Origin of the sequence: Cohnella sp. SGD-V74 (assembly GCF_003001675.1) — a bacterium.
In the GTDB taxonomy this organism is placed as follows: domain Bacteria; phylum Bacillota; class Bacilli; order Paenibacillales; family Paenibacillaceae; genus Cohnella.
Genome location: NZ_PVYW01000010.1, coordinates 229682 through 285944 on the forward strand (window position 1 = coordinate 229682; position 56263 = coordinate 285944).

Here is a 56263-nt window from a genome sequence, read left to right on the forward strand (position 1 = left end):
ACGCCAAAAACATCAAAGCGATTCAATACCCTCATATGCCTGAAGAAGGTATGATCGAGGAGTGGGAACTCAAAATCCATCAAGCTTCCCATGCGCGATATTTCGAGGATTTCCTGAAGTACGTCAGCTATGAGAAGTCGAAGCCGGAGATCGTCGCGGACCAGGTGATGGAGATGGTTCACCAGTACATGGAGACGAAGTGGCAGGCGGCGGACATTCCGTACTACGACGCAGGCCCGGAAGAAGAAGAGGCCGCTGCGAGCGTTCCGGTGACGGAAGAAGTGGCGGCAATGAGGCAGGAGAAGCAGCAGTTTGATGTGTGGGCGGCGGGCGAGAAACGGGAGCTTCAGGAGAAATGGAGCCACGACCACGTCATGGAAGCGACCAAGCAACTCGTGGAGCTGCAGCCGGATCTGGAGCTTAGATTCAAACTGGACGATATCCTGATCAAAGGACATATGGACGACTACGGCAGCAATATCCACATTGCCCGCATGAACGGACGGTATATCGTCCTGATCGAAGGGGATGCGTTCCAGTTCGAGAAGGGCGTATCGCCGATCGAGCTTCTTCATCCGGAGGAAATGCAGGACGTGCTGCAGCGGGTCGGTAACGGGGTGCGGAGACGGGAGAGCGGCGAGGCTCCTTCTTTGGATTAAGCAGCAGTTCGGAGAGACGAGGACGGGAGACTCAACATAAAAAAGGATTCTGGAGAATGCAAAAGGGAACCGGACGCGTCCAGTTCCCTTAGGTGTAGTCCGAGGACGTCCACCGCTATTCTCTATCTAGATTATACAGTTCGCCTTCAAATGATGCAATGAAATTACAATGTGCCCCGTAGTACAGAAGGTGTCTTTAAGCTTGCCACTGTGGAGAGAGACGGTCATGTCGATCGTCTTTTTGTGTCGTATCAAGCTTATGCTAGACATTGACGTTTCAAGTTGCTTAGGAATTAGGTTTATAATAAGGAATAACGTTCTATCGAGGCGATGCTCTCTATGAATCTTGAATATACCGAAACGAACGCGAAAAAAAGAAGAGCAGTAAGAACGAAGCTCAGGCTTGCCCATCTGATCGAGCGCGATCGGGGCGTGTGGAAATATGCGTTAGCTTCGATGTGGGCGCTCGATTGCGCGGCCGTATCCGTCTCGGCGCTTGGCATGCCAACGGGGCTGGGTAGGCCGTTCGATATCGGGGCGGCGCTCGTGCTGAACGCGGCGGGCATGGCGCTGGCGGCCTGGGTTGTCGCGATCCTTCTCGCTCTTGCGGGAGCAGATAAGCTTCCCCGATTCACGGTGGGCGGTGCGATATACTCGGGCGTGCTTGCGTACTTCGTGCTGTATTTCTCCGAACTGGGTTGGAAGGCGTCCTTGGCGATGGCAACGACGATTACGTTGGCCGCTTGCGGAATCGGACTTCTCGTCGGGTTCATCGTCAGGAAAGGCGCGCGAAGCAGAAGGATCGCGATTGGCACGCTAGCCGTCGTCGCGGGGCTGACCGTCCTGCCGACGGTTCCCTCCTTCCTCTCCGGCGGTTCCGCAACCGATTCGGACGAAGCGGCGGACGCGGGGGATTCCGGGGTGCTTGAAGTGAGAGCTCTGGCTTCGCTTCCCTCCGACCCTTCTCAGCCAGGCAGCTACATCTACCGTCAGTTCACGTATGCCAGCGGCAAAGATAAGCATCGCGCCGAGTTCGGCAAGGATACGGAACTGCTGTCCCCATCCGTCGACGCCTCCGCCTATATCGAACATTGGCCATGGCTGCGGCAGCAGTTCTGGGGTTTCGACGAGACGGCGCTGCCGCTGAACGGCAGAGTGTGGCTTCCCGAAGGAGACGGGCCATACCCGATTATGCTGATGGTGCACGGCAATCATTTGATGGAGGATTTTTCCGACGAAGGGTACGGTTATCTGGGCGAGCTGTTGGCGAGCAGAGGAATTGCGGCCGTGTCCGTGGACGAGAATTTCGTCAACTATTCCGTCTGGTCGGGCATTCCCGAACAGGATATGAAGCTGCGCGCGTGGTTGCTGCTGCAGCATGTCCGGCTTCTTCAAGCGTATTCCGAGGAAGAAGACACGCCTTTCTACGGGCGGATTGACTTCAACAGGGTGGCGCTTCTCGGGCATTCTCGGGGAGGCCAAGCGGCGGCGATGGCGGCGGATGCGCAACGCTGGTTCGCGGAAGATCCGTCCGTGCCTGACGCGGCTTCCTACGAGATCCAAGCCGTTATCGCGCTTGCGCCTACGGACACCGAGGTCGACGGAGAACGACCACGTTTGGAGGACGTTTCTTACTTGACGCTGCAAGGGGCCAAGGACGCCGATCTGGTAAGCTTCTACGGGGACAGGCAGTATGGGCGCGTGGATTTTTCCGGAGACGATTCCGCGTTCAAGGCGTCACTCTATATCGAGGACGCAAACCACAGTCAGTTCAACACAACGTGGGGGCGCTCGGACAACGCAATGCCCGCGGGGTTGTTCATACGGCCGAAGCATCTGCTCCCGGCAGAGGAACAGCGTCGGATAGCTCAGATATACGTGTCCGCCTTTGCGGAAACGGTGTTTCATCGGTCGCTGGAATACGACGCATTGTTCCGCGACTATCGGGCAGGTTCCGCCTATCTCCCGGATACGCGCTACTTTAATCAGTATGAGAACGGGGATTTCCGGAAGTTGATCGATTTTTCCGGAGAGGATCCGAGCAGGCCTTCAAGCGATGTGGCCGCCGAGGCGTCGGGTCTGACCGATTGGCAGCATGCGAACGCGCTCGACCGGCAAGGAGAAGGCAAAGCGGACAAAGGCGTCGAGCTGGGATGGCAGGAAGAAGGCTCATATACGCTCGTTCTCGGCCCGGCTTTGCGGGAGAGTCCCGAAGAGGAGGACCTGCTTCTGTTCTCTCTGGCGAATATGAGCCGGGTATTGGAAAAGGAGCTCCTCCAAGAGGAGGACTTGGATGAGCTCGAAGCGCTTGAGGAAGCGTTGGAATCAAGCTTGTCGATCGAGATCGAGTTGGAGGACAGTTCCGGGAATTCGGCAAGACTTCCGCTGGATTTGTTCATGGAGGCAGAGCCGCCGGTGGAGACTGAGTTCACCTGGCTGCCCGCGCTTGAGCCGGTGCTGGCCAAAGGGAAGTTCAAGGATGCGGAAGAGCCGGTCTACCAGACTTACGAGCTGCCGCTTAAAGAATTCGTGGAAGAGAACCCCGACTTCGATTTGTCCGAGTGGGAGCGGATTACGTTCCATTTTAACGAAGGACCCGGCAAGGTGATGCTGGACAGCGTCGGCTTGATGGCGGGGTGAGCATGCGACGGAGACGCCTCACAGGTACATTCACGAAGAAAGAGAGACCCCAAACCCGGGTCTCTCTTTCTTTTACTCACAACCTTACCGCCACTCCACAACCTCCGAAAGATCGCGTCTCGTCTTGGCGCGGGGTTCGCGGACGCGGTAGCCGAAGGCGACCATGCAGGCGAGGTTGAAGCGGGACCCGTCATTGATCCCTTCATCCCGCAGGATGCGCTCAATCGGCTCCCGCTCGAAGCCTTCGATCGGACAGGAGTCGATGCCGGCGAGGGCCGCGGCCGTCATCATGTTGCCGAGCGCGATATAGGTCTGCTTGCCGGCCCAATCGTCGATAGCGCCTTCGCGGCTGAGCAGGGAGAAGTCGGACTCCAGGAACTTGCGGTACACGCGCTGCTTGTTCGCCGCCGCTTCAGGAGGCAGCTTCTGGACATCCGTCATAATCGATTGAACGTAGTCTGAATCGTCAAGCATCTCCCCGGCGTTCCGGGCGAAAATCAGCACGAAATGGCTGGCCGTCGGAAGCGTCTTCTGAGCGCCCCAGGTATGCGCCCGCAGCTTCTCGCGAAGTTCGGGATTTTGCAGCACGACGAACTTCCAAGGCTCGAAGCCGTAGGAGCTGGGAGACAGACGGCCCGTCTCGAGTATGAAGGCGAAGTCATCCTCGGGAATCTGGCGAGCCGGATCGAACTCTTTGCAAGCATGGCGGAACCGGTACGCGTTCAGTACGGTTTCTTTATCGACAAACATTCGAAGATTCCTCCTTTACGGATATTATTGTATAACTAAAGGAGAGGAATGAGGAGTACGCACATTCATGTGATATAGTATCCATTTTTATACCGGGAGGCGGAGAAATGAAGCGGCAAGAGGATGAGAAGCTGGACGGATGCAGCCAAGCGGCGAAGTTCTACTGCGACGTGGAGGCGACGTTGTCGGTGATCGGAGGCAAGTGGAAGGGCATCATTTTGTACCATTTGCTGGAGGAAAAGAAACGCTTCAATCAGTTCCGCAAGCTGATGCCGGGCGTTACCCAACGCATGCTGACGCTTCAGCTGCGCGAGCTGGAGAACGACGGCGTCGTAGCGCGCAAAGTCTATACGGAGGTGCCGCCCAAGGTCGAATATTCGTTGACCGAATTCGGACGGACGCTCGAGCCGATCATCATGAGTATGAAAGATTGGGGAGCGGAATATTCCAAAAGGCTGCAAAATGGACTATAATAAAACCTACAAGTAAATTCGATCGCTGTGAGAATGAAGAGAACAGCTGCCAGGCAGGTGCGAACTCCCCGAGTCCGTGTCCGATTCGGCAGCTTTTTTTGCATTTTTCGGCGGTAAGCCGGGAGGGGTGAGAGGCAGATGGGCTTATTGAAAAAGCATTCGGTCATTCCGGCCGTTCGCAATATGAAGGAATTCGAGCAAGCGCTTGCTTCGCCGCAGGAAGTCATCTTTTTGCTGGAGGGAGAGCTGATCCACCTTCAAGGCATCGTCTCGAGCGCCAAGCAGGCGGGGAAGAAGATGTTCCTCCATCTCGACATGGTGAAGGGGATCAAGGACGACGAGGCTTCGATTCATTTTCTGTCCAAGGCGATCAAGATCGACGGCGTCATCAGCACTCGGACTTCGAGTCTCATCCATGCGAAGAAATACGGACTGATGGCGATCCAGCGCGGCTTCCTGATCGATTCCCACTCGGTCAAGACGATTATCAATTCGGCGGCGCACGTCAAGCCGGATTACATCGAAATTCTGCCGAGCTACTCTCACCCGAAGATCGGGATCATTCAGCGCGAGACCGGCATCGATATTATTCTTGGCGGATTTATCGACGGGCCCGAGGATTTGCCTCCGCTGTTCGGAGCCGGGGCGATCGCGGTGTCGACAAGCCATGCGAGCATGTGGAAATAAGTCCGGCTAACCGGGCATTGGGAGGAATATAGCGTTGGAAAAGTACATTCTGTCATTGGATCAAGGCACGACCAGCTCGCGGGCGATTTTGTTCGATCATGAGGGGCGGATCGTGCGCGTGGCGCAGCAGGAGTTCAAGCAATATTTTCCGAAGCCGGGCTGGGTGGAGCATAATGCGAACGAAATCTGGGGCTCCGTCCTCGCGGTCACCGCGACGGTGCTGTCGGAATCGGACGTCAAGCCCGAGCAGATCGCCGGCATCGGCATTACGAATCAGCGCGAGACGGCGGTCGTGTGGGACAAGGAGACCGGAGTTCCGATCTACAACGCGATCGTCTGGCAGTCGCGGCAGACGGCCGACATTTGCGAAGAGCTGAAGGGTGCGGGCTTGAGTGAGACGTTCAGAAATAAGACGGGCCTGCTGATCGACGCTTATTTCTCGGGGACGAAGGTTAAGTGGATTCTCGATCATGTGGAGGGAGCCCGCGAGAAAGCGGAACAGGGCAAGCTGCTGTTCGGCACGATCGATACGTGGCTGGTCTGGCGCTTGTCCGGACGGCGCGTGCACGTGACCGATTATTCGAACGCGTCCCGCACGCTGATGTACAACATTCACGAGCTGCGCTGGGATCCCGAGCTGCTGAAAATATTGACGGTGCCCGAGTCGATGCTGCCCGAGGTGAAGCCTTCGTCCGAGGTGTACGGGCTGACGGATACGCATCACTTCTTCGGGTGCGAGGTTCCGATTGCGGGCATTGCGGGGGACCAGCAAGCGGCGCTGTTCGGTCAGGCATGTTATGAGAAAGGGATGGCCAAAAACACGTACGGAACCGGCTGCTTCATGCTCATGAACACAGGCGACAAAGCGGTTGCGTCCGATCACGGGCTGCTGACCACGATCGCTTGGGGAATCGGCGGCAAGGTGACTTACGCGCTGGAGGGCAGCATTTTCGTCGCCGGTTCGGCCATTCAGTGGCTGCGCGACGGTCTGCGCATGTTCGCCGACGCCAAGGACAGCGAGCGCTACGCGGCCAGAGTCGAGTCGACGGAAGGCGTCTACGTCGTGCCGGCGTTCGTCGGGCTCGGAACGCCGTACTGGGACAGCGACGTTCGCGGCGCCGTATTCGGGCTGACACGCGGCACGACGAAAGAGCATTTCATCCGGGCGACGCTGGAATCGCTCGCGTATCAGACCAAGGACGTGCTGGCGGCGATGGAGGCGGATTCGGGGATCAGTCTGAAAACGCTGCGCGTAGACGGAGGAGCGGTAAAAAATGACTTCCTGATGCAGTTCCAGAGCGATGTGCTGGGAGCGGCGGTAGAGCGTCCGGTCGTGGGCGAGACGACGGCGCTCGGGGCAGCCTACTTGGCGGGATTGGCGGTCGGTTTCTGGGAAAGCACGGACGAGATCGCGCGGCAATGGAGTATCGACCGTTCGTTCGAGCCCGAGATGGACGCCGAAGAGTCGGCGCGCCGGTACGCAGGCTGGGGCAAAGCGGTGAAAGCGGCAATGGTTTTCAAATGACCGCGGACGTGGTAAAGTAGAGATAAGTAAATACATCGGGTCAGAGATAAGGAGAGACCGCTTCACGTTATGCGTAATTGAGCATAATGTGTTTGCGGTCTCTTTTTCTATACCTGGCGAAAAGAGGGATACGTCATGAAGGAACGCGCATTCGCAGGAAACGGCCGCACATCGGTCTTCGAGAGCATGCAGAAGGAAGAGTACGACTTGCTGGTGATCGGGGGAGGCATTACGGGAGCGGGAATCGCGCTGGACGCGGCAAGCCGCGGCTTGCGCACGGCGGTTGTCGAGATGCAGGATTTCGCGGCAGGTACGTCCAGCCGTTCGACGAAGCTCGTGCACGGCGGGCTGCGCTATTTGAAGCAGTTCGAGGTGAAGATGGTCGCGGAGGTCGGCAAGGAGCGCGCCATCGTATACGAGAACGGACCGCACGTGACGACTCCGGAATGGATGCTGCTGCCAATCTACAAAGGCGGCACGTTCGGATCGTTTTCCACGTCGATCGGACTTCGGGTGTACGATTATTTGGCAGGGGTCAAGCGGAGCGAGCGGCGGAAAATGCTGAAGGTCGGAGCGACGCTGCAGAAGGAGCCGCTGTTGAAAAAGAACGGCCTGCTCGGCGGCGGATACTACGTGGAGTATCGGACGGACGACGCCCGGCTGACGATCGAGGTCATGAAGCGCGCGGTGGAGTTCGGGGCGACGGCCTTGAATTACGCAAAGGTGGAGAAGCTCGTCTATGATGGAAACGGACGAGTATGCGGGGCAAGCGTGACGGATCTGCTCACGGGGGAGACCGGCGAGGTGCGAGCCAAGGCGGTCGTGAACGCGACGGGGCCGTGGGTCGACACGCTGCGGGAGATGGATCGCTCCAACCACGGCAAGAAGCTGCGGCTGTCCAAGGGCATTCATTTGGTCATCGATCAAAGTCGCTTTCCTTTGCAACAAGCCGTATACTTCGATACCGACGACAAGCGGATGGTGTTCGCCATTCCGCGCGACGGCAAGACGTACGTGGGCACGACGGATACGTTTTACGACGGGGACAAGGCGAACCCGACGATGACGGAGGCCGACCGCAAGTACGTTCTCGATGCGATCAATTTCATGTTCCCGGAGACGCGCCTTACGGAGAAGGACGTCGAGTCGAGCTGGGCGGGCATTCGGCCTCTGATCTATGAGGAAGGAAAAAATCCGTCGGAAATTTCCCGCAAGGACGAAATCTGGCAATCCGCGTCAGGCTTGATCACGATTGCCGGAGGCAAGCTGACCGGTTATCGCAAGATGGCCGAGGATACGGTCGACTTGGTCGCCCGCAGACTTCAGGGGCGCGTGCAGGCGGGAGCTTGCCGGACGAAGGGAATGGCGATCTCCGGGGGCGAAGTGGGCGGCTCTGCCAGGCTGGAAACTTACGCTTCGCGGGTTGCAGGCGAAGGAAAGGCGGCGGGCCTGTCCGCCGAGGCGAGCCTGCGGATCGCGCGCTTCTACGGCTCCAACGCGGAGCGGGTGTACCGCTATGGGGATGCTGCGGAAGCGGAACGGCTCGGTTTGCCTTTGGATCTCTACATGCGGGTGAGATATGCCGTGGAGGAAGAGATGGCCGCCAAGCCGGTCGACTTCTTCATTCGCCGCACGGGAGCTCTGTTCTTCGACATCGAGACGGTTCGGCGCTACAAAGCCGGCGTCATCGTGTTGATGCAGGAGCTGCTCGGCTGGAGCGACGAATCGGCTGCGCGCTATGCGGCGGAGCTGGACGACGCGGTTCGGGACGCGGTTGTTCCTCAGGATTTGCAGGGGGTAGGGGCGCGGTGAGCAATGTTGTCAGGTTAAGCAACTCTCCCGGAGTTGATATGCAAGCGCTCGGGATCGAGTGGCAGCCAGAGAATCGCATAGGACGATGGGGTAACGTTATTTGATTCGTCGCCGGGTGGGTGAAGTGAGGTTAACGTTATGGCGTAACTCTATTGTGTTGGGCAAAGGCGATAGGGCGGGCATAGGGAAGAGATAACGTTATGCCATCGCTCTATTGGCCGCTGTCTGAGTCCGAATCGGTCAATTAACGCTACGCAGTAACGTTATGAATGCCACCCACTCAACCCGGCAGGTCATTGTTCCTATAGGCACCAAAGGCGGCTGCCTTTCCGATGACGTCCCCCGCTCAATTGTGTATGGCGGCACCACTCATAATGAACTTCCCAATCACCGTTTTACCGTCTACATCGTATAGCGGAATTATACGATCTCCTTTTTGAAGTTTCTGTTGTGCAATGGCTTCTTCTGGATTTTTGGGCTTATCCCCATCCAGATCGGATTTGAGAACATAGCCAAGGTTTCCATCTGCGCCCCATGCTTTAATTAGATCCGGTTCATTGTCGGGAGAAACGGCAAACGCAGCCGATCCATAGGTCTGGCCGTTTTTATTTTTCGGGAAGACGGTTTGTCCTTTTTCATCTTTAGGCAGCGATTGTTCTAGAGCGGGATGTTCGCTTTCGGCCGATGCATTGTTAAAAACAACAGATCCGACGGTAGCGCCCACGGCCAAAATAAGAGATAGAATTATAACTTGCAAACGACTTAAGTATAATCGCATAATGTTACCCTCCTGATTTGAAATAATTTGGAATTATGCCTATGTATTAACTAACGTTTTTCGCCTGAAAATGTTGCTATTTTTTTCTTGAGCACACATCGGCCCGAAAAAAGATGCATGCCTTCCCAAGCGCAGCAGCGACAGAGGAAGATACATGCATCTTTTGTCGTTACACCTATAAAGCTGCGAGCCGCAGGACGTCCTCCCGGAATTGTTCGGCGATCCGTTCCAGAGCTGCGGAGTCCGCGGCTTCGGCATACCACCCTTCCAGCCGATCCTGCAGAGCTCGGGCTTCCGCCAGCAGTCCGATCGAGCGCTTCATGTCGGCGGAGTATTGCTGCTTGATCGGAGCGAGCTCTTCGGCATAGGTTTCGTCCGTTCCCGGAGTGATGCAGCGTTCGTACATGTCGACGATCTCGTCGGAAGGCCGGTCGGGAAAATATTCAGTTGATGATTTCTGCTGAAGGGAAGGCAAGCTCCTGGTTAAAAAGGAGCTTGCCTATTTTTGGAATCTTTTTTCGGGTGAAGGATATACTTTGGATAGTCGGACGGAGAGGGATGTGGTAAAATTGACTCAAGAGAGCAAGAAAGGCGGGGTATACATGGCGACTACAACGATTGGGAAATGGGGAAACAGCATGGGTGTCCGCATTCCTCAGGAGATCTTGGAGCACGCTAATCTGGCGCTGGGTTCGAAAGTGGAAGTTCACCTGGTCCCCGAGCAAGGCATTCTATTAAAATCGGCCGAGAAGAATAAGCGTAAATCTAACCGGGAACTGCGCAAGCTGTATCTGGCAAGACGCGGAAAAAACACGCCGCAAATGTCCCAAGGCGAACTGATTGACGATTCCGTAGGGGATGAGTTTTGAGAAATGACGATTATAGGGAACGTAGAACGAGGCAGTATTGTATGGTGCCAGCTTCACCCCACAAAAGGACATGAGCAAAACGGCTACCGTGCCTCAATCGTAATATCGGACGGATTCATTGATCCTTCATTGAACAAAATGGCGCTCACCGTTCCGGTCACGACGCAAGCGATGGGGCATAGCTTTGAAATCCCTGTCCCTCCGGGAATCAGAACACCCAATTCGATATTACTGCCTCCAAACCTCCACTTTATGGAGCTGGAAGGTGTAGTTCTGATTAACAATATAAGATCGATTGATCTTGACGCAAGAAATGCGGTTGTTATCGGCAGGGTCGATCCGTACTCCGTTTTTTTTGAAGAGATTATCGATAATGTTATGGGAATCGTCGCTTACCCTGAAGATGACGAGGAGTCCGAAAACTAAACTATCCCTACACCGACCCCCAAAAAAGATGCATGCCTTCCAAGCGCAGCAGCGACAGAGGAAGATACATGCATCTTTTATCGTTACACCTGTAAAGCTGCGAGCCGCAGGACATCCTCCCGGAATTGTTCGGCGATCCGTTCCAGCGCTGCGGAGTCCGCTGCCTCGGCATACAGCCCTTCCAGCCGATCCTGGAGGACGCGGGCTTCCGCCAGCAGTCCGATCGAGCGCTTCATGTCGGCGGAGTATTGCTGCTTGATCGGAGCGAGCTCTTCGGCATAGGTTTCGTCCGTTCCCGGAGCGATGCAGCGTTCGTACATGTCGACGATCTCGTCGGAAGGCCGGTCGGGAAAATATTCGTGCGGAGCGGTGCTGTCGAAGATCGCGAAGCCGACCTCCCGCACGACAACCATGTCGAGGCTGTTCGGATCGAAGCCGCAATGGTAGACCTCGGCGTCGAAGCCCCGTTCGGCGGCCGCGGCGGCCAGCCTCTTCAGCATCGTCGACTTGCCCGAGCCGGGGCGCCCCTTCAGCAAATACCGCTTCAGCCCGTCCGTCAGGCCGGGTACGAAGTCAACCGCCCCCTGCGGAGTCGCCGCGCCCAGGAAGCGGTGAATTTCCTGAGCCGTCCCTTCCTGCTTCCGGTCTCCGAACAGCCGAGAGATCGATTCGACGGTCAACTCGTCTGCCGCCTGGAAATCCATATTGCCGATATAGATTTTCTCCCAATCGTCATGAACGCGAAGCGCTTCGGCGAATCCGGCATAAGCTTCCTCGTACTTGCCCGATATGTCGCGTTCCAAGCTTGCGATTTCGGCCGCGCGCGCTTCGAGAGCCGACTTATCGCACGCTTCTGCCAAGTCGACTTCCAGTATCGTCGCTCCTTCCACCTTCGGTACGAAGGCGTTCGGAGTCGTGCCGTCGATAACCCCGAGCTTCAGTCCGGGAACGATCAGTCCGTCAAGCGCATCCGGATCGGAGGCGCAGGAGATACGCCACGCTTCATGTCCGGCCTCTGCAAGTCTGTCGCCGATCGAACGAAGGCTGCAGGCTTTCCCCAATCCAGCGCCTCCCCGCAGCACGTAAAGCCGCTCCAATCCTTGCAAGGAGGAATGAAGCAGGCTCGTGTAGCCCTTCGCCGTGTTGCCGCCCGTATAAAAGTCGTAAATGTTGCCGCTCATCTTCGTCACACCTTCCTAGGCTGATGTCATGGCCTATATCCATCGTATTTCGTCGCCCTTGATTTGGTGCGGCTGAACGCGGGCGACCATCAAGCCTGGAGTTATTTGGCGAACCGCCGGACGTACCGTCGGTGCTCTCAGGATCATTTGGCGGAGTAAAGCGAATACGCCATGCAGGAATCATGTCGGAGTATAGCTCACACGCCATACAGGGTCATCCGTCAAACGTATCGTACACGTCCTGCAAGGAAAACTTGGCAAGCGCCATCGTCTCGTCGGCCGCTCCGTAGTACATGCGGATCGTGTCTCCGTCCAGCAGAGCGCCGCAGGAGAACACGACCTTGCCGAAGAAGCCGTTGACCTCGTATTCGGCTTCCGGCTCCAGAATCGGGCGCGAGGAGCGAGCCAGCACCTTGCCCGGATCGTTCGCATCGAGCAGCACCGCTCCCATGCAGTAGCGGTGGGCCGCGTCCGCTCCGTGATAGAGGACGAGCCATCCCCGGTCCGTGCGAATCGGGACCGCTCCGCCGCCGATCCTCGCGCCGTCCCAGCGTCCGGGCCGGAGTCCGAGCAGATGACGATGATTGCCCCAATGAACGAGATCGGGCGATTCGGAGATCCACATCTCCGGTTCGCCGAAAGAATGCGGAACCGGGCGGTGGAGCGCGAACCAGCGCCCTCCGACGGGTTCGGGAAACAGGGCGGCGTCTTTATTTTCGGGGGACAGCATCAGGCCAAGGCGTTCGACGCCGCGAAAGTCGGCCGTTCTCGCCAAGCCGACCGCCACACCGCTGGAAGATACCGCGCTATAGGCGATGTAGAAGCCGTCCGGCAGCGGGGTAATCCGCGGATCTTCGATGCCCCAGGCTTCCGAAGCGTTTTCGGGATACAGGAAGGGATGCGCGTCGACGGAGAAGCGCACGCCGTCCCGGCTTCGGGCGACGCGCAGATGAGACATCGAGGTGAGCCGAACGACCCGCGAGCCTTCCCGGATCACGCGGCTGTCCGAGAAGTCGTAGCGCGGATCGTCCGCGGAGAAGCGCTCTACGATGACCGTTCCTCGGTTCTCGTCAAGCAGCGGGACGCGAATTTCTATTTCATTTTCTCCGACTGGCGCTTCCGCCACTCTCAACAGCAAAATCGTTTCTTCCCCATAGACGGCGACTCCCGCGTTAAAAACGCCCATCACCCGGAAGTCGGGTATGGACGGCGGTACGTCCGCGGGCCGGAGAATTGGATTGTCGGGGTGTCTGGCGATCGGCAAACGGGACCAACTCCTCTTTCTCGTAGAATATGCAGCCTCGGAGCGGGAAATACGGATTGGCGCTTCCTCATTGCGGAGCGAAAAAAGAAGGATAGACCGGACGACGCGGCGAAAAGGAAACAGTACGGAAATCGAGTCCATTACAACGGAAGTGAAGCGGATGATCATCTGGATTAACGGCGCCTTCGGCGCAGGCAAGACGCAGACCGCCTATGAGCTGCACAGAAGATTGCCGGACTCCTTCGTCTATGATCCGGAGAATGCCGGTTATTTTATTCGCAAGAACGTTCCCAAGCGGATCGCGCTGGGCGATTTTCAAGACTATCCGATGTGGCGGGACACGAACTACGCGATGCTTAAGCATCTGGACAGCGAATACGACGGCGTCGTGATTGCGCCGATGACGCTCGTCCATCCGGGATACTTCGACGAGATCGTCGGACGGCTGAGGGAGGATGGGGTGTCGGTGCGCCATTTCGCGCTGTGCGCGGGGAAGGAGACGCTGCTGAAGCGGCTGAGGGGCCGGGGAGAGGGAAGCGAATCATGGGCGGCCGCGCAGATCGACCGGTGCGTGGCGGCGCTCTCCGACGAGAAGTTCGCCTATCATCTCGACACCGAGGGGCATTCGGTCGCGGACAACGCGGAGCGAATCGCCGAGCTGGCGGGACTGGCGCTGCAGCCGGACGAACGAAGCCGCATGCGCAAGGCGTACGACCGCATCCGAACACAGATTCGGCATATCCGCTTCTGACTCGGGGATCGCCCAACCCGCCTATTCGCGTCGCAAAACATGAAGCCCGATCGGGTTTCATGTTTTTTTCATTCATTGTGCCGATTATAAAAGGATTTTGAAGCAAAATGTTGAAACTTGACATAGCAGTCAATTATTCTTCCTATGCAAAGAAGGCAGGGAGCATCATGGTTCAGGAGTACCGGATCGGCGTCATCGCGCCGTATCTGGACGGCGAATATTACGGCAGGCTGCTGCCTTACATTCAAGAGGCCGTTCGGGAGAGACGTTCCCGTCTGTTCGCCGTGCAGGTCGCGGACGACTATTTGGGCATCGATTCGTTGGAGGAACCGATCGCCTCAGGGCTTATCGACGCCTGGATCGCCATTCTGCCCTCCGCGAGCGAGACGGTTCTCGAAACGTTGGAAAACAGCGGCAAGCCTTTCGTCTGCATCGGCTTTCCTTCGCCCGTTCCTTCGGGCCACTCCGTGCTGGTCGAAAATCGTTCGGGCATGAGAGCGGCAGTGAGGCACCTGATCGATCATGGACATACGCGAATCGCGTTTATCGGCAATCGGGCGCAGTACGATCTGTACGAGCGTTACCAGGGGTATCTGGAGGCGCTGGCCGAGAGGGGGCTTCCGCTCGACGAACGGCTCGTCGTCGACACCGAAGACAACCTCATGAACGCCGGAGAGAAAGCGATGCTGGAGCTGCTGGACCGGGGCGCCGAGTTTACGGCGGTCGCCGCGGGCACGGACTTCAACGCGCTCGGCGCCACCGATTGCCTGCAGATGCGTGGACTCGGAGTTCCGCAAGACTGCGCGGTGACGGGGTTCGACGATATCTATCAGGCGGCGGTCAACTACCCGTCGCTCACGACCGTTCGCCAGCCCCTTGAACGGATGGCCGGAGAAGCGGTGAGAATCGCCGTCGAGCTGCTGGAAGGGCGTTCGCAATCGGAGGAGGCCACGTTCGTGCCGGCCGAGCTGGTCGTCCGGTCTTCCTGCTCCTGTTCGGAGAGGTCGCAGTTCCGGACGGCGGACGAATTCGACCGCTACTTGATCAGCCTGTCGCAGCTGCGCCGTTCGTTCCATACGATCACGAACAACAATTACCGGATGACAAGAGGGCTCATCAACGCGACGCGGGACGAGAGAGTCGACTTCTCCAAGCTGTTCTGGAATCTCGCGCATTGGGGCTGCCTGGCTCTGTGGGAGACGGACGAGAGCGGCAACCGGCGCCTGGTCGTGCGCCAGACGTTCAGCAAGAGGGGCGACCCTGTGCCTCCCGACGGCTCGGCGTATCCGTTCGAGCATTTTCCTCCGCTTGAGACGCTGCCTCCGGGAACGCTGCCCGGGGGAGGGGACGTCGTCGTGCTTCACCCGGTCAAGTCGGAGATGAAAAACTGGGGCTACATCGCGCTGGCCGGACCGCTGGACCCGAACTCCAATTTCATCGCGAACGATCTGTTCCGGCATAGCTTCACGATTCTGGCCGTCGCGTTGGAGCGGGAGCTGCTGTTCAACCGCGTCCGTGCGATCGCGGAGAAGCTGGAGATCGTCTCGAACGTCACGAACGACGGAATTTGGGACTGGGATCTGAGCACGGGCAAGATCGATTGGAACATCCGCGCGCACAAAATATTAAGTCCGTCCGCCGCCAAGCTGACGAGCGACCCCCGCTCCTTCTTGAAGCTGCTGCATCCGGAGGACCGCCGGGCAATGTGGCGGGCGCTCGAACGCGTCCGTTCCAAGGCTGACCGGCAGCCGATCCAGATCGAGCTGCGAATCGGCGGAATGGCGGAAGGCGATCGGCAGATCTGGGTGCATCTCGCGGGCGATCTCGTTCGCGGAGCTTCGGGCCGCGGAGACCGTGTCATCGGTTCGATTACCGATATTACCGAGAAGAAGTTCAACGAAGCGAAGATCACGCAGCTGGCTTATTGGGATTCCTTGACGGGATTGCCTAACCGCATGCGGTTCAAGGAACTGCTCCAGGAGGCCATGGAGGAGCGGGTCAAGGACGGCAAGAAGCTGGCCGTCATGATGATCGATCTCGACCGGTTCAAGATCGTCAACGATACGCTCGGTCATCAGACGGGCGATCTGCTGCTCCAGTTGGCCTCTGCCAAGTTGCAGGAATGCGTCGGGCCTCAGGGGATCGTCGCACGATTCGCCGGCGACGAATTCATCGCGCTGCTGTCCAGGATCGAAGGGGCCGAGGAGATCAACCGCATTGCCGACCGGATGCTGCTGATGCTGACCAAGCCGTTCGTGCTGGAAGGGCAGGAGTTTTATTTGTCCGCGAGCCTGGGGGCGTGCATGTATCCTTGCGACGCGCAGGACGTCGACTCGCTCATCCGATTCTCCGATTTGGCGATGTACTATTCGAAGGAAAACGGCGGCAACCGGCTCAAGGTCTATACGCCGGCATTAAGCTCGAAAAGAGTTGAGAGGTTCAATATGGAAACGGGTCTCAGACACGCGTTGGAACGGGGAGAGCTGGCGCTGAATTTTCAACCGCAAGTGTCTCTCGTATCGGGTAAAGTGTACGGAGCGGAGACGCTCATCCGCTGGAGCTCGTCCGACGGAAAAACGATACAGCCGGGCGAGTTCATTCCGCTGGCGGAGGAGACGGGGCTGATCATCCCGATCGGCCAGTGGGTGCTGGAGCAAGCCTGCCGGGCGTGCAAAAGCTGGATTCACGCGGGCATGCCTTCGCTCGTCATCTCCGTCAACATCTCGGCTCTCCAGTTCCAGCAGGAGGATTTTCCGGACATCGTCCGCAAGGTGCTGAAGGACACGGGCATCCAGCCGTATAATCTGTGCCTGGAGATTACCGAGCATACGGCCGTCCAGAATATGGAGCACAGCATCCGAATGCTCGGCCAACTGGTGGAGATCGGGGTCAAAATCGCGATCGACGACTTCGGCATGGGCCAGTCGTCCCTCTACTGGCTGAAGAAGCTGCCCCTGCACATCGTCAAAATCGATCCGTCGTTCATCCGCAATCTGACGAAGGATTCGGACGACGCCGCCATCGCCAAAGCGGTTATCGAAATGTCGCACGGGCTTGGACTGTCCGTTACGGCGGAGGGCGTCGAGACGGAGGATCAGCTCAAGCGGCTTCAGCAGCTCCAGTGCGACCGCATCCAGGGCTTCTTCACCGGTCGCCCGATGACGTCCGATCAGTTCATTGCGTATTTCCTCGAAATTGTCAACTGGTAAGCCGAGGTGCGGCTGCGCGCTTCACCCCTCGTAGAGCGCGGCCGCGGCCAAGCATTCCTCCCGCACGGCGGCGCGAAGCTCGTCCGGAGCCAGCGCCTCCGCGTCGCGGCCGTATTTCATCACGATGTCGCGCGCGGACTCCAGCGTGTTGAACTCGACGAACGCCTCCATCTTCTCTTCCCCTCGTACTTCCTCGCATGAGACCGTCTTCACGTATCTTTCGCCCGCGAACGTTTCCCATCTTGCCGCAGCCACGCGAACCCGAGCGGGATAGCGGGGCAGATTGGATTTGAATCGTTCCATCGACTGCTCCCAATAGGCGGCCAGATCGAAGCCCTCCGGCCGGACGAAGGTTTCGTCCAGCATCTCGGCGCCGTGCAGGCGGGACAGCCGGAAAGTGCGGAGGGAATCCTCTTCCGCGCTTTCCTCCATGGCGACCGCGTACCAGACGCTCGTCTTGGCGACCAAGCCCAGAGGCAATACGGTTCGCTCCGTTATCTCGTCCGCAACCCGCCCGCGATAGCGGATGCGAAGCTTGCGCTGCTCCCAGACCGCCTCCTGGACGGTCTGCAGATGCGCGGAGCGCGCGGGAGCGGAGTGCCAGCCCGCGCCGTCGATATGGATGCGTTCCCGCACGTATTCCGCGTCCCGGCGCGCCGGTTCGGGCAGGGCGGACAGCAGCTTGCGCAGCGCGGTCCCCGACGGCTCGTTCAGCCCCAGATCGGCGACAACGCTGGAGGAATGGAGCAGCAGCAAGGAACGGATCTCGTCTACCGTCATGGCCGTAATCCGGTTGCGGTAGCCTTCCGACAGCTTCCAGCCTCCCGCTGCTCCCCTCTCCGCGTAGACGGGAATGCCGGCCGCCGCCAACGCCTCCATATCGCGATGGACGGTCCGTTCGGAAACTTCAAGCTCGCCGGCGAGCTCCTTGGACGTCATTTGCCCTCGTGCTTGCAGAAGGGAAAGCAGGGTCAGCAGTCGATCGGCTCTCATGCGTCGTTCCTCCGTTTGTTTCGGTTATGCTCAGTATATCCGATTTATATGACAGCAGGTGTCATATATCAAGGCTAATCTGAGGAGGAAGGATCGAATTAAAGGAGGAAAAGAGAGTATGAAACCATTGGCGGGAAAAGTAGCAGTTGTCGCGGGTGCGACGCGGGGAGCGGGCAGGGCGATCGCAATTGCGCTCGGAGAGGCCGGGGCGACCGTGTACGCGACGGGAAGAAGCGTCAGGGGAGCGCCCTCCGATCTGGCGAGGCCGGAGACGATCGAGGAGACGGCAGAGCTTATAACCGCCCGAGGCGGGCAAGGCATCCCCGTGCGGGTGGACCATACGGAACCCGAGCAGGTGAAGGCTCTGTTCGAACGAATCGGAGGCGAGCAAGGGGGCAGGCTCGATATCATCGTTAATGACGTCTGGGGCGGCGAGAAGCTGACGGAGTGGGGCACGCTTTATTGGGAGGGATCTCTGGACAAGGCGCTGCTCATGCAGCGCAGAGCCGTGCACTCCCATATGATTACGAGTTATTATGGCGCTCCGTTGCTGGTTCAGAGGGGCGAAGGGCTGATCGTGGAAGTGACGGACGGATACGATTACCGCTATCGGGGCAACTTGCCGTACAGCCTGGCGAAAGTGTCGGTCATTCATCTCGCGGAGGCGCAAGCGGCGGAGCTGCGGCCGCACGGCGTGGCGGCCGTTGCCGTCACGCCGGGATTTCTGCGATCCGAGGAGATGCTGGATTATTTCGGCGTCACCGAGGCGAATTGGCGCGACGGAGCGCAGAAGGAGCCGCATTTCCTTCAGTCGGAGACGCCGTTCTTCCTTGCGAGAGGACTGGCCGCGCTCGCCGCCGAGCCGGATCTGCTGAGCAAGTCGGGCAAGGCGTACACTTCCTGGGGATTGTCGGACGACTACGGAATCGAAGACGTCGACGGGAGGCGCCCTCATTGGGGCAACTATGCCGCGGAGCAAGGGCTGTGACGAACGCGCAGGTCACTCCGGATGGTTGCCGGTGTCGCTCCCGATCTGATAGGGCGTCGTGATGCCTTCGTACATGAGATGCATCGACATGCCTACCGAAGCGTGAACCAGGTTATGGCAATGGTCCATCCATAAGCCGGGGTTGTCGGCGACGAAGGCGACCTCGTAGATTTCGCCCGGCTGGACGTCCAGCGTGTCGGAATACCAGGGACTGCCGGTGGACGGTTCGCCGTTGCGGGAGAGGACGAGCATATGGTGGCCGTGCAGGTGCATTGGATGATCGACGGCGCCGCGGTTGCTGATCGTCGTCTTGACGAGATCGCCTTCCTGCACCATGAACATCGGCGTGTTCGGGAACACTTCGCCGTTGATTGTATACAAGGACCCGAATTCCCCGTTGTAGAAAGCCAGCTTGTTGTCGAGAATCATCTCGAATTCGCGGTCGAAGTCGCTGTCGGCCTGTATGGCGGCAGCGGCGGGCGTGCCGTAATCGATCGGATTAAACGCGGTCGTCTCCGGGAGATCCGGCACGCTGCCCGTGCCGTCCCGGCTCAGAAGCACGCCCAGCTTGCCGGAACGGCCGACGCTCAGGAAGACGGGCGCGTCGGGCATCAAGAACGTCAAATCCATGCGGCCGCCCGTCGTCAGCTCGATCCGCACGTTCTCCAACTCCTGCGGACCGTTCAGATCGGTGCCGTCTATGGCGGCGACGCGGAACGGCGTCCCCGTCAAGGTGTAATCCTGCCGGACCCAATCCTCGGTATTGATCAGACGAAGGCGCACCGGCGTTCCCGGAACGACCTTCTTGCGCTGGATGCCGCTGCGATCGCCGATCGCCATTCCGACGCCTTTCCAGACGTGCGTCATAATGGTCAGGTCTTCTTCCTCCGCTCCGATTCCTTCGGCGGCCTCGGGCTCGACGACCAGGCTGCCGAACAACCCCTTCTTCACCGCTTCCTGGGAATGCTGGTGAGAATGATACCAGAACGTGCCCGTCTGCTCGGCGACGAATCGGTAGACATGTTGTTCGCCGGGCATGACGGCTTCCTGCGTCGCTCCGGCTACTCCGTCTTCCGCGTTCGGAACGTCGAGTCCATGCCAATGGATCGTCGCCCCTTCCTCAATGTCGCGGTTGATCAGCGTAACCTCCACAAGCTCTCCCTGCTTCATTCGGAGCTCGGGGCCTGGCACTTGGCCGTTGAAGGTCCAGGCTTCGAACGGCTCTCCCGGACTCAGCTCGATCGTCTTCTTCTCCGCCGTCAACGTGATCTTCCGATCCGGCTCCCGGTCCCTCGGACCGGTCAGCATAGCCAGCGACAGATCGGTGCGGGGATCGTGGACGAGCACCGTTCCTCCTCCGAAGTCCATCGGACCGTCAGCCATGCTCATTGCGGCCGGCAGCCGGCTGCTCCGGCTGCCGACGATGAAGATCAAGGCGGCGACGCCGATCACGACGCAGGAGATGCCGGCGGCGCGCAGCCATCTTCCGCGCGGCAGCGTCGGAGCGGGAGCGTTCGCATCGCCGACTCTGCCGTACTTTCGTTCCTGAGCGTAACCCAGAGCAGCGACGGCTGCCGCGGCCAGCAAGATCGGAACGAGCACGGGGCCGAGCCGGAAAGGCACGGGAGTCACCAGCAAGAAATAGAAGATGGTCGCGGCGCCGATCGTCGACATTCGGTAAGGCAGAATGACCAGCGGCTGGGCGGCCTGCTTGCGGATTTCCACGGGCAGCGGAGCCGCGGACACGTTGCGCGTCGCTTTCCAGAGCTTCGTCAGGCGCGGTACGGCAAGCACCCATACGGACAGCACGGGAACGAGCGCAAGGGGGAGATGAAGCAGCACCCGGTCTTCCCAGAAGACGGGGGCCATCGTCGCGGCCATCGCCAGGGTAGCGGCGACGAGTCCGATCGCGGGCAGCGTCAGGTAGACGGCCCAGACGATTTGCTTGCGGGTTTTGCGGTGCAGTCTTTCGGTCGATCCGCCGTAGAGCAGCTTGGAAGCTTTGCTGCCGGCGATCCAGGATAGAATAAGCAAGAAGAAAACGCAGGCGTATATGATGCTGGTAAGAATAGTAAACAAGAGATGAGCCTCCTCGTCAGTCGGTTCCGTACGGGATTGGTTACTGATTCTATCCTACCTTCCCCGAGCTTCCCGGGTAACCGTCCGGGGTTTGGAATGCGTCCCCGACTTAAGTTGGAGCAGGTTCTCCGTCTTGCAACGGGTTACAAGGCTTCCGCAAAGCGAATAAAGGCGCACCGCTTCACCCGAAGGGGATGCGGTGCGCCTGTTGGCGATCAGCCGGCAGATCGGAGACCGGTTACCGAGGAGCTTCCTCGATCGTAATGTTTCCGCTGTCGGTTCTGACTTTGATGGTATCGTTCGTCTGGCGTCTGGATTCTGGCGCGCGCACTCTGCCGGAGTCCGCCTTCAGGTCGTACACGCCAGCGAAGTCCGCCGGGACGCGAACGTACGCATTGCCGGAATCGACGGAAATGCTCGTATCGGAGCTGTCCAGCTTATACAGCTTAACGTTGCCGGAATCGGCCGAGAGCTTGGCCTTGCCGGTCATGTTCTCGATCGTAATGTTGCCGGAGTCGATGGAAGCGGTCAAGTTCGCGGTAACACGCTCCGCCTTGACGTTGCCGGAATCGACGTCGATCTCAAGCGTATCGCTGGCGAATTCTCCGAGAGACATGTTGCCGGAATCGGAATCCAGCACCGCGCTCGAGATTCGCAAGAGCGAGGCGTTCTTCAATTCCAGGTTGCCGGAGTCGAGCTTGAGCTTCAACTTGTCGAGAAGCGCATCGTCCGTCACCGAGACGACGAATTGTTCCGTAGGACTATCGAAGTTAAAACCGAATAAGTTCATGTATCTGCGGGGCAAGCGGATAAGCTCCAGATCCAGCTTGCTGCCGGAAATTTCCGCCGCCTGGATTGTCTCGATCATTTGTTCCGTTCCGCGACCCTTCAGATGGATGGAGTTGACGCCGTCGGAGCTTTTGACGAACGTCATGCTGACGTTGTATTCGCTCTTGATGCTCAGATTGCGAAGCTCTTCCGCCGAGAAAGTCCATTTTTTCTCGAAATCCCGCATGTCTTTGTCGACCGTATTCCAGTTATGGTTCAGTGCGCCCGCGATCCCGATCACGATCAGACAGAACGCCGTAAAGTACCAAAATTTTCTCATCGCTGATTTCTTCCTTTCAACGTCTTGTAATTCCATCCCGCGTAGGCTTTCGTCGCGCGGAACAGCCCCTTGCTGAACAGGAGGGACAGGTCGGCCAGAATCATTCCGATGCCCGTCATCCCCAGCGACATCATCAGCTTGGCGTTCGTGAATTCCCCGTACAGCGACGTCTCGACGGCCAGTGCCAGCGGAGCCAGCAGAGTGATGAGCGCGGCGATGCAGACGGAGACGAACGCGGAAAATAATGCGGCGAATACCGGGATCGCAAGAGTCAGATTAAGAAAGAGCAGCAGAATCCCCACCCCGATGAAACGCGGAACGTCGCGATTGGGTTCGTGCGGACGTTTCGGCGCGGGAGCGGTCCAAGTCTGAGGCGGAGGAGGAACCCGGTCGGAAAAAGGGGCGCTGCCGTAAGGAACGTTGCCGTAAGGAGAACCGGCGTAAGATTGCTCGAATCGGGGTTCGGCGGGCTGCGCGGGATAGCCCAGCTCCGCGACGATTTCCTCTTCCGTCTTCCCTTGCTCCAGGCCGATTCTGAAACATTCCTCGCAGCGGACGAGCAGTTCGTTTCTCTCGTGCTCCGGCAATGGCGCAAGATCCGCGCTCATTTTATCCATAAACTCCATTTTATTCATGGCAAAGACTTCCTTTCAATGAACTGTTCCCATCATAGCTTATCGTTCGCCCGGCTGTCATCAGACGCGAGGTGGCGATCGACCTCGACCTAAGTTGGGGAAGCGGAATTCCAGGGAAGAACATCCGTAGGTCCATACTCCCATTTCACCCATAATCCGCCATTCAATTGACCGGTGTATGGTACAATATGTAAATCAGAAACGGGAGGGGGCCAGTCCGGGCAAGTTCCGACGTTGAATTCGGATATACCATTCATAGAAGGAAGTGTGGAAATGCAATACGGGAAAAAGGTGGCGGCGGCGCTGTGCGGAGCGCTGGTCGTCGGAGTTGCGGCGGGTTGCACCGGGGGCGGGAACGAAACGACGAACCAAGAGAAAACGGCGATCAAGGTGATGCATTACAACGAGAGCAGCTTCTATCAGCAGTATGGCATGCTGTTTTCCGCGCTGTATCCGGATATCGAGATCGAGGTGATCCCGACGTCGACGGTCGTTTATGAGGAAGGCAAGGATATGCAGAAGGCGATGGAAGACTTCATCGCCGAACAGAAGCCGGACGTGCTGATGATCGGGGGAACCGATTACGCGCGCATGGCGAGCGAAGGCAAGCTGTACAACCTGGAAACGTTCATCCAGAAGGACAAATTCGATCTGGAGGGAATCGCGCCGGGCATTCTCGATTACATCAAGCAGCAGAGCGACGGCATTCTTTACGGACTCGCTCCGGATTTTCACAGCCAAGCGCTGTTCTATAATAAGGACATGTTCGAGAAGTACGGGGTCACGCCTCCTACGGATCGCATGAGCTGGGAAGAAGTGCTGCAGCTGGCGGCCAGATTTCCGACGGACGGCAGCGGGGACGACCGCGTCTACGGGTTGAAGGTGGGCTATCAGATGGAGCTCCACCAAATGGCGATGATGATCGGTTCTATGAAGGGGCTGAACTATGTCAACCCGACGACGATGCAGCTGACGATCAATTCGGATTCCTGGAAGAAGACGTTCGAAACGGCGAATAAGGCAATCGAATCGGGCTCCCTATACGTCGAAGATCCGAACGGCGGCGGATTTTCCGGCTCTTATGAAGATTATCTGTTAAGAGATGCGTTCATCGGAGAGAAAGTTGCGATGGCGATCGAAAGCAATTATGTGATCGAGCAGATCAAGGAAGCGAAAACAAGGCTGAAGGACAAAGGCGTGAAGAACTGGGACATCGTGACGGTGCCCGTAGATCCGCAAACTCCGGACGAGAGCACGGCGATGTCGGTGGGGCAAATCTTCGCGATCGCCGCCAATTCGGCCAATGCGGAAGGCGCTTGGAAGTTTCTGAGCTACATCAACGGCGACGAGTTCGCGCGCGTGACGTCCAAGCTTCGCAACGGAAGCTTCCCGTCTCGGATGAAATACATCGAGAGCGAGCAGGGGCTCAACATGGCGGCGTTCTACAGCTTAAAGCCGCGCACCAACGACATGTATAAGGATTTCGACAAGCTGCCGCGCGAATTCTACATGAAGTTCGACGCGCTGACGCAGGAGGAACTCCAAGCCGTGAAGGACGGCAGAGCGACGATCGCGGAAGCGCTGGACAATCTTCAGGCCAAAGGCCAGAAGCTGCTGACGGAGGAGAGCGAGAAGGCCGCGACGGCCGAGCCGAGTCCGGCCGGGGCTTCCGCTTCGGGAGAGTCGATCACGATCGTCACCGAGGGAGCGGCTTCGGAGGTTACGGCGGAATAAGCTTCGCCGCCCATTTTTGTCCAACTTGTGAATTTCGCCTTTAATTCGTCACATCTTTGTGATAGAATATTCACATATAGCGCTTTCACAAGGAGGTTGGACCCTCATGAAGAATAGAGAGATGTCCCGTATGTTGAAATGGGTGGCAATGGTCGTTATCGCGGTGGGCGTCGTCTGCTGCGTGCTGAATATCGCGCAGTTCAACGATCAGAACCTCGGCCTGATGATCGGCCTCGGATTCCTGATCGGCGGCGCGCAGATCATGCTGTTCGGCGTAATCGCTCCGCTGATGCAGAAGAACCAGGAAGCTCCGGCATCTTCGGCCCCCGCGACGGAAGAGCCTGTGTAAGTAGTTGGCAGATCAGGAAGCCCGTTAGGAACTATTCGTTCCTAACGGGCTTTTTTTGGTACAAGAAAACCCCCAGTTCGACTGGGTGGGCGATGTTCTAAAGAATCGGTTATCGTCTCGCGATTGGCGCTCAAATGGAGGGCGATGTTCTAAGAAATCGATTATCGTCTCGCGATTGGCGCTCGAATGGAAGGCGATGTTCTAAAAAATCGGTTATCGTCTCGCGATTGGCGCCTAAATGGAGGTTGATGTTCTAAAAAATCGATTATCGTCTCGGGATTGGTGCTCAAATGGAGCGCGATGTTCTAAGAAATCGATTATCGTCTCGCGATTGGCGCCTAAATGGGAGGGCGATGTTCAAAAAAATCGATTATCGTCTCCCCGCCCTTTGCTGTCCGCTTCGTTCTTCCTCCGCTTCGTCTCTCCATTTTTCGCCATGGTACAGGCATCCATGTGCCAAAATTCACATTGTGTCAAAGAGGTGAACAATCTATTGCGAATTTTCAACGTTTCGTTGTCGCCTTTGTTAACTGTGAGGAAAGTCGCTGAGCTTTCTGATATGTTGAGGTCAGCGACGAAGAAATCGTCCGTTGCAACGAAATGAAGCGGTAGCAGCAAGAGGATGGGGGAGATGGAAATGTTGAAAGGGCTGCGGAGGCTGACGGTCGCGCTGTCGCTCGCCGCGACGGCAGTCTTGCTCGGCGGGTGCGCCGATAAGGTGGTCGTGCTGAATCCGAAAGGCGAGATCGGCCAGCATCAATTGGACTTGATTATTTTGTCTACGGTGCTCTGTCTGATCGTTATCGTGCCGGTGCTGATCTTGACGTTCTACTTGGCTTGGAAGTATCGTCACAAGCCGAACGGGAAGGCGAAATACGACCCGACCTGGGAACACAGCACGAAGCTGGAAGTGATCTGGTGGGGGATACCGATCATCATCATCGCCATCCTCGGAACGATTACCGTTAAATATACGCATATGCTGGAACCGTCCAGGCCGCTCGAGCACGAAGCGAAGCCGGTCGTGATCCAAGTAACCTCGCTCGATTGGAAATGGTTGTTCATGTATCCGGAGCAGGGCATCGCGTCGGTGAATTACCTCGAATTTCCCGAGAACGTGCCGGTCCGCTTCGAGCTGACCTCGGACGCGCCGATGAACTCTTTCTGGATTCCGCAGCTTGGCGGTCAGATCTATACAATGTCCGGAATGGCGATGAAGCTCCATCTGATTGCGGACGAACCGGGCTCGTACATGGGAATGGGCGCCAACTTCAGCGGCAGGGACTTCGGCAAGATGAATTTCACGGCGAAGGCGACTTCGCAGGAGGAGTTCGAGGCTTGGATCGAGCAAGTGAAGCAATCGTCCCCTGAGCTGACGACGGACGGGTACGTTCAGTTGGCGAAGCCGGGCGTGTCGGATGTGCAAACCTTCTCTTCGATTCCGGAAGGCTTGTTCGAGAAGATCGTAACCAAGTACAGCAGTTCGCACAATCATGGATCGGACTCGGCCAAGAATGACTGAACCGACAAGCTATGAATCAAGGGAAAGAAGGTGCCGACATGTGGGATAATATAAAGGAGTTCGCCTCCGAGTTTTTCGTCACGGGCGATCCGCTGATCTACGGCGCGGACGTCGCCATCGTGCTCACGATGATCGCGATCGTGACGGCTCTCACGTATTTCAAAAAATGGACGTGGCTGTGGAAGGAATGGCTGACGACCGTCGATCATAAGAGAATCGGAATCATGTACGTCATCGCGGCGCTGCTCATGCTGTTCCGCGGGGGCGTCGACGCGCTGCTGATGCGCACGCAGCTCGCGATGCCGGAGCTGGAGTTCTTGAACGCGGAGCACTATAACGCGATCTTCACGACCCATGGGGTCATCATGATTCTGTTCATGGCGATGCCGCTCATGTTCGGGTTGTTCAACCTCGTCGTCCCGCTGCAGATCGGGGCGAGAGACGTGGCGTATCCGTTCCTGAACTCGCTGAGCTTCTGGCTGTTCTTCTTCGGCGCGATGCTGTTCAACCTGTCGTTCGTCATCGGAGGCTCGCCGGATACGGGGTGGCTAGCTTACCCGCCTCTATCGGGAACGCAATTCAGTCCGGGCGTCGGCCAGGACTTCTATATATGGGGGATACAGATTTCCGGGATCGGCAGCTTGATGACCGGGATCAACTTCATCGTCACGATTCTGAAAATGCGGGCGCCGGGCATGAAGCTGATGAAAATGCCAATGTTCTCATGGTCGGTGCTGTCCAGCTGCTTGACGATCATTCTCGCGTTCCCGATCTTGACGGTTACGCTGTTCCTGCTGTTCATCGACCGCTACCTCGGCGCGCACTTCTTCACGCTGGACGGCGGCGGCAACCCGATGATGTACATCAACCTGATCTGGATGTGGGGTCACCCCGAAGTGTACATCGTCGTTCTGCCGGCCTTCGGGATTTTCTCCGAGGTGGTCGCAACCTTTTCCAAGAAAAGGCTGTTCGGCTACAAATCGATGGTGTTCGCTCTCATGAGCATCAGCGTCGCTTCGTTCTTCACCTGGGCGCACCACTTCTTCACGATGGGCTCGGGCGCGAACGTCAACGCGTTCTTCGCGGTCACGACGATGATTATCGCGATTCCGACCGGGGTCAAGGTGTTCAACTGGCTGTTCACGATGTACCGCGGGCGGCTGTCGTTCCCGACGCCGATGCTGTGGATGCTCGGCTTTATTCCGTGCTTCGTCGTCGGCGGAATGACCGGGGTGCTGCTCTCCGTCGCTCCGGCGGACTTCCAGTTCCACAACAGCTACTTCCTGATCGCCCACTTCCACCAGGTGCTGATCGGAGGCGTCGCGTTCGGATACTTCGCGGGCTTGTACTACTGGTGGCCTAAAGTGTTCGGCTTCAAGCTGAACGAGAAAATTGGCAAATGGGCGTTCTGGTTCTGGAATATCGGCTTCTACGTCTGCTTCATGCCGCAGTACGTGCTCGGCCTGATGGGCATGACGCGCCGCGTCAGCAGCTACGGCTGGGACAGAGGCTGGTACGAGTTGAACCTGACGTCGACAATCGGCGGATTCCTGATGGGCATCGGGTTCCTGTTCCAAGTGTGGCAGATCCTGCACAGCATCAAGTTTATGGAGAAAGATACGACGGGCGATCCATGGGACGGGCGGACGCTCGAATGGACGATCCCGTCGCCGGCTCCGGCGTACAACTTCGCCACGCTGCCGACGGTGCAGGAGAAAGACGACTTCTGGGAAGAGAAGCAGCGCATCGCCGCCGGAGGGGCTCCGCGGCCGAAGCCGCCGCTTGAGCCGATCCACATGCCGAAAAACTCGGGAATCCCGATCATTATGTCGTTCTTCTTCTTCGTGGCCGGTTTCGGATTCGTCTGGGATTGGCTGTGGATGATCATTCCGGGGCTTGCCGGCGTGGCGGTATGCATGCTCGTTCATTCTTTTAACTACAATACGGATTATTATATCCCGGTTGAGGAAATCAAACGCACGGAAGCTGCGGCGGGGAGGGCTGTATAATGGCCAAATCGGGCAACCATATCGTCTCTGCTCCGTCGCAACACGGCGGCGGGCATGCCCACGAGGGGCATCACGACCTGGAAGGCATGCGCTTGATGGGATTCTGGATCTTCCTGATCACGGACTGTATTCTGTTCGGTACGCTGTTCGCAACCTATGTCGTGCTTAGCGGCAATACGGCGGGAGGGCCGACCGGCGCGGAGCTGTTCGAGATGCCGGGGGTTATCGCCGAGACGTTCATTCTGCTTACGAGCAGCTTCACGAGCGGGCTTGCGGTGCTGGCGATGAACCGGGGGGATCGCAAAGGGCTGATCTCCTGGCTCGCGGTCACGGTCGTGCTCGGCGCGGCGTTCATTACGCTGGAAGTGACGGAGTTCGTCACTCTGGTCCACGAAGGAGCGACGATCTCGACGAGCGCGCACTGGTCCGCCTTCTACACGCTGGTCGGCACCCATGGACTTCACGTCTCGCTCGGTCTTGTGTGGATGATCGCGATTATGATCCAGCTCGGACGTCACGGCATCAACTCCGTCACTCGCCGTAAAGTTAACGTCATCAGCCTGTATTGGCACTTTCTCGACGTCGTCTGGATTTTCGTCTTCACGATCGTCTACTTGCTGGAGGTGATGTAAGATGGCGCAGCATACGAATCAAGGCTCTCACGCTCACGGCGCCCATGACGAGCATGGTGCGCACGAGTCCCACGGCTCGCTGAAGTCTTACGTCATCGGCTTCGTCCTGTCGTTGATTCTGACGGCTATTCCGCTGATCATCGTACTGAACGATGTGCTGGAAGGTACGGCGGCCAAGGTCGTGCTGCTGGGAGCGGCGATTCTGCAATTCGTCGTCCAGTTGGTGTACTTCATGCATCTGAAGGAAGAGGGCAAGCCGCGCTGGAACTTCATGGTGCTCATCCTCGGTCTGATCATCGTGCTCACGATCGTGGCGGGTTCGATCTGGATCATGACTTACAATAAAGTGGCTTAGCAATAAGGAAAAGGGACTTGCCTGCGCGAGGGTGCGCGGCGAGTCCCTTTTTCTACGAATCAGAAAGGATAAAATCCGCTATCCTTATCTGAATCGTCTCCGACAAAACGCCTTCATCGTCCAGAGGACGCTGAAGGCGTTTTTGCTTGTGTTGCGGAGGTTACGAGGTGCAGCGGGCGTAGCGGTAATCGTTGGGACGGTCCGTGCGGGCGATGATGGTCAGCCGTCCGCCCGTCTTGATCAGCGTGTAGCGGATCGTTTTGTTTCCGGCGCCGCCGGAGAGAACCGCGCTGACGCGGATGCGGGACGCGTTCTGACCGAGAATCTTCAGGCTTTCCACCTTGCGCGGGGCCGGTCCGGGAGTGTCGGAGAGAACGTATCTTCTTCCTTGGTAGTTGATCGGATCGAGGTTGCACAGCATGAAACGGCTGAGCTGCTTGCTCCAGCAGCGGCCGAAGTAGTCCTCGATTTTCTGACGGGAGCTGAATCGGTCGGGCAGACGTCTGTATTCGTCTCCGTTGAACTTGAACGATTGTCCGTCGGAAGCGGAGCTCCGAACGGCGAACCATTGCTCCTCGGCCTCGTTGATAAATGCGGTAAGCTGGCTGACGGTATAGGCGACAGCGGCATTCGGCATATCGGCATCCCTCCATGACAGCGTATGAGGCTGGCAGAGCGAGCGCGAGGGTGGTTGTCCGGAGGGTAAATGACGATTAATTGCTCTAATTACACATAAATAACTTTATGAGTTATATATATGTTAACTATAAATAAACATTCAGTCTTATATGTAACTATTATTGACATAAATATGCCGGAGGAATATGATTACTGTAAAAACCCGATGGGGAGAAGGAGCCGCTGAGCATGGGAATAACGAACAAAACGCCGGTACCTTCGCTTTCTTCCCTGTACTACAACGAGATGTACGACGGATCGCAGGTTCGTCCGCATTACGGCAAAGTTCATGAGTCGATCTCGCGAATGACGCCCCAGGAACGCGTCGCCAGGCAGGCGAAGATGAACGGAAGGCTGCTCGAGGAAGGCATTACGTTTACGCTGTCGGGTGCGGGACAGCCGGAGGCGCTGGAGCGGACGATTCCTTTCGATCTGATCCCCCGCATTATTCCGATGGAGGAATGGGAGACGATCGAACAGGGGACAAAGCAGCGGGTGAGGGCGCTGAACGCTTTCCTTGCGGACATCTATCATGAGCAGTGTATTCTGAAAGACGGGCTCGTGCCGCGCCGGATGGTGATGGGCAATCGCTACTTCCGCACGGAGATGATGCGTCTCGCGGCGCCCGGAGGAACATACGTGACGGCCTCGGGCATCGATCTGATTCGCGACGAGAAGGGCGCTTACTACGTTCTGGAGGACAATCTTCGTTCCCCGTCCGGCTTCTCCTACGTGTTCAAGAGCCGCTCGATCCTGACGCATGATTTTCCCGAGTTGATGTTCTCCCATCCCGTACGCGGCATTGACCGTTTCCTGCAGGAGTTCAGATCGTCCTTGCGCAATCTCTCTCCTGTCGACAAAGCCGAGCCCGTCGTCGCCCTGCTGACCCCGGGGAGCTACAATTCCGCGTATTTCGAACACGTCTTCCTGGCTCAGCAGATGGGAATCGAATTGGTCGAAGGCCGGGATCTTGTCTGCAAGGATCATAAAATCTATATTCGCGGCTTGTCGGGGCTGAAGCAGGTGGATGTGCTGTATCGGCGCATCGACGACGACTATCTCGATCCGCTGGCGTTTCGTCCGGATTCCGTGCTGGGCGTGGCAGGGCTGATGAACGCTTACCGCTACGGCAACATTACGATCGCCAACGCTCCCGGGACGGGTGTCGCAGACGACAAGGCCATCTATACGTTCGTGCCGGAGATGATCCGCTACTATTTGAACGAGCGTCCCATTCTGAGCAATGTGCCGACGTATCTGATGAGCCGTCCGGACGAAAGGGAGCATGTGCTGGGCCGTCTGGAGGAAATGGTCGTCAAGGAAACTTCGCTGTCGGGCGGATACGGCATGCTGGTCGGTCCCGCCTCCACGGAGCGGGAGCGGGAGCTGTTCGCGGCGAAAATCCGGGAAAATCCCGACAATTACATCGCCCAGCCGACGATCAAGCTGTCCACCTCGCCGATCAATCTGGACGGGCGCATCGCCCATCGGCATATCGATCTGCGGGTGTTCGCCGTCGCGGACGGAGCGAGCGTCCGCGTGCTGCCGGGAGGGCTGACGAGGGTGGCGATGAAAGAAGGCTCGCTCGTCGTCAATTCGTCCCAGGGCGGAGGCGTCAAGGATACTTGGGTGCTGTCTCGATAATTCGTCCATAAGGAGAGGGTCTCTATGTTGGATCGGATCGCGGAATGCCTGTTCTGGATCGGGCGCTACACCGAACGGGCGGAAAATCACGCCAGGCTGCTCGACGTCTACTATCACTTGCGCGAAGAGGACGGCGAGGACGCCGAGGCGACGTGGAAAAGAATCGCCGAAGCGATCGGGGATTGCGCGCTGTACGAAGAGCGGTACGACGCGTACCGGGAGAATGACGTGCTGTTCTTCCTGACGCTCGATTGGACGCAGCCGAATTCGATTCTGTCCTGCGTGACTCAGGCGCGCAACAATCTGAAGAAGATTCGGGAGCAGCTGCCTGCCGAGCTGTGGAACCTGTTGAACGGCTTCTACTTGTGGTTGAAGAACATGCGCGTGGAGGAGATTGTGCAGATGTCGCCTCATGGCTTCTTTCAGGGATTGAAGGAGCGGCTGGCCGCGTTCCAGGGGACGGCCGTGTCCATCGCGCTGAGAGACGAGTCGTGGCATATGCTTGAAAGCGGGCGTTATCTGGAGCGGTCGGAGAACGTCGTGCGGCTTCTTCAATCCGTCGGCAGAATCGCGCCGGAGCAGCGGAAGGGAGCTTACGGCTATACGGTCGCGCTGCTCAAGTCGGTGGGAGGCTACGAGGCGTTCCGCCGTCTCGGTCAAGACGATCTTACGCTGGAGGGAGTGTCGAGATTCCTCGTGCTTCAGGAGGCTTTTCCGCGTTCGGCACATTTCTCGCTGGCCGCGTTCGAGCGTCATCTGAAGGACATGAGGCGGGAATCCGACAAATCGGGCTCGGCTCTTGAACGAACTATCCGGCTTGCGGGCAAGGCGCGGTCGGAGCTCGGCTGGCTCGACCGGGACGACATTACCTTCGATACGCTTAATTCCGTGCTGCAGCAGCTGCTGGCGACGAATCGCCAGTTGGGCGAGGCGGTTGCGGGCACCTTTTTTTCCCCTGGACGGGAGGTTACGGCATGAGACTCGAAATTTGCCACGTCACGAAATACCGCTACGATTCGCCGGTGACGGACAGTGTCAATGAAATTCGCCTGACTCCCCGGACCGACGAGCGGCAGGCGTGCTACCAGCATCGGCTTGTGATCGAGCCTAACGTTCAGCTGCAGTCTTATGAGGATTTTTTCGGGAATCGGGTTCATTCGTTTACGGCCAACGCGCCGCATTCGGAGCTGGTCATCACGGCCCATTCGACGGTGGTGACGCGGGACCGGGACGTGCTGTGGAAGGCTGCCTGGGGGCCGGAGGAATCGTGGCATCGGGTGAGAAGTCTGGAGTTCGTCGACGCGAACGCGGAATATTTGCTTCCTACGGAGTACGCATCGTTCCATTCTTCGGTGGAGGCGTATGCCGCCAGGATCGGAGGGGAAGAGGAGGGGGTCTTCGGTTTCGTGCGGCGCGCGGCGAACGCGATCTATGGAGATTTTCAGTACAAGCCGATGTCGACCGGGGTGCATACGAAGGCGGAGGAGCTGATTCAGATCGGCTCCGGCGTATGTCAGGACTTCGCGCATTTGCTGATTGCGGTGTGCCGTCTGAAAGGGGTGCCGGCGCGCTATGTGAGCGGGTATCACTTCGTGGGGGATTTGCAGGGGCGGGACGCTGATTTCGAACAGGCTTCGCACGCTTGGGTCGAGGCGTATGTGCCCGGAGTCGGTTGGCAGGGCATCGATCCGACGAATGACAATCTGGTCGATTGGCGCTACGTCAAGCTCGGGCATGGGCGCGATTACCCCGACATCGTTCCGGTCAAAGGGATCTATCGGGGCACGTCCGGCCAGTCGCTGCACGTCACGGTGGACGTTCAGTTGGCTGAGACGGGGTGAGCGGAGATGTGCGAGTGGTTGACGGTGTGGCGGGGCGGTTAGCCCCGCCGTCGGATGGAACGGGCTTGCGTGAACCGGCTTACGGCTCCGGAATGAATTTCTCCGTGCCGTCCTGCTGCTTTTCGTAGGAATGGTCCATGGATGCTTCCTGAATATAGCCGTATGCCCAGTGGGCTTGCGTGACGTCCGGCCATTGCTGCGGCGCTCCGATCAGCGGCCCGCGTCCCAGCAGCCGGCCTACCATCGTGACCGCCTCGGCGCGGGTCAGCTTCGAATTCGGGCGGAACGTGCCGTCTTCATACCCGTATACGATACCTGCCGCATTCGCTTGCTCGATGACGGCTTGCGCCCAGCTTCCTTCGGTATCGGTAAATCCTGCGCTTGCGCCCGTTGCATCGGGCAGCAGCGGAGCGATCGCGCTTGCCATCTCCGCCCGCGTGATCGGTGCGTCCGGCTTGAAGCCCCCGTCGGGATATCCGATCATGAGGCTCATGCCGGAGGCGCGGTCGATGTAGGCCTTCGCCCAATGCCCATCCCCGACATCCGGGAAATCTCCAGGCGTCTTATCCTCACCCCGGTCGAACACTCTGACCAGCATCGCAGCGAGCTCCGCGCGGGTTACGTTCCGGTCCGGAGCGAACGTCCCGTCGGTATAACCGGACAGAAACGCTTGATGCTCCGGGTTCATCCAGCGGACGACGGTAAACGTGCCCGTCTTGCCGGCGGAGACGGGAAAGCGGATCCCCGGCCGATCTTCGCCGTCATAGGGGACGATGCTTCCTCTCGCCAGTTCCTTCGTGCCGTCGTCATACAACGCGAAGACCGCGACTCTCTTCAACTGCTCGTCGCTGAGCGGCGCGCCGCTCAGCGGCAGAATCGCCTCGTATCCGCCGCCGGTCGCGTTCGATCCGATCGTCATCGGGCGGCCAACGGTTTCCACCGTGCCGCCTCTCGCGGCTTCGCGTACGAGCGGATCCGTCGTTGCCAGCCTTTCGGTCGATGCGAGGTTCTCATCCCGGGTCGGTTCGATGCGGAAACGAAGCTCGTTCGTGACCCCTTTGAACGTTGTATCCGGAATGACGACACGCGCCTGCGTCGCGGAAATCTCCATCCGGATCTTGTTTTCGGACAGCAGCTCGGCCGAGGCCTTCGGGAACTTCACGACCAACTCGACGTCTCCGTTATCTTCGTCCGGTACGAGCATCCTCGCGAAATCGGAACCGATCGCCTTGAGCTTGTCCGTCGCTCGGGCCGCCTGCTCTTTCGTCAGTTCGACCGCCGCTTGTCGGCGTCCGTCGCTGGCGGACGAACGGACGATATTGGCATTCGATACGAGAGACCCGCCGTTGCCGTCAACGACTTGAATCGCAGACCGTCCGGAATCGGAGCCAGGCGTCGACGATGAATCCGGAACGCGCGGCGTCGCGCTCGCCTCGTTCGAAAATCCGCTGACTCCTACGGCGTTGTGCGCCTTCACCGCGAAATAATAAGTCGTACCGTTGGCAAGACCCGTCGCCGTGTAGGTCGCTCCCGTCACCGTGGTCAACGGCAAGGGATCGTACGCACCGGATGCAGTGCCGATATAAAGGCTGTAATAGACGGCTGACGTGACGCTGTCCCAGGCCAAGGACGCTTGGCCGTTTCCGGGAGAAGCCCTGAGATTGACGGGAGCATGGGGAGGATTCAGGCTCCACTGGGCGTATACGGTCACATCTCCGTTCACGACGGTCGTCTCGTCGAAGCCGGTTCCGCCGCCATTCGGCTGCGTATTCCATCCGGCGAACGCATAGCCGGGACGGGTCGGCGGCGCGGGGAGGGCTGCCACCGTCTCGTCGTCCGTCACGCTTAAGGTCGAGGGCGTCGCCTCCGTATCCCCGCCATTCTTATCGAACGCGACCGTGTGGGTAATCGCTTCAAGCTTTTTGATCTTGTGGTTGCCGCGGTCCGCCACAAACAGGTTCCCGTTAGGATCGAGATCGATCCCGAGAGGGAGGAACAATTGCGCCGATTTCGCCGGGCCGCCGTCACCGGAATCGCCGAATGCGCCGGTCCCGGCAATCGTCGTAATGATGCCGGTCGGACTAATTTTCCGAACGATGTTATTGCCGTGCTCCGCCACGTACAGCGTTCCGTCGTCGTCTACGGTGAGTCCGATCGGGCTATTCATACGGGCCGCCGTCGCCGGACCTCCGTCGCCGGAATAGCCGGCGACTCCCGACCCGGCCATCGTACTGATGTTCCCGGACGTATCTACTTTCCGCACCCGATTGTTATTACGGTCCGCGATGTACAGATTCCCGCTGTCGTCAAAGTCAATGGAATACGGAGTATTCAACTGCGCCGAAGCCGCCGGTCCGCCGTCGCCCGAGAAACCGGCAACTCCCGTTCCGACTACCGTGGTAATGATGCCTGTCGTTTGATCCACTTTCCGAATGGTATGATTAAAAATTTCCGCGAAATATAAATTGCCGGCGCTGTCCACGGCAACATCCACCGGACGGTTCAGCAGGGCAGAAGTCGCCGGACCGCCGTCGCCGGCATAGCCCAGACCGCCCGAGCCGGCCACCGTGCTGATGATGCCGTTCGTATCCACCTTGCGTACGCGCTCGTAGCCGATTTCCGCTATGTACATATTCCCTGCGCTATCGAAGGTCACGCCCCCAGGGTATCGCAATGTAGCCGAAGTCGCCGGTCCGCCGTCCCCCGAAGGGATGCTCCAGTTCGCCTCGACCCCGGGCGTTCCGGCTGCCGTGGTGATGATGCCGGACGTATCCACCTTCCGAATCACATGATTATCCGAATCCGCAAAATACAGATTTCCGGCTGCGTCCACGGCAACATGGTAAACGAGGTTGAATTGGGCCGAAGCTGCCGGCCCTCCGTCTCCGGAGAAGCCCGGTGCGCCTGTTCCGGCGATCGTGTCGATCGTATAGTTCTCCGCCGCATAAGCGCGGCTCCCCCAGTCGGCCGGCAGCAGGAGAGCCGTGCCGTTCATCAACAGGATTGCCAACGCGATAAGGAGCAGCTTGGCTGCTCGTCCCTTCCGTAATTGCACATTGGCTCTGCTCATCATTTTCCTCCCAACAGTCGATTTATGATTAACAAACATACAATGTTTATTATTATGCTGGGCAAACAAGGCTTCAATGAGCAAAAATGGAAAATGTGTCGGTTAACGAACACATCATGTCGAAGTGTCGGGTTAAATTTTGAAGAAAGTCGGGGGATTCGGATGCGCGGGCACACGGGCCGCTCTGCAAAGACATTACGACTCGGGCCGGAATCAACCGCGGTACGTTCTGCGCTCGCGATCAGGACAATCAATGTTTCTGCAGAGAGAGGCGGAATGGCGAATTAATGTTCGGAAAAAAATGAATTTTGGATGGGTGTTTGTCCGAATGTTTCGGATGTATGATCCATTTACGAATAATTGGGCGGAAAACGACTTGACGTGTACGGATTGATCGGTTAAGCTACGTAATGGAAAAAGAACAAAGCATGTGATGTTCATCCATTCGTATATCCTCGGCGATATGGGCCGGGGGTCTCTACCAGGAGCCTTAAATTCCTGACTACGAAGGATGTGGGATACCCACACCCTTCGGCGGTCGGGATTTTTTTTATGCTGTGTTCGGACGGCTGGAAGGGAAAAACCGGGAGGAGAAGTTTGCGAATGAGTTATGACGTCATTGTGGTGGGCGCCGGTCCGGCGGGAATTTTCGCATGTTACGAGTTGACGAGAAACGCTCCGCACCTGAAGGTGCTTCTGGTGGACAAAGGGCATGAAATCAAGCGTCGCCACTGTCCGATACTTGAAAATAAAATCGAGCTATGTCCTCCGCCCGCGGGGAAAAAGGAATACGCGGGCTGCTTGCCCGCCTGTTCGATTACGGCCGGGTTCGGGGGAGCGGGCGCATACAGCGACGGCAAGTTCAACATTACGACGGAGTTCGGAGGTTGGCTGACCGACTATTTGCCCCATTCGCGGGTGTTGGATCTGATTCGCTACGTGGATGAGATCAATCTGGAGCATGGCGCGACGACGAACGTGACCGACCCGACCACGGAAACCGTCCGCGATATCGAGCGCAGAGGGTATGCCGCCGGACTCAAGCTGCTGCGGGCGCAAGTTCGTCATTTGGGAACGGAGCAGAATCTGGAGATTCTGAAGTCGATCTACGACTATTTGGACAGTCGGATCGAGATGCGGTTCAAGACGGAGGTCGCCGATCTTCTGACGGTGAGGGAGGACGGCAAACACCGCGCCCGGGGCATCGTGCTGAAGAACGGGGAAGAGATCGGGGCGGGAATGGTCGTCATCGCTCCGGGAAGGGACGGCTCCGGCTGGTTGGCCGACGTACTGAAGAAGCGGCGGCTGGCGATGGTGAACAACCAGGTGGACGTCGGCGTGCGGGTGGAGACGTCGGACGTGGTCATGCGAGAAATCAACGAGCATCTGTACGAGGGGAAATTTGTGTTTAATACGTCCGTGGGCACTCGGGTGCGGACGTTCTGCAGCAATCCTTCGGGCCACGTTGTCGTGGAAAACCACAGCGGCGTCATGGCGGCCAACGGCCACGCGTTCAAAGATCCGGCGCTCGGATCGGCGAATACGAACTTCGCGCTGCTCGTCTCGCATAAGTTCACCGAGCCGTTCGATAAGCCGAACGAGTATGCGCGGGAAATTTGCAAACGCGCCAACGATCTTTCGAGCGGCGGAGTCATCGTGCAGAAGTTCGGCGACATTATGCGCGGACGGAGGTCGACGGCGAGCCGGATTAAGGAAGGCTTCATCGAGCCGACTTTGCACGAAGCGGTGCCGGGCGACTTGGGCCTCGTGCTTCCTTACAACACGATGAAATCTTTGGTTGAGATGGTGGAGGCGCTGGATAAAGTGACGCCGGGCATCGCCTCCGAGCACACGTTGTTCTATGGCGTCGAGGCGAAGTTTTACTCGGCGCGCCCGAAGCTGAGCGAGACGCTCGAGACGGAGATCGCCGGCCTCTACTGCGGCGGCGACGGCGCAGGCGTGACGCGAGGCCTGGCGCAAGCCGGGGCGGCGGGCGTCTGGATCGCGCGGGCGATCTCGGAGCGGTTGGCGAAGTAGGCGCTGGGCGGGCGCGGCGGGTTCGCTTGAGCGGGACTGGAGGGCGAGGCTTGCGGTTCGTCGGGACTGAGGCGTAGGCGATGCTCGGGGCTGAGGCGTCGGTGATGCGTCGGGACTGAGGTGTCGGGGCTGAGGCGTCGGGGCTGAGGCGTCGGGGCCAAGGCCAGAAAAGTGCCTTGGCGGTCGGCGGCCGGGTGAGCGTGGCGAGTGTGAAGGCCAGAAAAGTGCCTTGGCGTGGGCGGTGTGTCGGGGCCAAGGCCAGAAAAGTGCCTTGGCGGTTGGCGGCCGGGTGAGAGTGGCGAGCGCGGAGGCCAAGAAATGGCCTTGGCGTGATCGGTGCGTCGGGGCCAAGGCCAGAAAAGTGCCTTGGCGGTCGGCGGCCGGGTGAGCGTGGCGAGTGTGAAGGCCAGAAAAGTGCCTTGGCGGTCGGCGGCTGGGTGAGCGTGGCGAGCGCGGAGGCCAAGGAATGGCCTTGGCGTGGGCGGTATGTCGGAGTTAAGGCTGCGCCCCCGTCTACAGAGACCAGTAAGTCAAGGCGGACAGAAGCACGGAAGCGATGAACATGGCCGCAAGCGGACGGAGGGCGCGGCTGCGGAGATCGCGCAGGCTGACGTTCAGGCCCAGGCCGGCCATCGCCATACCGAGCAGCAGGGTAGTCGCATACGACAGTTCGTGCAGCAGAGGCGCGGGATCGGGAAGCAGGGCGGGCAGCGCGAAGCTGCCGAACAGGCTGGCAGCGATGAAGCCGACGAGGAACCAGGGAAACTTGAAGCCGCCCCCGGCCGTCCGGTTTCGATCGCGGGTCGTATCGCCGATCTGATCATTGGCCTGACAACCGACCCGATCGCCGCCCCGCAGGCTGCGAAGCTTGGCCGCGCCCGCAATGGCGAGGCACACTGGTACGAGCAGGGTGACGCGGCACAGCTTGGCGAGCAGACCGTCCGCCAAGGCGTCCGGTCCGCCCGGGGCGGCGGCCATGGCGACGTGCGCGACTTCGTGGAGCGTCAGGCCCGACCAGATGCCGTAGCTCTCCGGCGAGAGCGGCAGCCAAGGCAGCATGAGCGTATAGGTCGTCGCGAATACGGTGCCGATCACGGCAATCAGCCCTGCGCTGATTGCCGTGTCTTCGTCTTTGGAGCGGAGCAGCGGAGCTGCGGCCGCGATGGCAGCCGCGCCGCAGATGGCGGTTCCGATCGCCAGCAAGGCAATCAATTTGCGGTCGGCGCGGAGCAGGCGGCCGATCACGAATACGGCGGCGAGCGCGAAAGCGACTGTCGCGCCGCTTCTCAGCAGGAGCGGCAAGCCCTGTCGCAGCACTTCGACGATGTCGAGCTTGAGGCCGAACAGGACGATGGCGGCGCGAAGCAGCGTGCCGGAGGAGAAGCGGACTCCCGCGCCCAGGGCGTGCGGATAGCCGAAGCGATGGCGGTAAGCGGCCGCCAGCAGCAGCGCGCAAGCGAGCGGGCCGAGCTTGGACGGGCCGGGAATGAGCGAGACGGTCCATCCGGCCAGCGCAAGCGACAGTGTAAGCAAGATGCCGGTCAGGCGCGGATGATTCGATGGCCAGGCGGCGATGGGGCGGATCGGGTTAGCGAGCATGAGGGCTGAGACCTCCGTTGTCGGTTCTGTTGCTTTCAGCATACTCGCGAATTTATAATAAGGAAAATTAATTATAATTATATTAAATATAAGCATTTGATTATGATAGGAGCAAAACAAACATGGAGCAATCCCTGACGGTGTTCGTCGAAGTTGCCGAGACGCGGAATTTCTCCCGCGCGGCGGAGCGCCTGCACATGACTCAACCGGCTGTGAGTCAACACATCCGGACGCTGGAAGAGCGGCTGAACGCTCAATTGCTCGTTCGCAGCAACAAGTCGGTCGCGTTGACGAAAGCCGGAGAAATCGTCCTTCATCATGCCAGGGAAATCGGAGAGTTGTACCGTCGGATGAACGAAATGGTCGGCGAGCTGATCGGCCATGCGGGAGGGCCGTTGTCAATAGGGGCGAGCTACACGTTCGGAGAATACGTGCTTCCGCGCACGCTGGCGAAGCTGCACGAGAGTTACCCGGATATTCGGCCAAGCGTCATGATCGGCAATACGGCGGACATCGCGGAAAAGGTGCGGACTCGCGCATTGGACGTCGGAATCGTAGAGGGAGAAGAGATTGGATCGGGGCTCGATGCGGAGAGGTTGGCGGAGGACGAGATGTTCATCGCGGCGGCCGCGAGCCACCCGCTGGCGAATCTTCCCCGGGTCGAGCCGGCGCTGCTGGAGCGGGAAACCTGGCTCGTCCGCGAGAGAGGCTCGGGAACCCGGGCGGCCGCGGACAACCTGTTCGCTGCGCTGGGTATCCAGCCCGTCCGGCTGATGGAGCTCGGCAGCACGCAATCGATCAAGGAGACGGTAGAAGCCGGGCTCGGCATCTCTCTGCTGTCGCGCTGGGCGCTGCGCAAAGAGCTCGGGCTCGGCTCCTTGAAGCCGCTCCGCGCCGAAGGGCTTCCCTTCAGGCGGAGCTTCCATATTCTGTCTCGCCGGGGCGACTTGCGGACGAGGACGGTCGACGCGTTCCAGGAGACGCTTCGGGCCGTGACCGACGAGATGCTGGCGGAGGACAACCTGAGCGGCAGCCGCAATGACAATCTCGATGACGGCCGCAACGTCAATCCCGATGTCAGCCGCAATGACAATCTCGATGACGGCCGCAACGACAATCTCAACAGCAGCCGCAATCGAAACCGCGACCGCGAACCAAATTAGCCGCCCTGGGCAATCTTCTTGAACGCCTCAAGGAACTGCGCAGAAGGATAGGCGCCGGACAGGGCGTACTTGTTGTCGATGATGAAGAAAGGAACGCCGGTAATGCCGATGCCTTGAGCGGCGGCCATATCTTTCTCCACGTCCTCCTGGCCTTCCCCGTTATCGAGCAGCTTCCGGGCTTCGGAGGCGTCGAGTCCGAGCTCGGCGGCGATGTCGAGCAGAACGTCCAGCTTGGCGATGTCCCGGCCGTCCTCGAAGTAAGCTTTCATGACCGCCTCGATCCAGGTCGCCTCGTCCTCTTGAGGAAGCAGAGCGGTGATCCGGTGCGCCAGCACCGTGTTCGGCATGCGCTCCACCTTGTCGAAATGGAAGGTGACGCCTACGTTGGCGCCGGCCTCGGTAACCCGTTGAAGCATCGGACGCAACCGCTCCGCTCCGCCCATCTTTTTCTCCATGACGCTGTTGAAAGGCAGTCCTTCCGGTGGCAGCGACGGATCGAGCTGGTAGGCGTGGTAGCTGACTTCGACCTCCTGGCCGGTCTGCTCCTGCCAAGCGTCGATCGCGTCGTTCATGTTCTTTTTGCCGATTCTGCACCAGGGACATACCATGTCGGAATATACGTCTATTTTCATCGCGGACACCTCTTCGGATTGGAATGAGTCTGTTTCCCCTAGTATGGCAGACGGTCCGGCCGGATTCAATGTACGGTTTGAAAGGCGACGTGATACTATGGAAAAGACAACCGAGCAACGAGGAGGACGAAAAGTGAAACTGACGATCGATTCGACGGTCGAGCTGCTGAACGGGACGCAGATGCCGCGGCTCGGGCTGGGCGTCTGGAGGGCGAAGGACGGCGAGGAGACGGAAAATGCGGTGCGGGCTGCGCTGGAGGCGGGATACCGCGGCATCGACACGGCCTCTCTGTACGGGAACGAGGGGAGCGTAGGCCGGGCGGTGCGGGCTTCGGGCGTTCCGCGCGAGAAGGTGTTCGTGACGACCAAGGTGTGGAACGACGAGCAAGGCTACGACAGCACGATAGCCGCCTTCAAGAGAAGCCTGGAGAGGTTGGACATGGACTACGCGGACTTGTATCTCGTTCACTGGCCTGTCGTCGGCAAATACAAGGAAACGTACCGGGCGCTGGAGGATCTGTATGAGCAAGGGCTCGTAAGGGCGATCGGCGTCAGCAATTTCAACATTTCTCATCTGGAGGATCTGATGGGAAGCTGCCGCATTAAGCCGATGGTGAACCAGGTGGAGATGCACCCGCTGCTGACGCAGAAAAGGCTGCTCGCCTTTTGCCGCAAGGAAGGCATCCAGTTGGAATCGTGGAGACCGCTCATGCAGGGAAGGCTCGATCAGCCGCTCATCACGCGGCTCGCCGGGAAGTACGGCAGAACGCCGGCGCAAATCCTCATTCGCTGGCAGCTGCAGCTGGGAGTCGTGACGATTCCGAAGTCGTCCAGACCGGAGCGAATTCGCGAGAACGCCGACGTGTTCGGCTTTGAGCTGGAGCCGGAGGATGTCGTGGCTATCGACGGGCTGAACGAAAACCTGCGCTTCGGCAAAGACCCGGACCATGTCGACTTCTAGAGGAGCGCGAACACGCCCTAGGATAGAAGCTGGGTTCGGAAGGGGATAATACGGAGCGAGCGCGGCTATTGACAGCCTCAACTGTAACTGTTATTATTACAGTAATCACCGGGGAGGCTGAAGGAATGAACAGTGAGTTTATCATAGCTGTCCACAGCTTGGTCCTCTTGGCGCATCGCCCCGATGGAATGGCTTCCAGCGAAGAGATCGCGACCAACGTATGCACGAATCCGGTGCGCGTCCGCAAGGTGATGAGCTGCTTGCGCAAGAACGGCTTCGTGGATACCCGCGAAGGCTCGGGCGGCGGCTACAAGCTGTCGCGGGAACCGGGAGACATGACGCTGGCCGACGTTTATCGGGCCTTGGCCGCGGGTTCGCTTGCGCCGAAATGGTGCAGCGGGGACCCCGAATCCGACTGTCTGGTCGGATCGAACATGGGCGAGGTGATGAACGCGGTGTTCTGCGGCGCGGATCAGCAGCTTGAGCAGTATTTCGAATCGATTACGATCGGACAGATGCTGTCCAGGCTGACCGCCATGGCGAAGGCGTAGTCCGGTCCGGCCGGTCGACAAGGGATGGAGCGGGTCATTCAGAAGGCCCGATCATCATAGGTGAATCAACTTATACATTGAGGATAGGAGAGATGTCTTATGGCAGTTGTAGTTACGAAAGACAACTTCAGCGAGAACGTAGCGCAAGGCGTATCCTTGCTTGACTTCTGGGCGCCGTGGTGCGGACCTTGCAAAATGCAGCTTCCGATCGTGGAGGAGCTGGCTGAGGAATTGAAAGGAACGGCGAACATCGCGAAGGTTAACGTGGACGAAGAGCCTGAGCTGGCCAGTCAATTCGGCGTTATGAGCATTCCGACGCTGATCCTGTTCAAGGACGGTCAACCGGTCGACAAATTGGTCGGCTTGCAAAGCAAGGAATCGCTGAAAGCGAAAATCCAAAACCAACTGTAAGTTGGCATCGAGAACGCCGCGGCTGTCCCTTATCGGGAGCTGCGGCGTTTTTGGTTGTTGCCAACCGATCCGGAACGTGATATGATACTTTCTGACCGATTGACCAAAAATGAATTATAGTCAGAAAGTCAGTTTCGCGGCAAGGGAGGCAAGCGGTAATGGCGATCGATCGCAGGAAGCAGGTCGTGGAAGCGGCGGCGCAGTCTTTCTCCTTATTCGGCTATAAGGCGACGACGATGGATCAGGTGGCTAAGCTGGCGAACGTTGGCAAGGGTACGATCTACACGTTCTTCGACAACAAGGAGGAGCTGTTCGACGAGATCATGAACAGCTTGATCCAGGAGATGAAGCGCGTGGCGGAAGCCGAGTACGATCCGGCGGGCTCCTTCTTCGACAATCTGAACCGCGTCCTCGGACGGATTCTCGATTTCCGGGAGAAGCACCAGCTCGCGGTCAAGATGGCCCACGAAGTCCGGGACATCGGCACGCCGAAGGCGCTGGAAGGCTTGAACCGGCTGGAGAGCGCGATTCTGTCCTACATCCAGATCAAGGTGCAGGCCGCGATCGACAAGGGCGAATTGAAGCGCTGCGATCCGGAAGTGACGGCGTTCGTGATGCTGAAGCTGTACTTGGCGCTGGCGTCGGAATGGCAGACGGCCCACGATCCGCTGGAGAAGGAGAAGATTACGGAGCTGTTCCAATTGTATCTGTTGCGAGGACTGGCCAACGAGTGAGGTCCCACGAGGCTTGTCTTCTTTTTTTGCCGAAAATTGACCAAATGAACGAAATAGTCATAATGATTAGGGGTGTTGTTCGTGAAAGGAATCAAGCAGTTTGCGAAAGAGTTGTCCGGCATCGGCCGGAATAAGAAGGTGCTTATCCCGGTTGTCGCCATCCTGACGGTGCCGGTGCTGTATTGCGCGATGTTCCTCGGAGCTTTCTGGGATCCGTACGGCAAACTGGTCGACTTGCCGGTCGCGGTCGTCAATTCGGACCAAGGGACGGTGCGCGAAGGCGAGGAGCTGCATATCGGGCAGGACTTTATCGAGAAATTGAAGGAAGGCAAGCATTTCGACTACCGGTTCGTGGACGAGGCGGAAGCGCTGGAAGGCTTGAAGAACAATGCTTACTACATGGCGATCGAAATTCCGGAGGACTTCTCGAAAAATACGGCGACGCTGACGACCGATCAGCCGACGCCGGCGCAAATCCGGTTTCTGCCGAACGAGAGCTACAACTTCCTGGCGGCTCAGATCGGAAACACGGCCATCGAGAAAATGAAAACCGAGCTCAGCCAGGAAGTGACCAAGGCGTATACGCACACTGTGTTCGAGCAGTTGGAGACGTTGGCGGACGGCTTGAGCAAAGCCAGCGAAGGGGCGACGGAGATCGCCGCCGGCACGGACAGCGCGAAGAACGGGGCGACGCTGCTGGAGCAAAATCTGAATAAGCTCGCATCGGGCTCCTTGACGATGAGGAACGGAGTCGGCAAGCTGGCGGACGGAAGCGCGAAGCTGGAAAAAGGGTTGGCCGACTTGCAGCAGGGCGGCGGATCGCTGTCCGGCGGTCTGACGCAGCTGACGGAAGCCGGAGGCCAATTGGGCCAAGGCGCGAAGCAGGCGGAGCAGGGAGCTTCGCAGTTGGCCGCAGGGCTGGACCAGTCGGCGGCGGGAGCGGCCAAGCTGGAAGCGGGGGCGAGCGAACTGGCGGCCGGGCTGGCGCAGTACGCCGAGGCGCATCCCGAGCTGGCCGAGGACGCGGCGATGCAGCGTCTGATCGCGGCGAGCAAGCAACTGGCCGGAGGGCTCGGCGAAGCGAAGAAAGGCCAGGAGCAATTGGCAGCTGGCGCGGTTAAGCTGAAGGAGGGCGCGTCGCAGCTGGCGGGCGGCCTGGAGCAGTTCGGCGGCAAGCTGGGCGAAGCGGCGGAAGGCAGCCGGAATCTGACGGCCGGGGCCCAGCAGCTGCACGGAGGCGCTGTACAGATTAAGCAGGGTATCGGCGATTTGCAGAAGGGCGTCGGCGAGTTCGCGGAAGGCACGGGCAAGCTGGACGAAGGCGCGCAGCAGATGGCGGAAGGCTTGCTGAAGCTGACCGACGGAACGGGCGAGCTGTCGAGCAAGCTGAGCGAAGCGGCCGAGAAGACGGCGGGCATCAACGGCGGAGACACCGTCGTCGACATGTTCGCGAATCCCGTCAATCTGGACGTCGTCAAGTCGACGGAAGTTCCGAACTACGGAACGGGCTTTGCTCCGTACTTCATCTCGCTTGGTTTGTTCGTCGGGGCGCTGCTGTTGACGATCGTCTATTCGGTGAAGGAGCCGGCCAACCGACCGGCAAGCGGCTGGAGCTGGTTCGTCGGCAAGCTGCTGACGATGGTGCTGATCGGCGTCGCACAGGCGGTCATCGCCGACCTGGTGCTGCTGTACGGATTGGGCTTGGAGGTGCAGAGCTTGCCGCTGTTCTTCCTGTTTACGATCTTGACGAGCGTCGCCTTCATGGCGCTGATTCAGTTCCTCGTTACGGTGCTGCAGCATCCTGGACGGTTCGTCGCGATCGTCATTCTGATCTTCCAACTGACGAGCTCGGCCGGCACGTTCCCGCTGGAGCTGATTCCGGGCTGGCTGCAGACGACGAGCTCGTGGCTGCCGATGACTTATTCGGTATCCGGCCTGAAAGCCGTCATCTCCAGCGGCGATTATGCTTTCATGTGGGATAACGCGCTGATTCTGCTCGCCTTCTTCGCACTGTTCGCCGTCATGACGTTCGTCTACTTCATGATCGCGCATCGCAAAGAATACGGCGGCGGAAATTCAGGGGAGCAAGGCAAGGCGCTGGCGGTATAATATGAAAAAAAGGTTGAGCGGTCAGGGAGAAGTCCCGACCGTTCAACCTTTTTTGTCATTCAGATCGTCCATTGCCCGTGAACGATGCCGGCAAGGCGCCAATCGTCCTCGTCGGGCGTGAACACGAGCACGAGGCTCTGCCAATCCATGCCGTCCAGCTCCTTGTCGAATCCGGGGAAGTAGAATTCCACGTAAGAAGCGCCGGGATAGACCTCCGGAACGTTGAACAGCGCATTGCCCGTGCCTGCGATACGGTTGACGTTCACTTGAGGGGCATCCGCGAAATCCTTCGTATAAACGAACTGCTCGTAATAGTCTCTGAACGTCAGCTCGATCGGATCTCCGCTGCCGTCCGCTTCGCCCCACTTCAGCTTGTTCGTATCCTTGAAGGTCGGGAATTCGTCCGGCTTGAACACGAGGTCGGTATCGACGTTCACGTAAGGATAAGGAGAGAAGCGTACGCCTTTGTCCGGATCGATCAAGGTGATCAGAGAGCCGAGGTCTCTTTCTCTCAAGTAACCGACGGTTTCGAACGCAAGCTCCTTGACTCGGGCGTCGGAGGGCTGCTCATTATCCGAAGGCGGGGTCTCGCCGCTCGGTTCGGCGGACGGATCTCCGCTCGCAATCATTGTAGGCTCGCTCCCCAAGGATGAGGTCGGCGGGAAAGTTATCGGAGCATCGGTTGCCCCGTTCTTATTGGTGTTGGCTCCGCAGCCAGCCAATAGGACAGCGAGAAGAACCGCGGCCAGAAGCGGATACTTGCTTCGCATCGTCTATTCCTCCTTGCAGTTAAGTATTTATTTAGACGCAGAAATCGCCGAGATGTTCCGGTGGAAAATGCCGGGATGTAATATTTATTCACTCTGTGGGAGGCGAAGGCGGATGCGTTGATCTTCGCCCTGCTGGATAAGCTAAGGGCAGAAGGACGCGCAGCAGCCCGGACATACGGAGGCCGCCTCGGGCGGAATGCCGGATATCCGGGCTGTTGGTTGTCGGAGGGCGGGCGTTGCGGCTTGAGTTAATCGGTTTTCTTCTTGGCCTTCGGCACGGGGGCGACGGATTTGGTGTTCTCCAAAGTGTCGTTGACAAAGGCCATGTCCTGATTTTCCGCTTTCATGCGGGTCGTGCCTTTGTAATTGCCTCTGTGCGATTGATTTTCCATGGGCAATCCCTCCTCTCTTCGAGGTCATTGTGCTCATTCCGTCAGAGCGTTATCCGTACCGGGAGGTTGGCAAATGATGAGGAATAATCCGCTGGCGGCCGCTGGGCGCAAGACGGCAGCCGCAATCGGGATAAGCGCGTTGGCGCTGCTGCTCGCGTCTTGCGCGGGGGAGAAAGAGGCCGAACCGATTCCGCCCGCGACGGCCGCGAAAGGAGCTCCGTCTGCCGAGCAGTGGTTGGAGCAAGCCGCCGGAGCGGCAGCAACGATGAAGAAATACGCCTTCGAGCTGCAGATGAGCCAAGACCTCGGACCGGCAGGGGAGACGAAAGGATCGTATGTACGGGTCGAGATGCAGGGGAAGGCGGAACGCGAGCCGCTGAAGCTGGACCAGACGATCGTGAGCGTGATCGACGGAGAAGAGTCCACGCTGCGTACGATCGTGACGCCGGAGGCTTACTTTATGTACCTGCCCGAATACGAGGAGTGGAGCAGGCTGTCCAAAGCGGTGGCCGAGGAGAACGCGGAGACGCTGTCCGACTTTCAGATCAATCCGGAAAAGGCGATCGAACGCATCCGGGGATTAGGGGAGAGTCTGAGCGCCGAACGAAGCGGGAACGCGGCGGTTGTTCGTTATGAAGGCAACGGCCCGGAGGCGAAGGCTTTTATGGCGGGATTGCTGAAAAGCACGCTGGGGCTGACGGATTCCGAAGAGGTCATTGCGAACGAGCTCGAAGTGAAGAGGTTGAAGGTGGATTATCATATCGATGCGGACCGCCACTGGCCGCTGTCTTACCGCATCGAGACGGAACTGACCGTCGAACTCGAGCCGGGGCGGCGAACTCCGGTCAGGCAGACGGTGGCCGGCACGTACAGCAAGCCGAACGCCACGCAACCGATCGTCGTTCCGCCGGAAGCGCTGGAGGCTCCCGATCCGTCCGAGATCGAGGATCTGCTCGATTTCGGAACGTGAGGCGCGGAACGGGGCGGACAGTAGACGTTGCAGCCCAGTTCCGTTATAATGGCGTGAGAATTGAACAGCTTGACGACGCGTTTGCGGCAGGCGGCGCAAGCGGTCGCGAGAAGTCAGGAGTGTTAGGATAAAATGGCATTGTCGTGCGGAATCGTCGGCCTTCCGAACGTAGGGAAGTCGACCTTGTTTAATGCAATTACCCAGGCGGGAGCGGAGATGGCGAACTACCCGTTCTGTACGATCGACCCGAACGTCGGCGTCGTGGAAGTGCCGGACGAGCGGATGCAGAAGCTGGCGGAGATCGTGAATCCGAACCGGATCGTGCCGACCGCGTTCGAATTCGTCGATATTGCCGGACTGGTCAAGGGCGCGAGCCGCGGAGAAGGGCTGGGCAACAAGTTTCTGGCCAACATCCGCGAGGTGGACGCGATCGTGCACGTCGTTCGCTGCTTCCAGGACGAGAATATCACTCACGTGTCCGGCAAGATCGATCCGATCAACGATATCGAGGTCATCAACCTGGAGTTGATCCTGACCGATATCGAGTCGGTCGAGAAGCGGATAGAGCGCACGCGCAAAGGGCTGAAGGGCGGAGACAAGAAGGTCGCAGAGGAGCTTGAGGTGCTCGAGCGTCTGCACGCGACCCTTACGGCGGAGAAGCCGGCAAGAAGCCTGGAGCTGACTCCGGAAGAAGCGCGCCTCGTACGCGACCTTCATCTGCTGACGATGAAGCCGGTATTGTATGCGACGAACGTAAGCGAGGGCGAGGCGGCCAGCGCCGACGGCAACGAGTACGTTCAGAGAGTTCGCGAATTCGCGGCGGCCGAAGGTTCCGAGGTCGTGCATATCAGCGCCAAGGTGGAATCCGAGATCGCCGAGCTTGAGGGCGAGGACAAGGAGATGTTCCTGGAAGAGCTCGGCCTGACCGAGTCCGGGCTTAACCGACTGATTCGCGCTTCTTATAAGCTGCTCGGATTGTATACGTATTTTACGGCGGGCGTTCAGGAAGTTCGCGCTTGGACGATTCGTCAAGGCACGAAGGCGCCTCAGGCCGCCGGAGTCATCCATACCGATTTCGAGCGGGGCTTCATCCGTGCCGAGGTCGTCTCGTACGGGGACCTGGTCGCCAACGGCTCGATGAAAGCAGCCAAGGAGAAAGGGCTCGTGCGGCTGGAAGGCAAGGAGTACGTCGTCGCGGACGGCGACGTCATGCATTTCTTGTTTAACGTATAATCGGCCGGCGAGCGGTCCGAATGAATCATGAAATCGGCAAGGTGCATGTCGTCTCCGAAGAGGGGGAGGCATGCGCCTTGTTGTCGTGCCGCCGCCGGCCGATCCGCTTGCGGAGCATATGGATATCTCGGTCTCCTGGTGGGGGATCGGGGTCGGTTTCGAGCCTCGCGACGAAGTGCTGCAGAAGCTTGAGAACGATTTCAACGTGACATTCAAGCCGATCGACATCGGCTGGGACAACTACAAGGAGAAATCGCAAGTATGGGCGGCGGCGGGCCAACTGCCCGATATCATTACGCACAGCATCACCAGCGACACTCCGGCGATCTATAACGAGTGGGTTAATCAGCAGTTGATCCATGCGCTTCCGGACGATATGAGCGCTTATCCGAACCTGAGCAAGGTGTTCGAGATCGAAGGCGTCGACAGCATCCGGCGCGACGGCAAGCTGTATGCGATTCCTCGCATGACGTTCCCGACCGACCAGATGTGGGCGGTATGGGCGGTAGACGGGGCCGTCTACGTCCGCAAGGACTGGATGGAGAAGCTCGGCATCGAAGATCCGCAAAACTTCGACGAGTTCAAGGCGCTGCTGAAGGCGTTCGTCGAGCAGGACCCGGACGGCAACAACAAGAACGACACGCAGGGCATCGTCATGAACACATTCGGTTACTTCAAGAACGTCTTCTCGGCTACGTTCCCGGAATTCGGCAACAAGGGCTGGCTGAAAGAGGACGGCAAATGGATTCCGTTCTATGCTTCCTCCAAGATGGACGAGGTGCTGCGCCAGGCTCGCGCGCTGTATAAGGAAAAGGCGCTGGACCCGGATTTCGCGGTCGCCAAAGCCGGGGAACGGAACCAGCAATTCTATCAGAACAAGGCGGGCGCGCTCGCGTTGACGACGAACGGCGTATTCGGGGCCAATGGGGTCAAGGCGGAATGGGAGAAGAACAACCCGGGCCTGAACTTCTACGACCACGTCAAAATTTTGCACCCATGGGCCGACGCGAACGGCGTCAAGTACCGCAACGTCAACAGCCCGTGGTGGTCGGAGAGCATGATCAACGCCGAAGTCGACGACAATAAGCTGGATCGCATTTTGCGCATCTACGATTGGCTGCTGTCTCCCGAAGGGAAGGAGCTGTTCGATTACGGCATCGAGGGCAAGGACTACACGAAGAATGCCGACGGAACGTACACGATTACCCGTCCGAAGGATGGAGACCAGTTCATTGATTTGAAAAAATACTATCCTTCGATGGACATCATCTCCCAGCTGGCGGCATGGCGGAACGCCGCGATTCTGGAGGACAACGAGGCGAACCGAGCGGCGTTCGGCGACGATTCGGTGGAGTTCGTCAAAAACGAGCTGAAGTGGATGGAAGAGAACACGCAGCCGATCCCGACCGCTTTCGAAATTTACACGATGAGCACGCCGGCCAAGGACAAGCTGTCCACGATCAACTTCGACGACGACTTCACGCGGGTTATCCTTGGCAACGACGATCCGGTCGAGATGTGGAAGACGGTGCTGAAAGGCTACGAAAGCAAAGGGCTGAATCAGGCGATCGAAGAAGTGACCGCCGAAATGGCCAAGTTCAATAAGTGATGCGAGAGACTGCTCCCGAGTTCGATGGATTCGGGGGCGGTCTCGTTCCATTAGTTTTTTCTAATGAAACATTTGGGAACGCAGGCGCGTCTGTGAGATTGAAGCAAGGGCGGGAAGGTCTGCCGGAAGGCTTCAACCGATTTCCGAAAGGAGAATTGATGATGCAGAAGAAAAAACTGTTGGTCGTACTGACTGCCGTAGGACTGTTGGGCACGAGCGCCGCTGCGGCCGTAGGCGCGAGCGGACTGGTCGGCAAAGTTACCGGGGTGTTCCATAAAGATATCGTCGTATCCGTGAACGGGGACAAAACTTCCTTGAATCCGGTCTACATTAACGGAAAAGCGTACTTGCCGGCGCGCGAAACGGCGACCGAGCTCGGATACACGCTGAACTGGAATCCGAAGACGAAGGAAATCCAAATCAACTCGAAGGAAGAGCAAGCGGTGGAATACTTGAGAATGGTGGGCGTGATCGTCGATATCGCGCCGACGGACAAGGAAGGGCAGTATCGGATCGAGCTGCTCGGTCACGGGGACCAGCGCTGGATGATCCTCTACGTCGACAAGGACACCGAGCTGACGAACGAGAGCGGCCAAGCGATCGCCGTCGCCGACCTGGAAGCGGGAACGCGGATCATGGCCGAGTTCGGCCCGGTCATCGCGTTGAGTTATCCGGGGCAGTCCCATGCGAGTAAAGTTGTCGTCAGCGGACCGTCGCTCGTCAAGGAAGACGTCATCCAGTCGGTCGAGAAAACCGAGGACGGCTGGCAAGTGAAGTTCGGCGAGACGAAGGACGGACAAACGACGACGTCGATCGTGCTGAATGCGAGCAGCGGCACGGGCGTCATGACGACGGAAGGCTTCGACGTTCCGTTCGCCGATCTGAAAGCCGGAGACAAGGTTCGCGCCTACTACGGTCCGATCATGACGAAGAGCCTGCCGCCGCAAAGCCCGCTTCACTATCTCGTCGTGCTGACCGAGAAGGAGCAGCTCGCTCCGGCGACGGTCGAGGAGTATCGCGAGCTGAGCTGGAAGAGCATTCCTGAAGATCAGAAGTCGCACGTAACGACGAAGAAGGAAGACGCTCGGGTCGAGGAAGTCGATTCGGGGAATATCAACGTGATGCTCGCGACGGACGAACAGAAGAAGAAGCTTAAAGAGATTCAAGCCGTGAACGGCAAGGTGATCTCCGTCGTGTACAGCACGGACCAGGACGCCCTGATCGGGCCGATCGTCATGATCTTCGATCCGGAATCGAAGGCGTTCCTCGGCATTCTTCCTCGGAAGTAATCGGGAGTCTGCCGCCGGCGGCGGGCCCGACAATTGAACAATTAACAAGCAGGAAGAGGCTGTCCCGTAAATAGAGTCGTACAAGATTATCGATGAAAAAGAAGGGCATCTATCTCCTGGAGACTGCCTGATACGGTCCTGAAATTACATTGCGACGGGTTTATCGTTCCCATTTCAGGATCGTATAGCAGCGGAAGGAGATAGATGCCTATTGCCATGCATCCATCGATAATCGTTCAGTACGACTTTCTTTACTTGTGGGACAGCCTCTTCGTTGTCGGGACCGATTTGAACCGCCAAGCCGTATCCGCACGAATTGGCCATCGTATGCTATAATAAGGGGTGATGTAAACACTGCAAGCGAGCGGAGGATGAGGACAAGTGCTAGACCGTCTGCAAGTTTTGGCGGATCGATATGAGAAGCTTAACGAATTGCTGAGCGATCCGGACGTGGTGAACGACTCCACGCGGCTTAGAACCTATGCGAAGGAGCAGGCCGGGCTGGAGGAAGCGTACCGCGCTTACGAAGAATATAAGCAAGTGCTGGCGCAGCTGCAGGATGCGAAAGCGATGCTGGAGGATAAATTGGACGACGAGATGCGCGAGATGGTCAAGCTCGAGATCGAAGAGCTGGACGAACGGCGCGCGGAATTGGAAGAGAAAGTCCGCTTCCTGCTGCTGCCCAAGGACCCGAACGACGGCAAGGACATCATCGTCGAAATTCGCGGCGCGGCCGGCGGGGAAGAAGCGAACCTGTTCGCGGCGGAGCTGTACCGGATGTATGCCAAATTCGCGGACAGCCAAGGCTGGCGTACGGAGATGCTGGAAGCGAGCGTGAGCGATCTCGGCGGGTTCAAGGAAGTCATTTTCTCGGTCAGCGGACCGGACGCCTATCGCAAGATGAAGTACGAGAGCGGCGCCCATCGCGTACAGCGGGTTCCGGAGACGGAGTCGGGCGGGCGCATCCATACGTCGACCTCGACGGTCGTCGTCATGCCGGAGGCCGAAGAGCTGGACATCGTCATTCACGACAAGGATATTCGCGTCGATACGTTCTGCTCCAGCGGAGCCGGCGGCCAGTCGGTCAATACGACGAAGTCGGCCGTACGCGTCACTCACGTACCAACGGGCATCGTGGCGACTTGCCAGGACGGCAAATCGCAGAACGATAACAAGGATAAGGCGCTGCAGGTGTTGCGGACGCGGATCATGGACGTCAAACGTCAAGAAGAAGAGGCCAAATATTCCGGCGAACGACGGGAGAAAATCGGAACCGGAGATCGCAGCGAGCGGATTCGCACGTACAATTTTCCGCAGAGCCGGGTGACGGATCATCGGATCGGCCTCACGCTGCACCGTCTGGAGTATGTGCTGAACGGCGACATGGACGAGATCGTCCAGGCGCTGACGCTGGCCGAGCAGGCCGAAATTCTTGAACGCGAGCAGATGAAGCAATAATGGAGGGCTGGGCGTGAGCTTGGAACGAATTTCTGGCCGCCCGCCGACGTTGGGAGAAGCCTGGCGAGCGGGCGCGGATCGACTGGGGCAAGCCGGGGTCGAGGAAGCGAACGCGGACGCGGAGCTTCTTCTTCTTTATGCTCTGGGCGTCGGGAAGGCGGAGCTGCTGCGGGATTGGCGGGAACCGTTTCCTCCCGGGAAGAGGGAGCAATGGGAGGAACTGCTGGAGCGGCGGGCGACGGGGGTTCCTGTTCAGTATGTGATCGGGGAGCAGTTTTTTTACGGGCGGGCATTCGAAGTGACGGAGGCGGTGCTTATTCCGCGTCCGGAGACGGAGCTTCTGGCTGAGGCCGTGCTGCAGGCCGGGGATTTGATCTGGCCGCCGGAGAGCGGCGACGGGGCCGGGGAGGCTGCGAAGGGGCAGGCGGCAGCTTCAGCCCCCGCCCCATTCGCTCCCATCGTGCTGGACGTTGGCACGGGAAGCGGCGCGCTGGCGGTCACGCTGGCGGCGGAACGGCCGTTCTGGCGGGTGACCGCGTCCGACTTGTCGGAGGCGGCGCTGCAAGTGGCTCGCGGCAATGCGCGTAAGCATGGGGCGGACGGGCGCATCTCGTTTGTTCAAGGGGACTTGCTGACGCCGTTTCTGAAGTCTGCTGCGGACGGTGGACTTGTCGTCGATATTCTCGTGTCCAACCCTCCGTATATTCCGTCGTCGGACATCCCGGGCTTACAGCGCGAGGTACGCGATCACGAGCCGCATCTGGCGCTGGATGGGGGCGACGACGGGCTGAATCCGTATCGGACGATGGCAGGGCAGCTAAAGGAGTTGCCGCAATTGCCGCGAATCGTCGCTTGGGAGGTCGGAGCAGGTCAGGCTCGCGATGTCGCGGAGCTGTTGAGGGCTGCGGCAGATTGGGCGGAGATCCGCTTTGTTGTGGACTACGCCGGCATCGAGCGGCATGTGGTGGCGGTTCGGTGAGTTCCGGATACACAAACGGAGTCATAAAAAGGGTATCCCCTTAGCCAAGTTGCTAGGGCGAGTATGCAACCTCCGAGGAAAGCAGATATTGCCGAATTTTCGTTCCATGCAAGGAGCTTTTGTGAAGGCGTACCGGAGGTGCGTCAAGCAAAAGTGACGAAGCAGGGCGTAAAGGCGGGGATAGATGCCGCTGAGCCGGTTTGCATACACGCCCTAGAGAAGAAACAGGGAGGGAACGGATAAGCGCGCTGTGCGTGCTTATTGGTTTGTGCTGGGGCCGGAGGCGGGGGATAAGCGCGCTGTGCGCGCTTATTGGTCTTTGCTGGGTCCGGTGGCGAGGGATAAGCACGCCGTGCGGGCTTATTGGTCTAGGCTGGAGCCGGAGGTGGGGGGATAAGCACGTCGAGCGTGCTTATTGGTCTGTGCTGGAGCCGGAGGCGGGGGATAAGCGCGCTGTGCGTGCTTATTGGTTTGTGCTGGGGCCGGAGGCGGGGGATAAGCGCGCTGTGCGCGCTTATTGGTCTTTGCTGGGTCCGGTGGCGAGGGATAAGCACGCCGTGCGGGCTTATTGGTCTAGGCTGGAGCCGGAGGTGGGGGATAAGCACGTCGTGCGCACTAGCGTTGCATAAATGCTCACATAGTGAACTGGATTGTATTCCTATTACTTTGATTTCATATATTTACAGTTCCATTCTAGCCACTCAA

At 58.5% G+C, this 56263-nt stretch carries 48 protein-coding genes and 1 riboswitch (1 of these 49 only partly in view); of the genes, 33 read left to right on the forward strand and 15 right to left on the reverse strand.

What is annotated here, in order from left to right; genetic code table 11:
* Both B0G52_RS16885 and B0G52_RS16890 read left to right on the forward strand, forming a co-directional pair.
* Positions 1-659, forward strand: the 3' portion of a protein-coding gene (locus tag B0G52_RS16885; RefSeq protein WP_094046368.1) for a DUF3900 domain-containing protein. It extends 508 nt beyond the left edge of the window; the window shows 659 of its 1167 coding nt (coding positions 509-1167); its start codon lies beyond the left edge, outside the window; its stop codon occupies positions 657-659.
* A gap of 339 nt (positions 660-998) precedes the next feature.
* On the forward strand, positions 999-3299 hold the full coding sequence (locus B0G52_RS16890) for a hypothetical protein (protein ID WP_094046370.1): 2301 nt from the start codon (positions 999-1001) through the stop codon (positions 3297-3299).
* Between the two features lie 84 nt (positions 3300-3383).
* Here B0G52_RS16890 and B0G52_RS16895 read toward each other — a convergent pair whose 3' ends face one another.
* Positions 3384-4049, reverse strand: a complete 666-nt coding sequence (locus B0G52_RS16895; RefSeq protein WP_094046372.1) for an NAD(P)H-dependent oxidoreductase — start codon at positions 4047-4049, stop codon at positions 3384-3386.
* 107 nt (positions 4050-4156) lie between these two features.
* Between B0G52_RS16895 and B0G52_RS16900 the strand changes: the two genes are divergently transcribed.
* The 4 genes from B0G52_RS16900 to B0G52_RS16915 all read left to right on the forward strand — a co-directional run bounded on the left by B0G52_RS16900 (position 4157) and on the right by B0G52_RS16915 (position 8546).
* Positions 4157-4522 (forward strand): winged helix-turn-helix transcriptional regulator, encoded by a 366-nt coding sequence (locus tag B0G52_RS16900; RefSeq protein WP_094046374.1) that lies wholly within the window; start codon positions 4157-4159, stop codon positions 4520-4522.
* A 138-nt stretch (positions 4523-4660) separates the two neighbouring features.
* Positions 4661-5209 (forward strand): glycerol-3-phosphate responsive antiterminator, encoded by a 549-nt coding sequence (locus tag B0G52_RS16905; RefSeq protein WP_094046376.1) that lies wholly within the window; start codon positions 4661-4663, stop codon positions 5207-5209.
* Between the two features lie 34 nt (positions 5210-5243).
* Entirely contained in the window at positions 5244-6734 is a 1491-nt protein-coding gene (gene glpK, locus B0G52_RS16910) for a glycerol kinase GlpK (RefSeq protein ID WP_094046378.1), read from the forward strand.
* 135 nt (positions 6735-6869) lie between these two features.
* Positions 6870-8546 (forward strand): glycerol-3-phosphate dehydrogenase/oxidase, encoded by a 1677-nt coding sequence (locus B0G52_RS16915; protein ID WP_094046380.1) that lies wholly within the window; start codon positions 6870-6872, stop codon positions 8544-8546.
* A gap of 346 nt (positions 8547-8892) precedes the next feature.
* On the opposite strand, the gene B0G52_RS16920 is transcribed toward B0G52_RS16915, so the two are convergent.
* Positions 8893-9324 carry a hypothetical protein gene (locus B0G52_RS16920; RefSeq protein ID WP_094046382.1) on the reverse strand — a complete coding sequence of 144 codons (432 nt, stop codon included), beginning with the start codon at positions 9322-9324 and terminating at the stop codon, positions 8893-8895.
* 175 nt (positions 9325-9499) lie between these two features.
* Positions 9500-9730 carry a hypothetical protein gene (locus B0G52_RS16925; RefSeq protein ID WP_094046384.1) on the reverse strand — a complete coding sequence of 77 codons (231 nt, stop codon included), beginning with the start codon at positions 9728-9730 and terminating at the stop codon, positions 9500-9502.
* 196 nt (positions 9731-9926) lie between these two features.
* On the opposite strand from B0G52_RS16925, the gene B0G52_RS16930 reads away from it, so the two are divergent.
* Together B0G52_RS16930 and B0G52_RS16935 are read left to right on the forward strand one after the other, a co-directional pair.
* Entirely contained in the window at positions 9927-10193 is a 267-nt protein-coding gene (locus B0G52_RS16930) for an AbrB/MazE/SpoVT family DNA-binding domain-containing protein (protein WP_143762578.1), read from the forward strand.
* Between the two features lie 3 nt (positions 10194-10196).
* The gene (locus B0G52_RS16935; RefSeq protein ID WP_094046388.1) at positions 10197-10619 is read left to right on the forward strand and encodes a type II toxin-antitoxin system PemK/MazF family toxin; all 423 of its coding nucleotides are present in this window, start codon (positions 10197-10199) and stop codon (positions 10617-10619) included.
* An 83-nt stretch (positions 10620-10702) separates the two neighbouring features.
* On the opposite strand, the gene B0G52_RS16940 is transcribed toward B0G52_RS16935, so the two are convergent.
* Together B0G52_RS16940 and B0G52_RS16945 are read right to left on the reverse strand one after the other, a co-directional pair.
* The gene (locus tag B0G52_RS16940; RefSeq protein WP_094046390.1) at positions 10703-11800 is read right to left on the reverse strand and encodes a PRK06851 family protein; all 1098 of its coding nucleotides are present in this window, start codon (positions 11798-11800) and stop codon (positions 10703-10705) included.
* Between the two features lie 214 nt (positions 11801-12014).
* Entirely contained in the window at positions 12015-13064 is a 1050-nt protein-coding gene (locus B0G52_RS16945) for a glycoside hydrolase family 130 protein (protein WP_094046392.1), read from the reverse strand.
* 160 nt (positions 13065-13224) lie between these two features.
* Here B0G52_RS16945 and B0G52_RS16950 point away from each other — a divergent pair, with 160 nt between their 5' ends.
* On the forward strand, positions 13225-13815 hold the full coding sequence (locus tag B0G52_RS16950) for an AAA family ATPase (protein ID WP_158223744.1): 591 nt from the start codon (positions 13225-13227) through the stop codon (positions 13813-13815).
* Between the two features lie 167 nt (positions 13816-13982).
* Positions 13983-17024: an EAL domain-containing protein gene (locus tag B0G52_RS16955; RefSeq protein ID WP_158223745.1), complete on the forward strand. Its 3042-nt coding sequence runs from the start codon at positions 13983-13985 to the stop codon at positions 17022-17024.
* Positions 17025-17045: 21 nt separating this feature from the next.
* Here the strand turns inward: B0G52_RS16955 and B0G52_RS16960 are convergent, their stop codons facing one another.
* Positions 17046-18017: a helix-turn-helix transcriptional regulator gene (locus B0G52_RS16960; protein ID WP_094046396.1), complete on the reverse strand. Its 972-nt coding sequence runs from the start codon at positions 18015-18017 to the stop codon at positions 17046-17048.
* A gap of 118 nt (positions 18018-18135) precedes the next feature.
* On the opposite strand from B0G52_RS16960, the gene B0G52_RS16965 reads away from it, so the two are divergent.
* Entirely contained in the window at positions 18136-19005 is an 870-nt protein-coding gene (locus B0G52_RS16965) for an SDR family oxidoreductase (protein WP_094046399.1), read from the forward strand.
* Between the two features lie 12 nt (positions 19006-19017).
* Here the strand turns inward: B0G52_RS16965 and B0G52_RS16970 are convergent, their stop codons facing one another.
* The 3 genes from B0G52_RS16970 to B0G52_RS16980 all read right to left on the reverse strand — a co-directional run bounded on the left by B0G52_RS16970 (position 19018) and on the right by B0G52_RS16980 (position 22827).
* Positions 19018-21084: a multicopper oxidase family protein gene (locus tag B0G52_RS16970; protein ID WP_094046401.1), complete on the reverse strand. Its 2067-nt coding sequence runs from the start codon at positions 21082-21084 to the stop codon at positions 19018-19020.
* 238 nt (positions 21085-21322) lie between these two features.
* Positions 21323-22192, reverse strand: a complete 870-nt coding sequence (locus B0G52_RS16975) for a DUF4097 family beta strand repeat-containing protein (RefSeq protein ID WP_158223746.1) — start codon at positions 22190-22192, stop codon at positions 21323-21325.
* On the reverse strand, positions 22189-22827 hold the full coding sequence (locus B0G52_RS16980; protein WP_094046405.1) for a DUF1700 domain-containing protein: 639 nt from the start codon (positions 22825-22827) through the stop codon (positions 22189-22191). The genes B0G52_RS16975 and B0G52_RS16980 overlap by 4 nt, the downstream gene beginning before the upstream one ends.
* 273 nt (positions 22828-23100) lie before the next feature.
* On the opposite strand from B0G52_RS16980, the gene B0G52_RS16985 reads away from it, so the two are divergent.
* The 6 genes from B0G52_RS16985 (at position 23101) to cyoD (ending at position 29428) form a co-directional block, all read left to right on the forward strand.
* Positions 23101-24561: an ABC transporter substrate-binding protein gene (locus B0G52_RS16985; RefSeq protein WP_094046407.1), complete on the forward strand. Its 1461-nt coding sequence runs from the start codon at positions 23101-23103 to the stop codon at positions 24559-24561.
* Positions 24562-24667: 106 nt separating this feature from the next.
* Positions 24668-24910, forward strand: coding sequence for a hypothetical protein (locus B0G52_RS16990; protein ID WP_094046409.1), 243 nt, complete (start codon positions 24668-24670; stop codon positions 24908-24910).
* A 637-nt stretch (positions 24911-25547) separates the two neighbouring features.
* Complete coding sequence (gene cyoA / locus B0G52_RS16995) at positions 25548-26432, forward strand: ubiquinol oxidase subunit II (protein WP_094046496.1); 885 nt, start codon at positions 25548-25550, stop codon at positions 26430-26432.
* Between the two features lie 38 nt (positions 26433-26470).
* Complete coding sequence (locus B0G52_RS17000; protein ID WP_094046411.1) at positions 26471-28441, forward strand: cbb3-type cytochrome c oxidase subunit I; 1971 nt, start codon at positions 26471-26473, stop codon at positions 28439-28441.
* Positions 28441-29073: a cytochrome o ubiquinol oxidase subunit III gene (gene cyoC / locus B0G52_RS17005; RefSeq protein WP_094046413.1), complete on the forward strand. Its 633-nt coding sequence runs from the start codon at positions 28441-28443 to the stop codon at positions 29071-29073. Before B0G52_RS17000 ends, cyoC begins: the two co-directional genes overlap by 1 nt.
* A gap of 1 nt (position 29074) precedes the next feature.
* Complete coding sequence (gene cyoD, locus B0G52_RS17010; protein ID WP_094046415.1) at positions 29075-29428, forward strand: cytochrome o ubiquinol oxidase subunit IV; 354 nt, start codon at positions 29075-29077, stop codon at positions 29426-29428.
* Between the two features lie 160 nt (positions 29429-29588).
* On the opposite strand, the gene B0G52_RS17015 is transcribed toward cyoD, so the two are convergent.
* Positions 29589-30065 carry a DL-endopeptidase inhibitor IseA family protein gene (locus B0G52_RS17015; RefSeq protein ID WP_094046417.1) on the reverse strand — a complete coding sequence of 159 codons (477 nt, stop codon included), beginning with the start codon at positions 30063-30065 and terminating at the stop codon, positions 29589-29591.
* A gap of 230 nt (positions 30066-30295) precedes the next feature.
* On the opposite strand from B0G52_RS17015, the gene B0G52_RS17020 reads away from it, so the two are divergent.
* The 3 genes from B0G52_RS17020 to B0G52_RS17030 are packed head-to-tail and all read left to right on the forward strand — an operon-like array spanning position 30296 to position 33591.
* Complete coding sequence (locus B0G52_RS17020; protein ID WP_094046419.1) at positions 30296-31750, forward strand: circularly permuted type 2 ATP-grasp protein; 1455 nt, start codon at positions 30296-30298, stop codon at positions 31748-31750.
* Between the two features lie 24 nt (positions 31751-31774).
* The gene (locus tag B0G52_RS17025) at positions 31775-32728 is read left to right on the forward strand and encodes an alpha-E domain-containing protein (RefSeq protein WP_094046421.1); all 954 of its coding nucleotides are present in this window, start codon (positions 31775-31777) and stop codon (positions 32726-32728) included.
* Positions 32725-33591, forward strand: coding sequence for a transglutaminase family protein (locus B0G52_RS17030; protein WP_094046423.1), 867 nt, complete (start codon positions 32725-32727; stop codon positions 33589-33591). The genes B0G52_RS17025 and B0G52_RS17030 overlap by 4 nt, the downstream gene beginning before the upstream one ends.
* 79 nt (positions 33592-33670) lie before the next feature.
* Here the strand turns inward: B0G52_RS17030 and B0G52_RS17035 are convergent, their stop codons facing one another.
* Entirely contained in the window at positions 33671-36661 is a 2991-nt protein-coding gene (locus tag B0G52_RS17035; RefSeq protein WP_106359404.1) for an NHL domain-containing protein, read from the reverse strand.
* Positions 36662-37086: 425 nt separating this feature from the next.
* Positions 37087-37186: riboswitch (purine riboswitch) on the forward strand.
* 78 nt (positions 37187-37264) lie between these two features.
* On the opposite strand from B0G52_RS17035, the gene B0G52_RS17040 reads away from it, so the two are divergent.
* A complete protein-coding gene (locus B0G52_RS17040) occupies positions 37265-38698 on the forward strand; it encodes an NAD(P)/FAD-dependent oxidoreductase (RefSeq protein WP_094046427.1) in 1434 nt (477 codons plus the stop codon).
* 513 nt (positions 38699-39211) lie between these two features.
* On the opposite strand, the gene B0G52_RS17045 is transcribed toward B0G52_RS17040, so the two are convergent.
* Complete coding sequence (locus B0G52_RS17045; protein ID WP_094046429.1) at positions 39212-40297, reverse strand: YeiH family protein; 1086 nt, start codon at positions 40295-40297, stop codon at positions 39212-39214.
* A gap of 122 nt (positions 40298-40419) precedes the next feature.
* On the opposite strand from B0G52_RS17045, the gene B0G52_RS17050 reads away from it, so the two are divergent.
* Complete coding sequence (locus B0G52_RS17050) at positions 40420-41460, forward strand: LysR family transcriptional regulator (protein WP_094046431.1); 1041 nt, start codon at positions 40420-40422, stop codon at positions 41458-41460.
* Here B0G52_RS17050 and B0G52_RS17055 read toward each other — a convergent pair.
* On the reverse strand, positions 41457-42092 hold the full coding sequence (locus B0G52_RS17055) for a DsbA family oxidoreductase (protein WP_094046433.1): 636 nt from the start codon (positions 42090-42092) through the stop codon (positions 41457-41459). The genes B0G52_RS17050 and B0G52_RS17055 overlap by 4 nt on opposite strands.
* A 181-nt stretch (positions 42093-42273) precedes the next feature.
* Here B0G52_RS17055 and B0G52_RS17060 point away from each other — a divergent pair, with 181 nt between their 5' ends.
* From B0G52_RS17060 to B0G52_RS17080, 5 genes are all read left to right on the forward strand, one after another.
* A complete protein-coding gene (locus tag B0G52_RS17060; protein WP_304441899.1) occupies positions 42274-43053 on the forward strand; it encodes an aldo/keto reductase in 780 nt (259 codons plus the stop codon).
* A 125-nt stretch (positions 43054-43178) separates the two neighbouring features.
* Positions 43179-43604 (forward strand): RrF2 family transcriptional regulator, encoded by a 426-nt coding sequence (locus tag B0G52_RS17065; protein ID WP_094046437.1) that lies wholly within the window; start codon positions 43179-43181, stop codon positions 43602-43604.
* 99 nt (positions 43605-43703) lie between these two features.
* On the forward strand, positions 43704-44015 hold the full coding sequence (trxA, locus tag B0G52_RS17070; protein WP_094046439.1) for a thioredoxin: 312 nt from the start codon (positions 43704-43706) through the stop codon (positions 44013-44015).
* A gap of 158 nt (positions 44016-44173) precedes the next feature.
* Positions 44174-44749 carry a TetR/AcrR family transcriptional regulator gene (locus tag B0G52_RS17075; protein WP_094046441.1) on the forward strand — a complete coding sequence of 192 codons (576 nt, stop codon included), beginning with the start codon at positions 44174-44176 and terminating at the stop codon, positions 44747-44749.
* An 81-nt stretch (positions 44750-44830) separates the two neighbouring features.
* Positions 44831-46858 (forward strand): YhgE/Pip domain-containing protein, encoded by a 2028-nt coding sequence (locus tag B0G52_RS17080; RefSeq protein ID WP_094046443.1) that lies wholly within the window; start codon positions 44831-44833, stop codon positions 46856-46858.
* A 59-nt stretch (positions 46859-46917) separates the two neighbouring features.
* Here B0G52_RS17080 and B0G52_RS17085 read toward each other — a convergent pair whose 3' ends face one another.
* Both B0G52_RS17085 and B0G52_RS35955 read right to left on the reverse strand, forming a co-directional pair.
* A complete protein-coding gene (locus B0G52_RS17085) occupies positions 46918-47487 on the reverse strand; it encodes a hypothetical protein (RefSeq protein ID WP_143762579.1) in 570 nt (189 codons plus the stop codon).
* 389 nt (positions 47488-47876) lie between these two features.
* Positions 47877-48020, reverse strand: a complete 144-nt coding sequence (locus B0G52_RS35955; RefSeq protein WP_198960668.1) for a hypothetical protein — start codon at positions 48018-48020, stop codon at positions 47877-47879.
* A 73-nt stretch (positions 48021-48093) separates the two neighbouring features.
* Here B0G52_RS35955 and B0G52_RS17090 point away from each other — a divergent pair, with 73 nt between their 5' ends.
* The 6 genes from B0G52_RS17090 (at position 48094) to prmC (ending at position 55558) form a co-directional block, all read left to right on the forward strand.
* A complete protein-coding gene (locus B0G52_RS17090; protein ID WP_094046447.1) occupies positions 48094-48990 on the forward strand; it encodes a DUF6612 family protein in 897 nt (298 codons plus the stop codon).
* Positions 48991-49122: 132 nt separating this feature from the next.
* Positions 49123-50223, forward strand: a complete 1101-nt coding sequence (gene ychF, locus B0G52_RS17095) for a redox-regulated ATPase YchF (protein WP_094046449.1) — start codon at positions 49123-49125, stop codon at positions 50221-50223.
* A gap of 70 nt (positions 50224-50293) precedes the next feature.
* Positions 50294-51832: a type 2 periplasmic-binding domain-containing protein gene (locus B0G52_RS17100; RefSeq protein WP_094046451.1), complete on the forward strand. Its 1539-nt coding sequence runs from the start codon at positions 50294-50296 to the stop codon at positions 51830-51832.
* A 161-nt stretch (positions 51833-51993) separates the two neighbouring features.
* The gene (locus B0G52_RS17105) at positions 51994-53121 is read left to right on the forward strand and encodes a stalk domain-containing protein (protein ID WP_158223747.1); all 1128 of its coding nucleotides are present in this window, start codon (positions 51994-51996) and stop codon (positions 53119-53121) included.
* Between the two features lie 381 nt (positions 53122-53502).
* Positions 53503-54579 (forward strand): peptide chain release factor 1, encoded by a 1077-nt coding sequence (gene prfA, locus B0G52_RS17110; protein ID WP_094046455.1) that lies wholly within the window; start codon positions 53503-53505, stop codon positions 54577-54579.
* Between the two features lie 7 nt (positions 54580-54586).
* Entirely contained in the window at positions 54587-55558 is a 972-nt protein-coding gene (gene prmC, locus B0G52_RS17115) for a peptide chain release factor N(5)-glutamine methyltransferase (protein ID WP_369827076.1), read from the forward strand.
* Positions 55559-56263: the final 705 nt, after the last annotated feature.

Bases quoted from the DNA above. Each gene is read 5' to 3' on its own strand.
- B0G52_RS16890 (WP_094046370.1), top strand. From the start codon at position 999: ATGAATCTTGAATATACCGAAACGAACGCGAAAAAAAGAAGAGCAGTA.
- B0G52_RS16895 (WP_094046372.1), bottom strand. From the start codon at position 4,049: ATGTTTGTCGATAAAGAAACCGTACTGAACGCGTACCGGTTCCGCCAT.
- B0G52_RS16900 (WP_094046374.1), top strand. From the start codon at position 4,157: ATGAAGCGGCAAGAGGATGAGAAGCTGGACGGATGCAGCCAAGCGGCG.
- B0G52_RS16905 (WP_094046376.1), top strand. From the start codon at position 4,661: ATGGGCTTATTGAAAAAGCATTCGGTCATTCCGGCCGTTCGCAATATG.
- B0G52_RS16915 (WP_094046380.1), top strand. From the start codon at position 6,870: ATGAAGGAACGCGCATTCGCAGGAAACGGCCGCACATCGGTCTTCGAG.
- B0G52_RS16920 (WP_094046382.1), bottom strand. From the start codon at position 9,324: ATGCGATTATACTTAAGTCGTTTGCAAGTTATAATTCTATCTCTTATT.
- B0G52_RS16925 (WP_094046384.1), bottom strand. From the start codon at position 9,730: ATGTACGAACGCTGCATCACTCCGGGAACGGACGAAACCTATGCCGAA.
- B0G52_RS16930 (WP_143762578.1), top strand. From the start codon at position 9,927: ATGGCGACTACAACGATTGGGAAATGGGGAAACAGCATGGGTGTCCGC.
- B0G52_RS16935 (WP_094046388.1), top strand. From the start codon at position 10,197: ATGACGATTATAGGGAACGTAGAACGAGGCAGTATTGTATGGTGCCAG.
- B0G52_RS16940 (WP_094046390.1), bottom strand. From the start codon at position 11,800: ATGAGCGGCAACATTTACGACTTTTATACGGGCGGCAACACGGCGAAG.
- B0G52_RS16950 (WP_158223744.1), top strand. From the start codon at position 13,225: ATGATCATCTGGATTAACGGCGCCTTCGGCGCAGGCAAGACGCAGACC.
- B0G52_RS16955 (WP_158223745.1), top strand. From the start codon at position 13,983: ATGGTTCAGGAGTACCGGATCGGCGTCATCGCGCCGTATCTGGACGGC.
- B0G52_RS16960 (WP_094046396.1), bottom strand. From the start codon at position 18,017: ATGAGAGCCGATCGACTGCTGACCCTGCTTTCCCTTCTGCAAGCACGA.
- B0G52_RS16965 (WP_094046399.1), top strand. From the start codon at position 18,136: ATGAAACCATTGGCGGGAAAAGTAGCAGTTGTCGCGGGTGCGACGCGG.
- B0G52_RS16975 (WP_158223746.1), bottom strand. From the start codon at position 22,192: ATGAGAAAATTTTGGTACTTTACGGCGTTCTGTCTGATCGTGATCGGG.
- B0G52_RS16980 (WP_094046405.1), bottom strand. From the start codon at position 22,827: ATGAATAAAATGGAGTTTATGGATAAAATGAGCGCGGATCTTGCGCCA.
- B0G52_RS16985 (WP_094046407.1), top strand. From the start codon at position 23,101: ATGCAATACGGGAAAAAGGTGGCGGCGGCGCTGTGCGGAGCGCTGGTC.
- B0G52_RS16990 (WP_094046409.1), top strand. From the start codon at position 24,668: ATGAAGAATAGAGAGATGTCCCGTATGTTGAAATGGGTGGCAATGGTC.
- cyoA (WP_094046496.1), top strand. From the start codon at position 25,548: ATGTTGAAAGGGCTGCGGAGGCTGACGGTCGCGCTGTCGCTCGCCGCG.
- B0G52_RS17000 (WP_094046411.1), top strand. From the start codon at position 26,471: ATGTGGGATAATATAAAGGAGTTCGCCTCCGAGTTTTTCGTCACGGGC.
- cyoC (WP_094046413.1), top strand. From the start codon at position 28,441: ATGGCCAAATCGGGCAACCATATCGTCTCTGCTCCGTCGCAACACGGC.
- cyoD (WP_094046415.1), top strand. From the start codon at position 29,075: ATGGCGCAGCATACGAATCAAGGCTCTCACGCTCACGGCGCCCATGAC.
- B0G52_RS17015 (WP_094046417.1), bottom strand. From the start codon at position 30,065: ATGCCGAATGCCGCTGTCGCCTATACCGTCAGCCAGCTTACCGCATTT.
- B0G52_RS17020 (WP_094046419.1), top strand. From the start codon at position 30,296: ATGGGAATAACGAACAAAACGCCGGTACCTTCGCTTTCTTCCCTGTAC.
- B0G52_RS17025 (WP_094046421.1), top strand. From the start codon at position 31,775: ATGTTGGATCGGATCGCGGAATGCCTGTTCTGGATCGGGCGCTACACC.
- B0G52_RS17030 (WP_094046423.1), top strand. From the start codon at position 32,725: ATGAGACTCGAAATTTGCCACGTCACGAAATACCGCTACGATTCGCCG.
- B0G52_RS17035 (WP_106359404.1), bottom strand. From the start codon at position 36,661: ATGAGCAGAGCCAATGTGCAATTACGGAAGGGACGAGCAGCCAAGCTG.
- B0G52_RS17040 (WP_094046427.1), top strand. From the start codon at position 37,265: ATGAGTTATGACGTCATTGTGGTGGGCGCCGGTCCGGCGGGAATTTTC.
- B0G52_RS17045 (WP_094046429.1), bottom strand. From the start codon at position 40,297: ATGCTCGCTAACCCGATCCGCCCCATCGCCGCCTGGCCATCGAATCAT.
- B0G52_RS17050 (WP_094046431.1), top strand. From the start codon at position 40,420: ATGGAGCAATCCCTGACGGTGTTCGTCGAAGTTGCCGAGACGCGGAAT.
- B0G52_RS17055 (WP_094046433.1), bottom strand. From the start codon at position 42,092: ATGAAAATAGACGTATATTCCGACATGGTATGTCCCTGGTGCAGAATC.
- B0G52_RS17060 (WP_304441899.1), top strand. From the start codon at position 42,274: ATGCCGCGGCTCGGGCTGGGCGTCTGGAGGGCGAAGGACGGCGAGGAG.
- B0G52_RS17065 (WP_094046437.1), top strand. From the start codon at position 43,179: ATGAACAGTGAGTTTATCATAGCTGTCCACAGCTTGGTCCTCTTGGCG.
- trxA (WP_094046439.1), top strand. From the start codon at position 43,704: ATGGCAGTTGTAGTTACGAAAGACAACTTCAGCGAGAACGTAGCGCAA.
- B0G52_RS17075 (WP_094046441.1), top strand. From the start codon at position 44,174: ATGGCGATCGATCGCAGGAAGCAGGTCGTGGAAGCGGCGGCGCAGTCT.
- B0G52_RS17085 (WP_143762579.1), bottom strand. From the start codon at position 47,487: ATGATTGCGAGCGGAGATCCGTCCGCCGAACCGAGCGGCGAGACCCCG.
- B0G52_RS35955 (WP_198960668.1), bottom strand. From the start codon at position 48,020: ATGGAAAATCAATCGCACAGAGGCAATTACAAAGGCACGACCCGCATG.
- B0G52_RS17090 (WP_094046447.1), top strand. From the start codon at position 48,094: ATGATGAGGAATAATCCGCTGGCGGCCGCTGGGCGCAAGACGGCAGCC.
- ychF (WP_094046449.1), top strand. From the start codon at position 49,123: ATGGCATTGTCGTGCGGAATCGTCGGCCTTCCGAACGTAGGGAAGTCG.
- B0G52_RS17100 (WP_094046451.1), top strand. From the start codon at position 50,294: ATGCGCCTTGTTGTCGTGCCGCCGCCGGCCGATCCGCTTGCGGAGCAT.
- B0G52_RS17105 (WP_158223747.1), top strand. From the start codon at position 51,994: ATGCAGAAGAAAAAACTGTTGGTCGTACTGACTGCCGTAGGACTGTTG.